54 protein-coding genes, 1 tRNA gene and 5 pseudogenes (1 of these 60 only partly in view) are annotated in these 56,739 nt (G+C 63.3%); 24 read left to right on the forward strand and 36 right to left on the reverse strand.

Going from position 1 to position 56,739, the window contains the following annotated elements; translation table 11 throughout:
- On the forward strand, positions 1-473 hold a 473-nt coding region (locus DDA93_RS12550; RefSeq protein ID WP_133185512.1), incomplete at its 5' end, for a C40 family peptidase.
- A 51-nt stretch (positions 474-524) separates the two neighbouring features.
- On the opposite strand, the gene DDA93_RS12555 is transcribed toward DDA93_RS12550, so the two are convergent.
- Positions 525-1,547: a universal stress protein gene (locus DDA93_RS12555; RefSeq protein WP_024477025.1), complete on the reverse strand. Its 1,023-nt coding sequence runs from the start codon at positions 1,545-1,547 to the stop codon at positions 525-527.
- A gap of 270 nt (positions 1,548-1,817) precedes the next feature.
- On the opposite strand from DDA93_RS12555, the gene DDA93_RS12560 reads away from it, so the two are divergent.
- Positions 1,818-2,456 carry an FAD-dependent monooxygenase gene (locus DDA93_RS12560; protein WP_019483919.1) on the forward strand — a complete coding sequence of 213 codons (639 nt, stop codon included), beginning with the start codon at positions 1,818-1,820 and terminating at the stop codon, positions 2,454-2,456.
- Between the two features lie 106 nt (positions 2,457-2,562).
- Here the strand turns inward: DDA93_RS12560 and DDA93_RS12565 are convergent.
- From DDA93_RS12565 to DDA93_RS12580, 4 genes and pseudogenes are all read right to left on the reverse strand, one after another.
- Positions 2,563-3,473: pseudogene (locus DDA93_RS12565) on the reverse strand (glycine betaine ABC transporter substrate-binding protein).
- Positions 3,474-3,538: 65 nt separating this feature from the next.
- Positions 3,539-4,474: an ABC transporter permease subunit gene (locus tag DDA93_RS12570; RefSeq protein ID WP_116778961.1), complete on the reverse strand. Its 936-nt coding sequence runs from the start codon at positions 4,472-4,474 to the stop codon at positions 3,539-3,541.
- A 5-nt stretch (positions 4,475-4,479) separates the two neighbouring features.
- The gene (locus tag DDA93_RS12575; protein WP_019483922.1) at positions 4,480-5,697 is read right to left on the reverse strand and encodes a glycine betaine/L-proline ABC transporter ATP-binding protein; all 1,218 of its coding nucleotides are present in this window, start codon (positions 5,695-5,697) and stop codon (positions 4,480-4,482) included.
- Between the two features lie 546 nt (positions 5,698-6,243).
- Positions 6,244-6,849, reverse strand: a complete 606-nt coding sequence (locus DDA93_RS12580; RefSeq protein ID WP_019483923.1) for a copper resistance CopC family protein — start codon at positions 6,847-6,849, stop codon at positions 6,244-6,246.
- A 112-nt stretch (positions 6,850-6,961) separates the two neighbouring features.
- Here DDA93_RS12580 and DDA93_RS12585 point away from each other — a divergent pair, with 112 nt between their 5' ends.
- Entirely contained in the window at positions 6,962-8,413 is a 1,452-nt protein-coding gene (locus DDA93_RS12585) for an NCS2 family permease (protein WP_019483924.1), read from the forward strand.
- Positions 8,414-8,455: 42 nt separating this feature from the next.
- Here the strand turns inward: DDA93_RS12585 and DDA93_RS12590 are convergent, their stop codons facing one another.
- Entirely contained in the window at positions 8,456-9,286 is an 831-nt protein-coding gene (locus DDA93_RS12590; RefSeq protein WP_019483925.1) for a 3-hydroxybutyrate dehydrogenase, read from the reverse strand.
- A pseudogene (locus DDA93_RS12595) lies at positions 9,286-10,684 on the reverse strand (MFS transporter). Before DDA93_RS12595 ends, DDA93_RS12590 begins: the two are co-directional and overlap by 1 nt.
- A gap of 108 nt (positions 10,685-10,792) precedes the next feature.
- On the opposite strand from DDA93_RS12595, the pseudogene DDA93_RS12600 reads away from it, so the two are divergent.
- Positions 10,793-11,739, forward strand: a pseudogene (locus tag DDA93_RS12600) (LysR family transcriptional regulator).
- Between the two features lie 22 nt (positions 11,740-11,761).
- On the opposite strand, the gene DDA93_RS12605 reads toward DDA93_RS12600, so the two are convergent.
- The 5 genes from DDA93_RS12605 to DDA93_RS12620 form a co-directional block, all read right to left on the reverse strand.
- The gene (locus DDA93_RS12605; RefSeq protein WP_024477020.1) at positions 11,762-12,619 is read right to left on the reverse strand and encodes a fused MFS/spermidine synthase; all 858 of its coding nucleotides are present in this window, start codon (positions 12,617-12,619) and stop codon (positions 11,762-11,764) included.
- Positions 12,619-12,750, reverse strand: a complete 132-nt coding sequence (locus DDA93_RS17025) for a hypothetical protein (RefSeq protein ID WP_272942580.1) — start codon at positions 12,748-12,750, stop codon at positions 12,619-12,621. The genes DDA93_RS12605 and DDA93_RS17025 overlap by 1 nt, the downstream gene beginning before the upstream one ends.
- 32 nt (positions 12,751-12,782) lie before the next feature.
- Positions 12,783-13,058 carry a GNAT family N-acetyltransferase gene (locus DDA93_RS12610; protein ID WP_243400618.1) on the reverse strand — a complete coding sequence of 92 codons (276 nt, stop codon included), beginning with the start codon at positions 13,056-13,058 and terminating at the stop codon, positions 12,783-12,785.
- Between the two features lie 221 nt (positions 13,059-13,279).
- On the reverse strand, positions 13,280-13,936 hold the full coding sequence (locus DDA93_RS12615; RefSeq protein WP_019483931.1) for an O-methyltransferase: 657 nt from the start codon (positions 13,934-13,936) through the stop codon (positions 13,280-13,282).
- The gene (locus tag DDA93_RS12620) at positions 13,933-14,274 is read right to left on the reverse strand and encodes a thiamine-binding protein (protein ID WP_019483932.1); all 342 of its coding nucleotides are present in this window, start codon (positions 14,272-14,274) and stop codon (positions 13,933-13,935) included. Before DDA93_RS12620 ends, DDA93_RS12615 begins: the two co-directional genes overlap by 4 nt.
- 131 nt (positions 14,275-14,405) lie before the next feature.
- Here DDA93_RS12620 and pta point away from each other — a divergent pair, with 131 nt between their 5' ends.
- On the forward strand, positions 14,406-16,484 hold the full coding sequence (gene pta / locus DDA93_RS12625) for a phosphate acetyltransferase (RefSeq protein ID WP_024477019.1): 2,079 nt from the start codon (positions 14,406-14,408) through the stop codon (positions 16,482-16,484).
- Positions 16,485-16,527: 43 nt separating this feature from the next.
- Here pta and DDA93_RS12630 read toward each other — a convergent pair whose 3' ends face one another.
- Positions 16,528-16,917: a nuclear transport factor 2 family protein gene (locus DDA93_RS12630; protein ID WP_019483934.1), complete on the reverse strand. Its 390-nt coding sequence runs from the start codon at positions 16,915-16,917 to the stop codon at positions 16,528-16,530.
- A 130-nt stretch (positions 16,918-17,047) separates the two neighbouring features.
- On the opposite strand from DDA93_RS12630, the gene DDA93_RS12635 reads away from it, so the two are divergent.
- The gene (locus tag DDA93_RS12635) at positions 17,048-18,184 is read left to right on the forward strand and encodes an acetate kinase (RefSeq protein WP_019483935.1); all 1,137 of its coding nucleotides are present in this window, start codon (positions 17,048-17,050) and stop codon (positions 18,182-18,184) included.
- Positions 18,185-18,197: 13 nt separating this feature from the next.
- Here DDA93_RS12635 and DDA93_RS12640 read toward each other — a convergent pair whose 3' ends face one another.
- The gene (locus tag DDA93_RS12640) at positions 18,198-18,509 is read right to left on the reverse strand and encodes an AzlD domain-containing protein (RefSeq protein WP_019483936.1); all 312 of its coding nucleotides are present in this window, start codon (positions 18,507-18,509) and stop codon (positions 18,198-18,200) included.
- On the reverse strand, positions 18,506-19,228 hold the full coding sequence (locus DDA93_RS12645) for an AzlC family ABC transporter permease (protein WP_024477018.1): 723 nt from the start codon (positions 19,226-19,228) through the stop codon (positions 18,506-18,508). The genes DDA93_RS12640 and DDA93_RS12645 overlap by 4 nt, the downstream gene beginning before the upstream one ends.
- A 111-nt stretch (positions 19,229-19,339) precedes the next feature.
- Between DDA93_RS12645 and DDA93_RS16845 the strand changes: the two are divergent.
- Positions 19,340-19,701, forward strand: a pseudogene (locus DDA93_RS16845) (alcohol dehydrogenase catalytic domain-containing protein); the annotation flags it as partial.
- A 204-nt stretch (positions 19,702-19,905) separates the two neighbouring features.
- Positions 19,906-20,514 (forward strand): zinc-binding dehydrogenase, encoded by a 609-nt coding sequence (locus DDA93_RS16850; RefSeq protein WP_243400623.1) that lies wholly within the window; start codon positions 19,906-19,908, stop codon positions 20,512-20,514.
- Between the two features lie 108 nt (positions 20,515-20,622).
- On the opposite strand, the gene DDA93_RS12655 is transcribed toward DDA93_RS16850, so the two are convergent.
- Together DDA93_RS12655 and DDA93_RS12660 are read right to left on the reverse strand one after the other, a co-directional pair.
- On the reverse strand, positions 20,623-22,422 hold the full coding sequence (locus DDA93_RS12655; RefSeq protein ID WP_019483939.1) for a glycoside hydrolase family 15 protein: 1,800 nt from the start codon (positions 22,420-22,422) through the stop codon (positions 20,623-20,625).
- Between the two features lie 65 nt (positions 22,423-22,487).
- Positions 22,488-23,360 (reverse strand): glycerophosphodiester phosphodiesterase family protein, encoded by an 873-nt coding sequence (locus DDA93_RS12660; protein ID WP_019483940.1) that lies wholly within the window; start codon positions 23,358-23,360, stop codon positions 22,488-22,490.
- 194 nt (positions 23,361-23,554) lie between these two features.
- On the opposite strand from DDA93_RS12660, the gene DDA93_RS12665 reads away from it, so the two are divergent.
- The gene (locus DDA93_RS12665; protein WP_083850972.1) at positions 23,555-24,760 is read left to right on the forward strand and encodes a DUF445 domain-containing protein; all 1,206 of its coding nucleotides are present in this window, start codon (positions 23,555-23,557) and stop codon (positions 24,758-24,760) included.
- 37 nt (positions 24,761-24,797) lie between these two features.
- On the opposite strand, the gene DDA93_RS12670 is transcribed toward DDA93_RS12665, so the two are convergent.
- Together DDA93_RS12670 and DDA93_RS12675 are read right to left on the reverse strand one after the other, a co-directional pair.
- Positions 24,798-25,547 (reverse strand): hypothetical protein, encoded by a 750-nt coding sequence (locus DDA93_RS12670; protein ID WP_019483942.1) that lies wholly within the window; start codon positions 25,545-25,547, stop codon positions 24,798-24,800.
- Positions 25,548-25,660: 113 nt separating this feature from the next.
- Positions 25,661-25,927 carry a GlsB/YeaQ/YmgE family stress response membrane protein gene (locus DDA93_RS12675; RefSeq protein ID WP_019483943.1) on the reverse strand — a complete coding sequence of 89 codons (267 nt, stop codon included), beginning with the start codon at positions 25,925-25,927 and terminating at the stop codon, positions 25,661-25,663.
- A 373-nt stretch (positions 25,928-26,300) separates the two neighbouring features.
- Between DDA93_RS12675 and DDA93_RS12680 the strand changes: the two genes are divergently transcribed.
- The 6 genes and pseudogenes from DDA93_RS12680 to DDA93_RS12705 all read left to right on the forward strand — a co-directional run bounded on the left by DDA93_RS12680 (position 26,301) and on the right by DDA93_RS12705 (position 32,564).
- Entirely contained in the window at positions 26,301-26,555 is a 255-nt protein-coding gene (locus tag DDA93_RS12680) for a DUF6458 family protein (RefSeq protein WP_019483945.1), read from the forward strand.
- A 145-nt stretch (positions 26,556-26,700) separates the two neighbouring features.
- Positions 26,701-27,467 (forward strand): annotated as a pseudogene (locus tag DDA93_RS12685) (DeoR/GlpR family DNA-binding transcription regulator).
- Positions 27,464-28,486, forward strand: a complete 1,023-nt coding sequence (locus DDA93_RS12690) for a 1-phosphofructokinase family hexose kinase (RefSeq protein ID WP_019483947.1) — start codon at positions 27,464-27,466, stop codon at positions 28,484-28,486. Before DDA93_RS12685 ends, DDA93_RS12690 begins: the two are co-directional and overlap by 4 nt.
- On the forward strand, positions 28,474-30,543 hold the full coding sequence (locus DDA93_RS12695; protein WP_019483948.1) for a fructose-specific PTS transporter subunit EIIC: 2,070 nt from the start codon (positions 28,474-28,476) through the stop codon (positions 30,541-30,543). The genes DDA93_RS12690 and DDA93_RS12695 overlap by 13 nt, the downstream gene beginning before the upstream one ends.
- Before the next feature lie 23 nt (positions 30,544-30,566).
- A complete protein-coding gene (gene ptsP, locus DDA93_RS12700; protein ID WP_026041220.1) occupies positions 30,567-32,264 on the forward strand; it encodes a phosphoenolpyruvate--protein phosphotransferase in 1,698 nt (565 codons plus the stop codon).
- Positions 32,265-32,288: 24 nt separating this feature from the next.
- Positions 32,289-32,564 (forward strand): HPr family phosphocarrier protein, encoded by a 276-nt coding sequence (locus DDA93_RS12705; protein WP_024477181.1) that lies wholly within the window; start codon positions 32,289-32,291, stop codon positions 32,562-32,564.
- Between the two features lie 12 nt (positions 32,565-32,576).
- Here DDA93_RS12705 and DDA93_RS12710 read toward each other — a convergent pair whose 3' ends face one another.
- Genes DDA93_RS12710 through DDA93_RS12720 form a run of 3 tightly spaced genes read right to left on the reverse strand, consistent with a single transcriptional unit; the run spans position 32,577 to position 35,672 of the window.
- Positions 32,577-34,133 carry a tripartite tricarboxylate transporter permease gene (locus tag DDA93_RS12710; protein WP_019483951.1) on the reverse strand — a complete coding sequence of 519 codons (1,557 nt, stop codon included), beginning with the start codon at positions 34,131-34,133 and terminating at the stop codon, positions 32,577-32,579.
- A complete protein-coding gene (locus tag DDA93_RS12715; RefSeq protein ID WP_019483952.1) occupies positions 34,126-34,671 on the reverse strand; it encodes a tripartite tricarboxylate transporter TctB family protein in 546 nt (181 codons plus the stop codon). The genes DDA93_RS12710 and DDA93_RS12715 overlap by 8 nt, the downstream gene beginning before the upstream one ends.
- A gap of 5 nt (positions 34,672-34,676) precedes the next feature.
- Positions 34,677-35,672, reverse strand: coding sequence for a tripartite tricarboxylate transporter substrate-binding protein (locus tag DDA93_RS12720; RefSeq protein WP_019483953.1), 996 nt, complete (start codon positions 35,670-35,672; stop codon positions 34,677-34,679).
- A gap of 162 nt (positions 35,673-35,834) precedes the next feature.
- Between DDA93_RS12720 and DDA93_RS12725 the strand changes: the two genes are divergently transcribed.
- Both DDA93_RS12725 and DDA93_RS12730 read left to right on the forward strand, forming a co-directional pair.
- Positions 35,835-37,418 (forward strand): sensor histidine kinase, encoded by a 1,584-nt coding sequence (locus DDA93_RS12725; protein ID WP_243400619.1) that lies wholly within the window; start codon positions 35,835-35,837, stop codon positions 37,416-37,418.
- Entirely contained in the window at positions 37,415-38,152 is a 738-nt protein-coding gene (locus tag DDA93_RS12730; protein ID WP_116778955.1) for a response regulator, read from the forward strand. The genes DDA93_RS12725 and DDA93_RS12730 overlap by 4 nt, the downstream gene beginning before the upstream one ends.
- A 166-nt stretch (positions 38,153-38,318) precedes the next feature.
- On the opposite strand, the gene DDA93_RS12735 is transcribed toward DDA93_RS12730, so the two are convergent.
- From DDA93_RS12735 to DDA93_RS12755, 6 genes are all read right to left on the reverse strand, one after another.
- On the reverse strand, positions 38,319-39,041 hold the full coding sequence (locus tag DDA93_RS12735; protein WP_116778956.1) for a hypothetical protein: 723 nt from the start codon (positions 39,039-39,041) through the stop codon (positions 38,319-38,321).
- Entirely contained in the window at positions 39,038-39,232 is a 195-nt protein-coding gene (locus DDA93_RS16855; protein ID WP_243400620.1) for a hypothetical protein, read from the reverse strand. The genes DDA93_RS12735 and DDA93_RS16855 overlap by 4 nt, the downstream gene beginning before the upstream one ends.
- A gap of 56 nt (positions 39,233-39,288) precedes the next feature.
- A complete protein-coding gene (locus DDA93_RS12740; protein ID WP_243400621.1) occupies positions 39,289-39,771 on the reverse strand; it encodes a hypothetical protein in 483 nt (160 codons plus the stop codon).
- 159 nt (positions 39,772-39,930) lie between these two features.
- Positions 39,931-40,215 (reverse strand): hypothetical protein, encoded by a 285-nt coding sequence (locus DDA93_RS12745; protein ID WP_133185515.1) that lies wholly within the window; start codon positions 40,213-40,215, stop codon positions 39,931-39,933.
- Between the two features lie 158 nt (positions 40,216-40,373).
- Entirely contained in the window at positions 40,374-40,997 is a 624-nt protein-coding gene (locus DDA93_RS12750; RefSeq protein ID WP_116778957.1) for a hypothetical protein, read from the reverse strand.
- Positions 40,998-41,189: 192 nt separating this feature from the next.
- Positions 41,190-41,262, reverse strand: a tRNA-Lys gene (locus DDA93_RS12755).
- Positions 41,263-41,744: 482 nt separating this feature from the next.
- Between DDA93_RS12755 and DDA93_RS12765 the strand changes: the two genes are divergently transcribed.
- From DDA93_RS12765 to DDA93_RS12775, 3 genes are all read left to right on the forward strand, one after another.
- Positions 41,745-42,392 (forward strand): hypothetical protein, encoded by a 648-nt coding sequence (locus DDA93_RS12765; RefSeq protein ID WP_019483960.1) that lies wholly within the window; start codon positions 41,745-41,747, stop codon positions 42,390-42,392.
- A 298-nt stretch (positions 42,393-42,690) separates the two neighbouring features.
- Positions 42,691-43,308 (forward strand): DUF47 family protein, encoded by a 618-nt coding sequence (locus DDA93_RS12770; RefSeq protein ID WP_024477172.1) that lies wholly within the window; start codon positions 42,691-42,693, stop codon positions 43,306-43,308.
- Entirely contained in the window at positions 43,309-44,319 is a 1,011-nt protein-coding gene (locus tag DDA93_RS12775) for an inorganic phosphate transporter (protein ID WP_019483962.1), read from the forward strand.
- A 53-nt stretch (positions 44,320-44,372) separates the two neighbouring features.
- On the opposite strand, the gene pstB is transcribed toward DDA93_RS12775, so the two are convergent.
- The 4 genes from pstB to pstS all read right to left on the reverse strand — a co-directional run bounded on the left by pstB (position 44,373) and on the right by pstS (position 48,516).
- Entirely contained in the window at positions 44,373-45,152 is a 780-nt protein-coding gene (gene pstB / locus DDA93_RS12780; protein ID WP_019483963.1) for a phosphate ABC transporter ATP-binding protein PstB, read from the reverse strand.
- A 29-nt stretch (positions 45,153-45,181) separates the two neighbouring features.
- The gene (gene pstA, locus DDA93_RS12785) at positions 45,182-46,285 is read right to left on the reverse strand and encodes a phosphate ABC transporter permease PstA (protein WP_019483964.1); all 1,104 of its coding nucleotides are present in this window, start codon (positions 46,283-46,285) and stop codon (positions 45,182-45,184) included.
- Positions 46,285-47,217 carry a phosphate ABC transporter permease subunit PstC gene (gene pstC, locus DDA93_RS12790; protein ID WP_024477170.1) on the reverse strand — a complete coding sequence of 311 codons (933 nt, stop codon included), beginning with the start codon at positions 47,215-47,217 and terminating at the stop codon, positions 46,285-46,287. Before pstC ends, pstA begins: the two co-directional genes overlap by 1 nt.
- A 174-nt stretch (positions 47,218-47,391) precedes the next feature.
- Positions 47,392-48,516 carry a phosphate ABC transporter substrate-binding protein PstS gene (gene pstS / locus DDA93_RS12795; RefSeq protein WP_024477169.1) on the reverse strand — a complete coding sequence of 375 codons (1,125 nt, stop codon included), beginning with the start codon at positions 48,514-48,516 and terminating at the stop codon, positions 47,392-47,394.
- 268 nt (positions 48,517-48,784) lie between these two features.
- Here pstS and DDA93_RS12800 point away from each other — a divergent pair, with 268 nt between their 5' ends.
- The 3 genes from DDA93_RS12800 to disA all read left to right on the forward strand — a co-directional run bounded on the left by DDA93_RS12800 (position 48,785) and on the right by disA (position 52,608).
- Entirely contained in the window at positions 48,785-49,912 is a 1,128-nt protein-coding gene (locus DDA93_RS12800; protein ID WP_026041224.1) for an FUSC family protein, read from the forward strand.
- Positions 49,913-49,985: 73 nt separating this feature from the next.
- A complete protein-coding gene (gene radA, locus DDA93_RS12805; protein ID WP_024477168.1) occupies positions 49,986-51,362 on the forward strand; it encodes a DNA repair protein RadA in 1,377 nt (458 codons plus the stop codon).
- Between the two features lie 169 nt (positions 51,363-51,531).
- Positions 51,532-52,608, forward strand: a complete 1,077-nt coding sequence (gene disA / locus DDA93_RS12810; protein WP_019483969.1) for a DNA integrity scanning diadenylate cyclase DisA — start codon at positions 51,532-51,534, stop codon at positions 52,606-52,608.
- 3 nt (positions 52,609-52,611) lie between these two features.
- Here disA and DDA93_RS12815 read toward each other — a convergent pair whose 3' ends face one another.
- Positions 52,612-53,331: a hypothetical protein gene (locus DDA93_RS12815; RefSeq protein ID WP_024477167.1), complete on the reverse strand. Its 720-nt coding sequence runs from the start codon at positions 53,329-53,331 to the stop codon at positions 52,612-52,614.
- 86 nt (positions 53,332-53,417) lie between these two features.
- Between DDA93_RS12815 and DDA93_RS12820 the strand changes: the two genes are divergently transcribed.
- Entirely contained in the window at positions 53,418-54,365 is a 948-nt protein-coding gene (locus DDA93_RS12820; RefSeq protein ID WP_116778958.1) for an A/G-specific adenine glycosylase, read from the forward strand.
- A 15-nt stretch (positions 54,366-54,380) separates the two neighbouring features.
- On the opposite strand, the gene dhaM is transcribed toward DDA93_RS12820, so the two are convergent.
- The 3 genes in view from dhaM to dhaK are tightly spaced (at most 2 nt apart) and all read right to left on the reverse strand, a layout consistent with a single transcriptional unit that may run on beyond the window.
- The gene (gene dhaM, locus DDA93_RS12825; RefSeq protein ID WP_019483972.1) at positions 54,381-55,115 is read right to left on the reverse strand and encodes a dihydroxyacetone kinase phosphoryl donor subunit DhaM; all 735 of its coding nucleotides are present in this window, start codon (positions 55,113-55,115) and stop codon (positions 54,381-54,383) included.
- Positions 55,112-55,771 carry a dihydroxyacetone kinase subunit DhaL gene (dhaL, locus tag DDA93_RS12830; protein WP_243400622.1) on the reverse strand — a complete coding sequence of 220 codons (660 nt, stop codon included), beginning with the start codon at positions 55,769-55,771 and terminating at the stop codon, positions 55,112-55,114. Before dhaL ends, dhaM begins: the two co-directional genes overlap by 4 nt.
- Positions 55,772-55,773: 2 nt before the next feature.
- Positions 55,774-56,739 carry the 3' portion of a dihydroxyacetone kinase subunit DhaK gene (dhaK, locus tag DDA93_RS12835; protein WP_024477164.1) on the reverse strand. It continues 36 nt past the right edge of the window, so the window shows 966 of its 1,002 coding nt (coding positions 37-1,002); its start codon lies beyond the right edge, outside the window; it ends in the stop codon at positions 55,774-55,776.

Consider the following 56,739-nt stretch of genomic DNA (forward strand, 5'->3'; position numbering starts at 1 on the left):
CACCCGCTCCCGCACCAGCGCCCGTTCCCGCACCGGCACCGGCACCCGCACCAGCGCCCGTTCCCGCGCCGGCACCTGCCCCACCACCCTCAAACGGTGGATCGGTGTCGGCCGCGATCAGCTACGCCATGTCCAAGACTGGTTCCCCACACTTCTACCAGTGGGGCGGTGCAGGACCGCGGGGATTCGATTGCTCGGGACTCGTGCAGCAGGCATTCGCCTCTGCCGGTATCTCCCTGCCACGGGTAGCCACCGCACAATATGCAGCCAGCTCCAACCATGTCCCGCTGGCACAGGCTCAGGCGGGTGACCTGGTGTTCTGGGGATCGCCAGGGAATTTCTACCATGTTGGCATCTACATCGGGAACAACAGGGTAGTGAACGCGCTCAACGAATCGCAGGGAATTCTCGTGACCGATCTGGCGCACATGGGCGGCATGCCGAACCTGTACCCGCTGGTCGCAAGGTTCTAGTTCTTTGTGCCGGGCCTCACCGCCCGGCACAAAGAACTGACGGCATTTGAACTAGCTGGTTGGGGCCACCATCGGCCCGAAGTTCTCCCGGTCAAGCAACCGTGGATCATTGCCATCCGGAACAACCAGCACGGGGCCCTTCGCGTGATGGAGAACACCCTGGCTGGTGGAGCCGAGCAGCATTCCAGCAAACCCGCCACGTCCCCGGGTGCCGACTACCAGCAGCTCGGACGTCCGCGAACTCTCGATCAGCACCTCAACCGGTGGACCGTCGAGCAGCTCTACTGAGATCTCAAGGCTCGGAAAGTGGCTCTGCAGCCACTCCCTTCCTGCGTTCAGCGAGATGCGGATGTCCGCGTGGAGGGCTTCACGGTCCAACGGTGCGGGAACCCAGGCAAGGGATCCGGTGAAGGGCGGCAACGAGCAGACCACCCGCAGTGGCATCCCTCTGGATACGGCCTGCTCCGCGGCAGCAAGCGACGCCATCCGCGCCTGCTCCGAGCCGTCCACTCCCACCACCACAACCTGCTCCACCTGGTCTGCCGTGGGTCCCGGCTCCCCCTTCCCCTTCGGCGGCTCGACTCCCGCTTCAGTGAGCCGACGTGCGGCGCAGAGGGGGATAACGACCGTCGGGCATTTTGCGTGGGCCGGGACCGCGCTGCTGACCGAGCCCAGGAGGCGCCCGACGAAACCTCCTCTGCCACGGGACCCAACGACGATCAGTTCGGCTTCCTCGGACAGCTCCAGGAGGACGCCCGCAGCGTCTCCGGCCTCCACCCGTGGATCAATATCCACGGGGAGTCCCTGGAGACGTTCGACTGCCTGTTTGAGCACCGCCTCCGCACCCTCACGGATGACGGCGTCGTCAATTGTGGCGTACCCGGCATCCATGCTTGAGGCCGCGAACACCGGCACCGTATAGGCGGTGACGACGCTGAGGCGGGTACCTCGACGCGCCGCCTCATGGGCCGCCCAGACCAGGGCGCACTGGCTCTGATCAGAGCCGTCCACCCCCACCACAATGCCGCTGCCGTAGAGACTGTTCACACCATTTTCAGACTGTGCCTTTTCCATGGCCCTGCCTCCCTGCGGTCACAACTACCGGCGCCGGATCAGCGATCCTCGATCGCCGCCAAACTATTTCAAACCTTACTCTTCCGCATAGGACTATTCACCGTGGTCAAAGTTATATAGGCTTCGAGAAATCGTTACTTGAATGAGCCACATTTTGCTCAGGCGTAACGAAATGCGCTTGGTTGACCCGTTCGCAGCCAAGTGTCCGCACAGCCCGGAAGAGGCGCCGGGCTGTGCGGAACTAACCCTTCCCTTTCGGAGGTCTACCCTGTGAGTTCACCGTCGCCCGGAACCGGTGCCTCGCGCTCAGACGTGCACGGCGGTGCGGAGCTCACCACCACGGTCGTCATTGGATCGGGTCTTTCGGGATTGGCTGTGGCCAGCGAACTCAGTCGTCGGGGTATCGAGTCAATCGTTGTGGAATGCATGGACCCGCTCGATACCGGTCAGCTGTCCCGTACGGTGATGACCGACTCGGTGTCCCTATCGGAACGAACAGAGCTGCTTCGGCTGCTGCGCGGTTATGCGAGCAGCCATTCATTGGACATCCGGCACAGCACCATCGCCGAGAATTTGTGCGTGGTGGGCCATTCGAAGTTGTTGCCCACCCCTGTGCTCGGGTCCAAGAAATGGGCGGTCCAAACCGGAAGCGGCGTGCTACTGGCCGACCATGTGGTGCTGACCAAGTACCCGCAGAACCAGTTGCGGCGGTTCCTGCTGTCGCTTGGTCTGGCGGTTGGCAACGACCTCAAGGCTGCAGCGCGGGCGATTGGCCTGCATCTGGTGGGAGTCGGCGAGCTGCTCAGCCCCAGCACCCGAGAAATTGTCAGGCAAGCGAAACTGGTCAGTGCTGCGATTGTTCAGCACCCTCCGCTACGGCTGCCACCGACCCGGGCACTCGGCGCCTAGGCCCTCCCCTGGCCACGCGCCCATCTGGCCACCGACGACGACGGGAGGACCGGAAGTATCCGGTCCTCCCGTCAACAGGCGGTAGCCCTTGGGGATATCGAGAGGGTTAGCCCTTGAGCCCATCAATGAAGTCAGGGTTTTCCTCAAGCCACTGCTCGACGGCTTCAGCCTCTTGGCCCGACCCAAACTCGTTGACAACGAGGTTCTCAAGCTGACCGTACTGGTCGTCGTCCAGCTTGAAGTTGGTCATCATTTCGGCGATCTCGGGGAAGTCTCGGTGAATCCGGTACGCGCCAACGTGTGCAGTCCTTCTACCGGGCCAAGCGCTGCCTCAGGGTCTTCGAGGTCCTTCAGAGGGAAGGAACTGTTGGCCCAGAACGGCTTCCACAGGGTCACCACGATGTCCTCCTCGGCATCGACGGCGCTTTGCAGCTCCGTCAGCATCGCCGTCGTGGATGACTCAACCAGCTCGTAGTCCTCCTCAAGGCCATACGTTGGCATAACGCTGTCCTTGGTCACCGCCGTCAGGCCGGCTCCTGGTTCGATACCCACGATCCGGCCGTCGAACATGTCGGCGTTCCCGGTCAGGTCCGCGATCGAATCGATATCGGTGTATTCCGGCACGGCGAAAGTCAGTTTGGCGTTGTCGTAGTAGGCGCCAAGATCCTCAATGTCGTCGCCATACTCTTCCATGTACTCGGCGTGCGTCGCTTCGGACCAGCCCGAGGGGTAAACGTCGACATCTCCGTTGGAGAGGCCCGTGTAGAGCGGCGCGGCCTCGCTCAATTCCTGAATCTCGACGTCGATGCCTTCGGCTTCAAGGATGTTCTCCCAGAGGTAGGCGGTGCTCAGCCCGTCGGTCCAGGAGGGGATGATACCCAGCGTGATGGATTGGGCCGCTGCTTCGGATCCCTCGTCGCTTGGGGCATCCGATCCACCGCATGCTGTTGCGCCGAGCGCAACAGTCATCAGTGCAGCAAGTACTCCGACCCGGCGGGTACGTAATTTGTTAGTCATTGATCTTCTTTCCTTATTCATCGGAGGGCGCCTTCTAAACCGGCGCCCGAGGATTGGTTGGAGGGTCAAGATTTTGTGGCGAGCGGAACTGGCTTGTTTTCGGGACGACCGAACAACCGACCCAGGGCGCCGAGAACGCGGCGGTCACGGTCTGATCTACCATCTCCGACGGCAGCAGTGACCCGGTCGAGGAAGATCGCGAGGACCACCACCGACAATCCGGCTTCGAAGCCCAGACCGATATCGAGTTGCGCGATCGAGGAGGTGACGGCACCGCCGAGGCCGCCGGCGCCCACGAGCCCGGCGATGACCGCCATCGAGAGTGCAAGCATGATTACCTGGTTGACGCCGGCCATGATCGTCGGTAGCGCCAAGGGGATCTGGATGCCGCGCAGGATGTGTCCTGGTGTGCTGCCGAACGCATGTCCGGCCTCGACCACCTCGGAATCGACCTGACGGATACCTAGTTCGGTCAGGCGCACTCCCGGCGGCAGGGCGAAGATGACTGTCGCAACCACACCACCGGCGGGACCGATGCTGAACAGCGTCACCACGGGCACCAGCCAGACGAAGGCTGGCATGGTTTGCATCAGGTCCATTACCGGGCGGATCGCGTTACTCACCGCAGCGGATTTCGTTGCCGCGATGCCGAGTGGAATAGCGATCACGAGCGCGATGAAGGTGGCGATGAGGACCAAAGCCAACGTTGTCATCGCGTTTTCCCACTGATCAACGCTGATGATGAAGGCCAAACCCACGAATGACACGACGGCGAACTTCCAGTCCTTCACCAACCAGGCCAGTAGTGATAACAAGGCCACAAGCACGAGGGGCGCCGGGGAGTTCAGTAGGTCAGCCAGTCCGTCGGTGGCACCGAGAACGAGGTCACGTACTGCCTGGAAGAACCCGCCGAGATTGTCGTCGACCCAGTCGAAGACGGTCTCGATCCCTTCGCCGACAGGAATGCGGGGCACAATTTCACCGTCGGTGCGGCTGGTCATCAGGCTCACGCCATTACCTCCTGATCGGGTCCAACATGCTCAACTGTCGCGTTGGGGTCGCCCAGGGCATTGAGGAGCGTAACCCGCGGAATCACACCGCTTAGCCGCCCCCGGTCATCGACGACTGCGAGTGCCACGACACTTTCAGCAGCGGCTGTCATTAGGTCGGCGAGTGGGGTGTCAAGGCGGACCGTCGCCGCGGAGCGAAGCAGTCCGTCAAGATTGTCTGTGCCCTTTGCGACGGCGGCGGCAACGTCGTGCTCATGCACGATCCCGTGCAGGGTCTTGTCCCATCCGACAACCATCAGGCTGGACAGCTGGTGCTCGCGGAGAAGCTTGTGTGCGGCGCGTGGGCCCTGTTCGCTGCCGAGCAGTGCGACGGGCTGCTCCATCACGGCCGATGCGGTGAGCACCCGAGTGCGATCCACGTCCTGCACGAACTTCGCAACGTAGTCGTTGGCAGGGTCGTTGAGGATTTGTTCAGTGGTGCCGATCTGCACAATCCGCCCGTCGCGCATCATCGCTATCCTGTCGCCCAGGCGCATCGCCTCGTTGAGGTCGTGGGTGATGAACAGGATGGTTTTGCCAAGCTGGTGCTGCAGGTCAACCAACTGGTCCTGCATTTCGCGTCGAATGAGCGGATCGAGTGCGCTGAACGCCTCATCCATCAGCATGACGTCGGTCCCGGCTGCAAGAGCCCGTGCCAGACCCACTCTCTGCCGCATCCCGCCGGAGAGTTCTCCCGGAAGTGACCCGCCCCAGCCCTCAAGGCCGACCATCTGCAAGGCCACCTCAGCCTTTTTCTCACGTTCAGACCGGTTCAGCCCCTGCACCTTCAGCCCGTAGGCGGCGTTCTCACCAACTGTGCGGTGGGGAAGGAGCGCGAAATGCTGGAAAACCATGCTGACCTTCTCCCTCCGCACACGCCGGAGGTCCTTGCCCTTCAACCGGGTGATGTCCTCACCGGCGACCTTCATCGTGCCTGCAGTCGGCATCAGAAGGCCGTTCACCATCCTGATCAGCGTCGACTTTCCGGACCCGGACAAGCCCATCACCACGAAGATTTCGCCCTCGGCGACGTCAAAGCTGGCGTCGATAACGGCCGGGGTCAGGTTGTCCTTGCGGAGGTCCTCGCGGCTAGCGCCAGCCCGCATCCGATCGACGGCACGTTCGGGCCTGTGTCCGAAGACCTTATAGACCTCGCGGGCCTCAATGACTGGCACAGTTATCTTGCTCCTCGCTCTACGTTGCTTTTGATTTGCGCAGCCTGCGGCAGCTCAATTTACACTTGCTACGGAACGCTGAATGGCACCACAAGGTGCACTGGCTCAAAGAGGCTAAGGCAAAAAGATTGCTACCCCTCTGCACCGCTACAAAATCGGAAAATAGGTCTGCACATTTGCAGACAACGGACGGGCAACAATTGCCCTAATCCAAATTCGGCGATCACTATCGGCGGTATTGAGTAACCCAATATACCGGTGACAGCTCGTCCCGGACGCGGAAAAACCCCGCCTGGCACCTCAAGACCGACTTCCAGGCACGCTGCTTCAGGGCCGACCCGAACCGTCGGAGGGCGTCCGATCCCGATGAACTCAGGGATTTTTAAAGAAGGAGTAGCCAGCTGATTCATGCCAGCGAATCGATGTTCTTTCGTTATATACGAGGGCGCCCGTTTGCCGACAGCAATGCAAATAGCGACCTAATAAGCTCCGGTAAGAATGATGGCTTTTGCGAATGAATTTTGGCCCTACAACTTCACAGCAGAGCTAAGCGTCGGCGCCTTGACGTAGCTTCTTCCGGGCGGTTACGGCCAGGACCACGGCCAGCGCGATCAGGACCACGACCATCACCACGATGCTCCACGGGAAATCACCCTGTGCAGCCTGCTCTGACTCCTCGATTTCAATTGGCCCCTGGGTGTTGGCAGCGGCGCCCGGGGGCTGCGCGGCCCCGCCTGCCGTCGCGGTGAACGCGAAGCTGCCTTCAATGGGATGGGAATCCGAGGAGACTACCCGCCAGTTCACTGTGTATTCACCCGCTGGCGCATCAGCGCGGAGCGGCTGGCTGGCCACCCGGTCAATGATTGCCACGTCACCTTCGGCCCAATTCTCGCCGTTCGCGTCGAGGACCTCGACCTCCGACCCAATCCCCGACGGCACATTGGAGAAGGTCAACTCCACCACCTCGGGAAGCATCTCGACGCTCGCCCCTGGCTCAGGGGTGCTGCCGGTCATCTCGTCATGGGCATTGGCTGCCGGGGCGGACCCGAGGACAGTCATCAAGGCCACCAGCAACATCGCGGCCAGTAGGGCGGCGACCCTCAGGAACGAATGATCGACGACGGAGCGTGCAGCGGGGTAGGTAGTACTCATGTGTCAACTCTACGTGGCGGGCCTGTCAGCACGCTGGGAGAAGCGGCGCACCCGGCGTCGAGCGGATAGACTCGATCCGCAGACCACACCCCCCACCGTTCGAGGAATGACCATGCTCAAAAAGGGTTCCGTACTGGACCGCTATTTCGAAGTAACCCACCGCGGTAGCACTATGTCCCGGGAGATCCGCGGCGGAGTGGCAACTTTCTTCGCCATGAGCTACATCGTTGTCCTCAACCCGCTGATCCTTGCCGGGGCCGATTCATCGGGCGCCGAGCTGGGCTTCGAACGGGTCGCAGCCGTGACGGCATTGGTCGCAGGAATCCTGACGATCGTGATGGGCGCCTGGGCCAAGTACCCGTTTGCCCTCGCGACCGGCCTCGGCGTCAACGCCTTCGTGGCCATCACCGTCGCCACCAACCCTGAACTCACCTGGCCGCAGGTCATGGGTCTAGTGATGCTGGCCGGCCTCACCATGCTCATCCTGGTTCTCACCGGATTCCGGACCGCAGTATTCAACGCAGTCCCTGAAAGCCTCAAAACCGCGATTGTGGTCGGTATCGGCCTCTTCATCGCGCTCATCGGACTCGTCAATGCTGGGTTCGTCAGGCGGGTGCCGGATGTCGCTCAAACCACAGTGCCAGTGGGCCTCGGTTTCGAAGGCGCGCTGCTGGGCTGGCCCACCCTGGTGTTTGTCTTCGGTCTGATTCTGACCATCGCGTTGGTGGTCCGCAAGGTGCGAGGCGGGATCCTGATCGGTGTCATTGCCTCAACCATTCTCGCCGTCAGCATTGAAGCAGTGGCCGACGTCGGGCCAAGCGTTGGCCCGGACGGCACCAACGCCCAGGGCTGGTCCCTGGTGGTCCCCGAACTTCCGACCGGGGCCTGGGTGGGAGTTCCTGATCTGTCACTGATCGGCAACGTGAGCCTGTTCGGCGCCTTCAGCACCATCGGGGCGACCGCGGCCCTGCTGCTCACGTTCACCATCCTGTTGAGCATCTTCTTCGACGCCATGGGCACCATGGTGGGCCTCGCCAACGAGGCAAAGCTCGTGGACAAGAAGGGCAACATTCCCGGCGTCAACCGGGTCCTGGTGGTCGATGCCCTCGGCGCCGTCGCCGGCGGTGCCGGGTCGGTGTCCTCAAACCAGATCTACGTCGAATCGGGAGCTGGTATCGGTGAAGGCGCCCGCACCGGTATCGCCAACATCGTCACCGGCGTATTGTTCCTGCTGGCGATGTTCTTCACCCCCCTGATCTCCCTGGTGCCGTTCGAAGCCGTGGCGCCGGCGCTCGTCGTCGTTGGGTTCATGATGGTGGCACAGGTAGGCCGCATCGACTGGCAGGACTGGGGGGTTGCGATCCCCGCGTTCCTGACCTTCATCCTGATGCCGTTCACGTACTCGATTGCCAACGGCCTGGGCGCCGGGTTCATTGCCTATGTGCTGGTCCGCACCTTCCAGGGTCGAGCCCGGGAAATTCACCCCCTGATGTGGGTTGTGGCGGGCGCATTTGTGGTGTTTTTCGGTATTGGACCGATCGAACTGGCGCTGGGTCTGCGATAGTCCTGGGCTGGTCCCGCGGTAGGGGCCAGCCCAGGCTGACCGTCAGCGCGCGGACCAGCCCCCGTCCATCACATACGACGAACCAGTCACCATGCCTGCCACGTCGGACGCCAGCCAGCACACCAGAGCTGCCACTTCTTCCGGTTCGACCATCCGTTTGATGGCACTTTCCGTGAGCATGATGGTGGACAGCACGTCTTCCTCGGAGATCCCGTGCAGACGCGCCTGGTCAGTGATCTGGTTTTCGACCAGCGGGGTGCGGACATATCCGGGGTTCACGCAGTTACTGGTGACGCCGTACTCGCCACCCTCCAGCGCCGTCACCTTGGACAAGCCCTCCAACCCGTGCTTCGCCGACACGTAGGCCGCCTTGAACGGCGACGCCCGCAGCCCGTGGATTGAGGACAGGTTAATGATCCGGCCGAAGCCTCTGTCGTACATCGCGGGCAGCGCGGCTCGGATCAGCAGGAAGGGTGCCTCCAACATCAGCGTGTGGATCCGTCGGAAGTCGGCTGGGTCAAACTTGTGGATTGGCTGTACCGCCTGGATACCGGCGTTGTTGACGAGGATGTCGACGTCGAGGCTGAGGTCCTCAAGCTCCCCGGTACTCAGCAGGTCCACGGTCCACGATTCGCCATTCACTTCCTCGGCCAGCGCGGCGGCACCGTCGCCATCGCGGTCCGCGACGGTCACATGCGCACCCTGAGCGGCAAACGCCCGGACGGTAGCCGCTCCGATCCCGCTGGCACCGCCGGTCACGAGCGCCCGGCGCCCGGCGAGCGGCTGCGCGCTGGTAGTTCTGCCCGGACGTGCCGCCTCAACCGTCCGCTGGGTTGGTGGCTGGGCTGGCATCTTCACCTGTGTGGATGCCATCAGGCAGTACCGTTCGGAACCGGGATGCCGTGGCGCTCCGCGTCCGCGGCGTCGACGTCGCGCAGTGAGATTCCTTTGGTTTCCTTTAGGGTGACGACGGCGATGCCGGTCACCACACACGCACCCAGGACGTAGAGCGCAACCCCCACCCAGGAACCGGTCTCCTGAAGGATGGCCGTCGCGATGATCGGCGCCATCGACCCGGCAATAATCGATGTCACCTGGTAGCCGAGGGAAACCCCCGAATACCGCATGCGGGTGGGGAACATTTCAGCCATGATGGCTGGCTGTCCCGCATACATCAGGGCGTGGAAGCACAGGCCGATGGTGACCGCCAGGATGATGATCACTGGGTTCTGGGTGTCAAACATCGGGAAGGCGAAGAACGCCCAGGTGGCGCCGAGAATCGCTCCGGCAAGGTAGACAGGTTTGCGGCCGAAACGATCAGACAGCCGGCCCACCTGGGGAATCACCAGGAAGTGGACCACGTGGGCGATCAGCAGCGCGAGGAGGAGCTGGCTGGTGTCGTATTCATGGACGGTCTTCAGGTAGACGATCGAGAAGCTGACAATGATGTAGTAAAGAATATTCTCGGCAAAGCGCAAGCCCATGGCGCCCAGGATTCCCCTGGGGTATTTCTTAACTACCTCGAGGACCCCGTAGTTGATCGACTTCTCGCGCTCAACCTGTTCACGTGCCTCAAGGAAGATCGGCGCTTCACTGACGTGCGTCCGGATGTAGTAACCAATGACCACGATGACCGCTGATAGCCAGAACGCTACCCGCCAGCCCCAGGCCAGAAATTCGTCTTCGGGAAGGATGAACGACATGGTCAGCAGAACCACGGTTGCCAGGAGGTTGCCGACGGGGACAGCCGCCTGCGGCCAACTGGCCCAGAACCCGCGGGACTTGTTGGGGCTGTGCTCGGCAACCAGCAGAACGGCGCCACCCCATTCACCGCCGACGGCGAAGCCCTGCACGAAGCGCAGGACTACCAGCAGGGCCGGAGCCCAGTACCCGATCGTGTTGTAGCCCGGAAGGCAGCCCATCAGGAAGGTCGCTACACCGACCAGGATGATGGTCACCTGGAGGGTGCTTGCGGCCGAGCTTGTCTCCAATCTGGCCGAAGAAGATCCCGCCGAGCGGACGGGCGATGAAGCCGACGGCGTAGGTCAGGAACGCTGCGATGATCCCATCGAGCGGGGTCGCCGCGTTGGGGAAGAACACCACCGCGAAGACCAGGGTGGCGGCGGTGGCGTAGAGGAAAAACTCGTACCATTCGACAACTGTCCCGACCATCGAGGCTGCGCCAACTTTTTTCAGACCTGACTCGTCGGTACGGTCGCGCCCCGGGGTTCCCTGCGGGCCGGACTGGGTGGAGCGTTGATTGACGCTCATGGCTTTCTCCTTCTGTGTCGACGGTGACACTATGCCTACTGGGTACTGTGACAGGCGTCACCCCAGGAACAACCTCATTGAGTATTGCTGCAGATGTTGACCGCTTCAATGACCAACTCCGCACCTCGATACTGCGAAAATGCAGATATGAGCTTTCCCAACCCCAGCGACCTGTTGATTCTGTTGACCGTCTCCCGCAGCGGCCGGTTCACTACTGCCGCCGAGGCGCTGGAGCTGAACCACACGACTGTGTCCCGGCGGATCGCTGCCCTGGAGAAAAGCCTCGGCGGTCATGTCCTGGTTCGGGCCAGCGGTGGGTGGGAGCTCACCGAGTTGGGTTTTCGAGCGGTCGCCGCAGCTGAGCGGGTCGCATCAGCGGTGAATGGGTTGGCCGACGGCGACGACGACGCCCCGGTAACCGGCGTCGTCCGGATGAGCGCCACCGACGGATTCAGCGCCTACATCGCCGCGCCAGCGTTCGCCAGGCTGCGGCGGGAGCATCCCCGACTGTCCGTCGAGATAGTCGCCGCCACTCGCCGCGCCTCGCAGACCCGCAGCGGACTTGATCTTGAGGTGGTGGTCGGTGAACCTCAGGTGCATCGCGCTGAGGCGTTCCGGTTGGGTGAATACATGCTGGGCCTCTACGCCTCCCGGGAGTACCTGTCCGAATGGGGCACCCCGCGCAGTGTCGTCGAGGCAGCTGAGCACCAGTTGGTCTACTTCATTGATTCGATGCTGCAGGTGGACAGTCTCGACACCCCTCGGCGGTTACTGCCGACGATGAAGGATTCGCTCAGTTCCACCAATGTCTTTGTCCATGTGGAGGCTACCCGGCTGGCGCCGGGATTGGGCTCCTGCCCTGTTTCATGGCAGACCGGCATGATGATCTGGTCCGTCTTCTTCCTGCCGAGATCGCCGAGCGGCTCGGCTACTGGCTGGTCGCCAGACCGGATTCACTGCGGCAGCCAGCCGTAGCTGTGGTTGTTGCGGCCCTCCGCGATGCTACTGCAGCCTACGAAGATCACCTGCTGGGCAGATCCGCGATCCGGTTCTGACTACCTTCGCCCGGCTGCAGGGTCACTGATCGTGGAGGACCTGCGCGCCGTTGCTGAACTTCCGCACCCGGGCGTCGTCCCACACCTGAGCTGGTACTCCCCCACCCAGCAGCACGCGAGCCAGCCCCGGATCCTGATCCAGTGGTGTCTCGCTGCCGGCGATGATGACGTTGCCATACCGTCGTCCCTTCAGCATGGCTGGGTCAGCGATCACTGCTGTGTAAGTAAATGCCTCACCGATGGTGGCCGCCTCCCGGCGGGCGCCGGCGAGGTCCGGTGAGTCACCGCAGTTGACCAGATAGAGGCCGTTTTCACTGAGCACCCTCTTGGCGTGCTGGGTGAACTCAAGGGTGGTCAACGGCCGTGGGGTTTTGCTGCCCGCAAAAACATCGCGGATGATCAGATCGCGGCTTCCGGCGGTGAGGGATTCCGTTACCTCGCGGGCTTCGCCCACCCTGATGCGCACCAGCGGGGCACGCGGGAGGTCAAACCAGTCCCGCACCAACCCGGCAAGTCTGCTATCGAGTTCCACCACCACCTGACGAGCCTCCGGTACCGATGCGGCGAAGTACCGCGCCAGCGAACAGGCTCCGCCGCCGAGGTGGAGCGCCCGCAGGGGCCCGCCGTCGCGTCGCTGGGATTCGACCAGTGCCGCGATCCACCTCATGTATTCGAAGTCCAGGCGCAACGGGTCGCTGAGATCGATGTGCGAACTGGGTACTCCGTTGACCTTGAGGATCCAGCCGTTGGGGTTGAACGGGTCGGGTTCCACTTCGCAGGTGCCGGTGTCAATGTCGTAGGTTCCGGCAACCGGTCCTGAGTCGCCCTGATCGGGCTGGGCTTTCGGGTCGCCGGGCCGGGCCGGTCTCTGCCGTCCCATTACTGCCGCCCCACCTTAGGAGTGGTCAGCCCGTCGGCGATCATGCCGGCATCCCGGGTTGAGCGGGCGAGCACCACTCCGAGGAGTTCGTCGTCGTCGGGAAGGGCGCGCCGAACCAGGAATATGGGCATAGGTGCCATGCTAGCCGCCCGGATGGCCACCATTACTGGCGGTGCATCCGGAACATCGGCCGGTGGTGCCAGGTGGGCCCGCAGAGAGTGTCCGTGCCGTCCGGTTCGAAGCCGTTCCGCCGATAGAAGCGTTCGGCCCGCGGGTTCCCGTTGAGAATCCACAGGTAGGCGGCCCGGTTTTCGATGGCGGTATCCAAAAGCCGCTGGCCCAACCCGGTGCCGTGGGACGCGGCGAGGGTGTAAATGTGGTGCAATTCGAAGTCGGGACGATCCTCATCCCGGCCCGGCCCCGACGTTGCGATGCCCACGCCGTCCCAGCCTCATCGAACGCCACCCAACTGGAGGCACCGGCCTCGAGCGCAGCCCGCCGCTTGGCGATCAGGGCAGGCAGTTCGGCGTCGTAGTACGCGTGAAACTGGGGTGGCATGATCTGCGCATAGGTCTCGTGCAGGCCCTGCAGGTGGGTGCGGGAGTAGGTTTCTGCGTCGTCGGGCGACGCCCGGCGGATGGAAAAAATCACCCGCCCAGTTTATGCCGCGGCGGCAACGACCACGGCCACCGCAAACCCGTCCCAGTCCTTGGACCCGACGGTCTGGATAGCGGTTGCCTCCAGTTGGGGGTGGCTGCCCAGCAGTTCCAGCGCTTCCCGGGTGCCCCGCACCGCGTCATCACCGTTCGTCTCAAGGACGGTTCCACCGCGCACCACGTTGTCGAGGACGATCACGCTGCCTGGCCGGGACAACCTGATCGCCCAGTCCAGGTAACGCGGGTTGTTCGCTTTGTCGGCATCAATGAAGAACAGGTCGTAGGGTCCGGTCAGAGTGGGAAGGGTGTCGAGCGCTGCACCCACGTGGATGGTGACCTTATGGCCCTCACCTGCCTGATCCAGGTTCTGGCGGGCCACCTCGGCGTGGGCCTGCTCGTACTCGCAGGTATCAACCAGACCGTCGTCGGGCACGCCCCGGGCCAGCCAGATGGTGCTGAATCCGCCGAGGGTGCCAATTTCGAGGATCCGCCGTGCGCCCTGAATCCGTGCCAGCAGCATCAGGAATTTCCCCTGCGTGGGGGTGACTTCGATGGCGGGCATCCCCGCAGCGGCAGTCGCGTCAACTGCCCCGGTCAGCGCCTCATCCGGTTGGACCACCGTGTCCACCAGATAACGTTCGACAGCGGCCCACCCAGTCATGAATGGCCCTGGTACTCGTCCATCTCGTCAATGGCCTGCTCGAGGCGTTCCACTTTTCCGGTCAGCTCACACGAATAGCCTGGGCGGATGTCCGCCTTCAATACCAGTGAGACGCGGCTGCCGTACTTGCCGACTGCTGCGGTGGCCCGCTTGATCACGTCCATCACCTCATCCCACTCACCCTCGATCGTGGTGAACATGGAATCCGTCTGGTTGGGCAGGCCCGAGTCGCGGACAATCCTGACGGCTTCGGCCACTGCGTCGTGGACCGAACCATCCGCGTTCTCCGCCGTGGTGGCACCGGTTCCGGCTGGGGCAACTGAGAAGGCTACAAGCATGGTCCAAGTCTGGCATATCGGCACCCCAGCGGAAGGGGTTGCAGCAAGATTGGTGCTGAGCCAGCGAGATAAAATCTCCGGATGTGCCCGCCGTCATGGCTAGGTCGTCCACCGTTTGGCAGGATGGGGCAATGACTCGCGGAATATATGTCAGTGCCATGACTGAAGGCTCAGGTAAGTCCCTCATCTCTCTGGGGTTGGCGGACATGCTCCACCGGCATTCGGACCGGGTCGGGTTCTTCAGGCCCATCGTTGAAGGCGATGACGTGGAAGCGGACCCGATGGTCAACCTGATGCAGCGCTCATTCGATCTTCCGCCGGCACGCGCCCGCGGCGGTCTCACCCGCACCGAGGCGCGGGCCCTCCTGGTCAAAGGCCAGCGGGAAGAAATCGACACCCGGTGCGTCGCTATTTACAGCGAGATCGCGCGGGACTGCGACGTCATCATCGTCGAAGGCACCGACCTCAGCGGGCACGACGCCCCGCTCGAGTTCGACCTGAACGCTCGGCTCGCCAACAATCTCGGCGCCATGGTGCTGGCGGTTGTGAACGCCAAGGAGATGTCCGTGTCCGAAGCGGCCGACGCCGTCGACGTCGCCCGCCGCGAACTGGACGCCGCGCAGGTTTCGCTGCTGGCCATGATGGTCAACCGGGCGGCGGACGACGCCGTCGCTGAGATCAGCTCGCAGGTCCGCCCCGGGCGGTCCGGGCGTCCCGTGTATGTCATTCCGGAACTTGCGGAGATTTCCCGGCCCACCGTCGGCGAGGTAGCCCGCGCGCTCGGGGCCCGGCAGATTGCGGGTAGCCCCACCCTTGAACGGGACGTCGCGTCGATCAAGGTCGCCGCTATGAACGTCGGAAACTTTCTTCATAAGCTCACCGACGGGGCCCTGGTGATCGTCCCCGGAGATCGGGCCGACGTCATGGTGGCAACCCTTGCGTCCTCCTTCTCACCGGAATTCCCCGTGCCCTCCGGTCTGATCCTCACCGGTGGTCTCGCCCCTGATTCCACGATCCTTTCCCTGCTGGCGCAAGCGCCCTTCCCCGTTTTTACACTCGACGATGACACCTACACCGCAGCACGGCGGGTCAGTGAGGTGCGCGGGGAAATTGCGACCGGGTTGAAGCGCAAGGCGGCGGCGGCCCTCGGCGCCTGGGCCCGCCAGGTCGATGAGAAGGAGCTTCTTGAGCGGCTTGAACTCCCCCGGGCGCTCACCATGACGCCGCTGCGGTTCCTACACGACCTGATCGAGCGGGCACGGTCCCAGCGTCGCCACATCGTTCTCCCCGAGGGGGAGGACCTGAGGATCCTTCGGGCCGCCGAGATCCTGCACCGCCGGGACGTCTGCGATCTGACCATTCTCGGGCCAGAGACGAAGATCCGCGAGCTCGCGGCGGGGCAGGGCATCGACCTGTCCGGGCTCACCCTCGTTGATCCGGCCACGTCCGATTTGCGCGAAGAGTTCGCCGCCGAGTACGTGCGGCTACGGTCCCACAAGGGCGTGTCCATCGAAAATGCCCGGGAACGTATGCTCGAAGGCGCATACTTCGGAACCATGATGGTGCAGCTCGGGAAAGTGGATGGCATGGTCTCTGGGGCGGCGCACACCACCGCCAACACCATTCGGCCGGCGCTGGAGTTCGTGAAGACCAAGGAGGGTGTAAAGATCGTGTCCTCGGTCTTCTTGATGCTACTGAGCGACCGCGTACTGGTCTACGGCGACTGCGCCGTCAACCCCAATCCCAACGACGAGCAGCTCGCCGATATTGCGGTGGCCTCGGCGGAGACCGCTGAGCAGTTCGGCGTGGATCCACGGGTGGCCATGCTTTCCTACTCGACCGGCGAATCAGGTTCAGGCGGCGCAGTGGACGAAGTACGCCGAGCCACTGAGCTGGTGCGGGAATTGCGGCCAGAGCTTCCGGTGGAGGGCCCGATCCAGTACGACGCCGCCGTCGACGCCTCGGTCGCGAAGTCGAAGCTTCCCGGATCATCGGTCGCCGGTCAGGCTACCGTCTTCATCTTCCCCGACCTCAACACGGGCAACAACACGTACAAGGCAGTCCAGCAGTCGGCGGGCGCCGTGGCTGTGGGGCCGGTGCTGCAGGGCCTCCGGAAGCCGGTCAATGACCTTTCCCGCGGCTGCACCGTTGAAGATATCGTCAACACTGTGGCAATCACCGCCGTCCAGGCGCAGGACACCGGAGAGTGATTGGCAAAGGCGATCGACTGGTTCGGCTTACCGGACGCTGATCTCAGGAGGGAATGTCGCCAACGGTGCTGTATTTGCGCCGCCAGTCGCGGCCTTCCTCCCCGCCGTAGAGGGTCCAGTATTCGCGGCCTGAAGTGATAACGCCGTCGGCGACGGTCCAAATCGAGACAACACGGAAGATGCCAACGTCCTCCTGAGGCACCTGTACCTCGGACACGACGACGTCGCCAGCGTCGTAAACATTTAACACGTCAATGCTCCAGCCGTTCGGATGCTCTGAATTCACCGCAACTAGGTTGTCCTTGCCACGGATGATTTCGCGCGTGACGGGCCAGAAGACCTCCACGTTGTCGGCAAGTGTTCGTCCAACAGCGTTCCAGTCCCGGCTCCACACCGCCGACCAATACCGCCGGACCACCTCGGTAGCTTCCATACGCCGATGCTACTCGACTTGCCATCCACCTACATCGGAAATGGGTTGTTGCTGGTGCGCCAGTCGCCTGCTGAAGGACGCCACCGCACGACGTCAGCAGCCTCCAGTAGAGTTTCAGGCAGGAGGCACCATGATCATTCTTGTCATCAACTCGGGCTCATCATCGCTGAAGTATCAGGTACGCGACACCGGATCCGGCGAACGGTTAGCCGAAGGCACCGTGGAGCGGATCGGCGATCCCACCCACGGCGGTCCAGCCGACCACCAGGAGGCACTTGACCGGGTGACGGCCGATGTTGAAGTAGCGCTGCAGGGACAGGGCATTGACGCCGTCGGCCACCGGGTGGTGCACGGCGGCGAACGGTTCAGCGAACCGGTCCTGGTGGACAACGAGATCACGAGATCCATTGAACGCCTCAGCCCCTTGGCGCCCCTCCACAATCCGGCAAACGTTCAGGGCATCCGGGCGATAACCGCCAAATGGCCCAACATGCCGCAGGTCGCGGTTTTTGATACGGCCTTCCACCGCACCCTGCCCGAACCAGCCTGGCGGTATGCAGTCCCCGACGAGCTGTACACCAGGTTCGGGATCCGCCGCTATGGTTTCCACGGCACCTCAATTGGCTATGTCGCCCACCACGCAGCCGCCCTGCTGGGGTTGGCGCCCTCCGAGTTCACCGGAATCATTGCCCACCTGGGCAATGGTGCTTCCATCACCGCAGTCAGGTCGGGAGCCAGCATCGACACCTCCATGGGGTTCACACCGTTGGAGGGCCTGGTGATGGGGACCCGCTCCGGCGACATCGACCCATCGATCCTGCTGTTCCTGAGCAGGGAAGGCTACTCGGCCGATGATCTCGACCAGCTCCTCAACCGCGAATCCGGCCTGAAAGGGTTGACCGGGCAGAACGACATGCGTTCAGTCGTGGAGTCAGCGGCTGCCGGGGAGGTCAGGGCCGAGCTAGCCCTTGACCTCGCGTCTTACCGCCTCGCCAAGTACATCGGCGGATATCATGTGGCCGTCGGCGGCGCCCAGGCGCTGGTGTTCACCGCCGGCATCGGCGAGAACTCCTGGCAGTTCCGCGAGCGCGTGGTCAACAGATTGGGCGCGCTCAACGTCCACCTCGACGACGCCGAGAACCGTAAGAAGAGCTCGGCCCTCCGCCAGATCAGCACGGAGGAGTCTGCGTTCCCCGTGCTCGTTGTGCCCACCGACGAAGAGGCAGCAATCGCGGAGGCGACCGCCGCCGTCGTCGTCGGACGCTGACCTCGTCGCCGGTTCAGGGCATCCCAGCAAGCCGCGCCAACGCCGCCGCCACTGCACCGGCAACAACAACCACGAGGAATGGCGCGCGCAACAGCAGCGCAACCGCGGCAGCGGCCAAGGCCACAATCCTGGCATCGAGGGCCAGTTGCTGCCCCGAGGCGAACGTGTTGACGGCCGTGAGCGATGCGAGGAGCCCAATGGTCAGGGTGCCGGCAACCCGGGACATCCGCGGGTTATCCATCCACCGGGCCGGAACCAGATAGCCAGCGAGTTTGGTGAGAAACGCAAGCGCGCAGGCCAGCAGTATCCAGAACCACAGGTTCATCGGTGCTCTCTCTCCTCCGCGTAGGGGTCAATGTCGGGTTCCATACCTTCATCCGGGCGTCCATGACCAAACCAGCCGATTGCGCCGGCCACCGCGGCGGCAATCAGGATGGGCAGCCCGGGGGCAACCACGGGGACGACCGCTACCGTGACCAGCGCGCAGACCACAGCGATGGCGGCCGGCTCCCTGGTTCGGAGCCGCGGCCAGAGCAGGCCCAGGAATGCGGCGACTGCTGCACCATCGAGGCCCCAGCGCGCCGGGTCGCCCAGCGCGCCGCCGAGCAGCGCACCGGCGACGGTGAACATGTTCCACAACACGAACACACCGATTCCCGCGCTCCAGAACCCCCGTCGTCGTTCGTCCGGATCGGTCTGCCCGCTCGCGGTAGCTGCCGACTCGTCGACGGTGACCTGCGCGGCCACGAACCGTCGCCAGCCGGTGGGCCGCACCAGCGCGTTCATTTGCATGCCATACACCGCATTACGGATTCCCAGCAGCGAGGCGGCAGTCATCGCCGCGGCCCCGGTGCCGCCGCCTCCCACCACCCCGATGAAGGCAAATTGCGAGCCGCCGCTGAACAGCAGCAGGCTCAAGGCCATGGTCTGCCAGATGTCGAAGCCCGAGGTGACTGACAGCGCACCAAAAGAAAGCCCGTACAGCCCCGTGGCGACCGAGATTGAGAGACCAACCCGAACGGCGGGCGACTGCAGATATTTCACCAAGTCAGCGTAGGGCTCCGGCGGGCAATCGGCCACTTGGCTTTCAATCCGGGTCAATCAGAGCAATACTAAAGATAGTCAGCTTACTTACTACCAACTGGAGTGTGCATCATGAAGGCAGTAACATGGCAAGGCCGTCGCACCGTCAGCGTTGAACAAGTCCCGGATCCCGTCATCCAGGAACCCACCGACGCGATCGTCCGCATCACCTCCTCGGCAATCTGCGGGTCCGACCTGCACTTGTACGAAGTGTTGACCCCCTACATGCACAAGAACGATGTGTTGGGTCACGAGCCAATGGGATAGTCCAGGAGGTTGGTAGCGCCGTTACCAACCTGCGCCCTGGAGACCGCGTCGTGATCCCGTTCAACATTTCCTGTGGTCACTGCTGGATGTGTGTCCGCGGGCTGCAGTCGCAGTGTGAAACCACTCAGGTCCGCGAACAGGGTTCCGGGGCCAGCCTGCTCGGCTTCTCCGAACTCTACGGTTCGGTGCCCGGTGGCCAGGCGGAATTCCTGCGCGTCCCCCACGCCGACTACGGGTCGGTCAAGGTCGGCCACGAACTACCTGACGAGCGGTACCTGTACCTCTCTGACATCCTCCCCACTGCATGGCAGGGCGTGAAGTACGCTGACGTGCCCGACGGCGGCACCCTCGCCGTCTTCGGTCTCGGGCCGGTGGGGCAGTTCGCCGCACGGATCGGACGCCATTTCGGACAGCGGGTCATCGCCGTCGAGCCTGTCGCGGAACGACGTGCGATGGCTGAACGCCACGGCATTGAGACCCTCGACTTCACGAAAGATATCGGCGACGAGCTGCGGGAAATGACCGACGGGCGCGGCCCGGACGCGGTAGTGGACGCCGTCGGCATGGAATCCCACGACTCCCCACTGGGCGCCTTTGCCCAGAACGCGGTCAACATGCTCCCGGAAGCCCTCGCCAAGAAGGCAATGGAAACCGCCGGGGTCGACCGTCTCACGGTCCTGCACGCTGCGATTGACTCGGTGCGCCGCGGCGGAACCATCTCCCTCAGCGGCGTCTACGGCGGAACAGCAAGCCCCATGCCCCTGCTGAACATGTTCGACAAGCAGATCCAGACCCGCATGGGGCAATGCAACGTGCGCAACTGGACCGACGAACTGCTGCCCATCGTCGAGGACCCCTCCGATCCGCTGGGTGTGATGGATCTGATGACCCACACCATCGGCATCGACGAGGCGCCAGCCGCCTACGAGAAGTTCCAGAAGAAGCAGGACGGCTGCATCAAGGTGATCATCCGCCCCTAGTTAGAGGCCGTCTGGCGCAGAAAAGTGCCGGCCCCGCAGAGCCGCTGTTACGCAACAGCGAACCTGCGGGGCCGGCACTTTTTCGTGGAGATTTCGGCGATGGACGCCCTAGAGCGAGCCGCTGTGCACCCCATGAATGGCATCGGCGGCACGCACCAAGGCCAGGTGCGAGAAGGCCTGCGGGTAATTGCCAGCCATCCGTAAACTGTCGGTGTCGTATTCCTCGGCGAGCAGGCCCAGGCCGTTGGCATAGCCCACCAACTGGTTCATCAGCCGCTTGGCATCGTCAATCCTGCCGGACCTGGCGTACTGTTCCACCAGCCAGAAGGAGCAGGCGAGGAAGGGGTGTTCGCCCGGTTCCAGTCCGTCCATACCGGCTTCGGTGCGGTACCTCAGCAGCAGCCCTTGTTCGTTGGCCAGCTCTTTCTCCAATCGGGCCACGGTACCGAGCATCCGGGGATCGTCGTAGTCCAGGAAGCCAACCTGCGGGAGTTGCAGCAGGGAAGCGTCAACCTCGGGGCTGCCGTAGGTCTGAGTGAAGGAGTTGATAGTGGTGTCGAAACCCTTTTCCAGGATGTTTTCGCGAAGCCGGTCACGAAGTTCCGCCCAGCGTTCTGCGTGGCCTTCAAGCCCATGCTCACGGACGGCTCGCACTCCGCGATCGAAGGCGGCCCACATCATCACCCGGGAATGGGTGAAGTACTTCAGCTCACCGCGCATCTCCCAGATGCCGTGATCGGGATCGTCGAAATGGTTCTCGGCGAAGCTCAGCAGGGCGCGCTGCAGGGGCCAGGAAAAGCTGTCCTCCAGCACTCCCCTGTTACGGAGCTTCTCCAGCACCACCATGACCTCGCCGACGACGTCTGCCTGGTACTGGTCGACGGCCCCATTGCCAACCCGGACCGGGGTGGACGCTTCGTAGCCGGGCAGGTGATGGAGGATCTTCTCCGGCAGCTCGCGCTCCCCACCAACGCCGTACATGATCTGCAGGTCCTCCGGGTCGCCGGCGACGGCACGCAGCAGCCAGTTGCGCCATTCCAGCGCCTCCTCCTGGTACCCGTGGGTCATCATCGCCTCAAGAGTGAGCGCCGCGTCGCGCAGCCAGCAGAAGCGGTAGTCCCAGTTCCGGGCGCCGCCGAAGTGCTCGGGCAGCGAGGTGGTGGGGGCGGCCACAATCCCGCCGGTGTCCTCGTGTGTCAGTGCTCGCAGGACGAGCAGCGAGCGTTTGACGATGGGATCGTACTCCCCCTGCTGCTCAAAGCTGGCGGCCCAACCGGCCCAGTAATCAATCGTTTCCCGGAGAGCGATATCGACGTTGATGGGCTCGGGCATGGGCCGGTAGGAGGGATACCAGACAAGTTCGAGGTCGACGGTTTCTCCTGCGGCAACAGTGAACTCGCCTTCGTGTCGGCGGTGGGAGGCGTGCGGCAGGTGCTCACCGCGCAGCGCCAGGGCGTCGGGGCCCGCAATCGCCGAGATGGCCTCGCCGCTTTCATCGGTTTGCCTGCTGACCCAGGGGAGGATCTTGCCGTAGCCGAAGCGGACCACCAGTTCCTGGCGCATCGGCACAGTGCCGCTCAGCCCTTGAATCCTCCGCACCAAGGACGCGCGGCGGTCGCCGACCGGCATGAAGTCGGTGACCTGGACGTCCCCGGCGTCGGTGTGCCAGCGGGTCGCCATCACAAAGGTGGAGTCAATGTAGCGCCACTCCACGACCTCGGCGGAGCCCGCACCGGGGGCGGGAGCGATCGCCCATCGACCGTGGTCCTGCTCGCCCAGCAGCGCGGAGAACAAAGAATCAGAATCAAACCGGGGGAAGCACAGCCAATCCACGCTCCCGGTCTTGGAAATCAGCGCGCCAGTGTGCATGTCGGAAACGAGTGAGTAGTCTTCGATCGGAGATTGCATGATTCAACTCAATCACATTCGCCTCCGGACTCCCCTGATCCTGGCGGCCACTATCGCGGCTCGCGTCATGGCTGCGGGCGCGTGCCATCCAGTTGTGCACGGACCGCCGCGGGACGGTTGGTGGTGATTTCCTGGATGCCCAATTCACGCATGAGTTCGACGTCGTCGGCGTCGTCGACCGTCCACACACGTAGCCGGATCCCCTCGGCCAGCCAGCGGCGCACTCTGGCTGGATGCGTCCTCACGTAGTCAATCCCGGGGCCCGCCATGCCCGCCGAGTGCGAATCAATGTTCCGCTCTCCGTCGTTGAGCGCCCGGCGGAGCAGCCCGATAACCGCGGCCGCGGTCAGCGCACCCAGATGCAGCTCAGCCCGCAATTCGATGGGCCGCACGTCGGAGACCAGCTGGCAGACGATATGCGATGGCACCTTCTCGAGCAGGTGCCTCACGGAGTCGGGGTTGAAGCTCATGAAGCTGATACTCACGTTGGCGAGAGTTGAACTAACCGGATCCCACCCCTGTTGCATCAAAAAGGTGATCAGCTTCTCTTCGAGTTTGAGCCCAAAGGGGCTGGGGTGCTTGAGTTCGATGGCAAGGGAGACGTCCCGGTCCGCCGCCAACAGCAGGTCCAACAGGTCCCCCAGCGAGAGGAACTGGTCGGCGATCCCCCCATATTGAGGGGGGATGGTGGCACCCTTCCACGACGCAAAATCGAGATCCCGCAGTTCCCGCAGCGTATGGTCCGCAACGTCACCGGTTCCGCTTGAGGTCCTGTCGAGGGTGGAATCATGAATACATACCAGCTGCTGATCACGCGTCATGTGGATATCGCATTCGACGCCGTCGGTTCCCTCAGCGAGCGCCTGGAGGTAAGCGGCGCGGGTATGTTCGGCGAACTGGTGGCTGGCGCCGCGGTGGGCGAAAATTGTGTACACCACGCCCCATCCCGTCGGCAACCAGCATCTACCTGATACCGTACGCGAAATTGGCCAGCCCGGCGTGACTTACCCGGCCATACGCTGCTTTACTGGCTCAGACGGATGCACCCGCCTGGGGCACCGTAACCCCCGGAGGATCCTTGAGCTCTCACCTAGCCGGCACTGACGCAGAACGGGCCGCCGGGCTGCGGCGCATGAAAGTGGTTGCCACCGGGCTGCTCGGTGTCATGGCGCTGATCTTCATTGTCGCGTTTGCACTGCAGGACCAGTATCCCTGGTTGCAGTATGTACGCGCCGCTGCTGAAGGCGGCATGGTCGGCGCCCTGGCGGACTGGTTCGCTGTGACCGCACTCTTCAAACATCCAATGGGCGTCAAAATCCCCCACACAGCCATCATCCCTCGCAAGAAGGACCAGATTGGGGCGTCACTGGGCCAATTTGTCGAGGATAACTTCCTCTCCGAGACGGTGGTGCAACAAAAATTGGCATCGGTGGGAATCGCGCAGAAGGCAGGTGCGTGGCTGGCCACTCCCGGAGGCGCGGATCGGGTAGCCGTTGAGGGAGCAGCCTTGATTCGGGGCGCGTTCACCGTGCTCGACGACGATGCGGTGCAATCCGTGATCGAGTCGATGGTCCGGAAACACCTGCTCACGCCACCCTGGGGGCCGCCGGCAGGGAAAATTGCCGAGCGGATCTTCGAGGACGGCCATCACCATCAGCTGGTGGACCTCCTGGTGGACCGTGCCGCCGACTGGGTGGACACCAACTATGACCTCGTCTCAGGCCTGGTTTCGCAGCGATCCCCCACCTGGGTGCCCCAGTTCGTGGACGGCCTCGTGGGGGACAAGGTGTACGTGGAGCTGACCAAGTTTATGCGTGCTGTTCAGACCAACCCCAACCATGATGTGCGGCTGGCCCTGGATAAATATCTCAAGGACCTGGCTCAGGACCTGCAGCACGACCCGGTGGTAATCGCCAAGGCCGAAGGCATCAAGGCGCAGGTGTTGGGCGACCCCCAGGTGCGCGATCTGGCGGCTCGCACCTGGACCACCATCAAAAAGGCCCTGATGGAAGCTGTCGACGACTCCGATAGCGAGCTGACCCGCAATTTCAAGACAGCGGTCCGGGACTTCGGTCGCCGGTTGTCCACGGACGCGGAGCTGGCTGGAAAGGTTGACCGGTGGATTGCCGATGGGGCGGGCTATCTGGTGCGCACCTACCGCAGCGACATTGCGGCAATCATCACCGAGACCGTTGGCCGCTGGGACGCGGTCGAGACCTCACAGAAGATCGAACTGCAGATTGGAAAGGACCTGCAGTTCATCAGGATCAACGGCACCGTGGTCGGTTCCCTGGCGGGCCTGCTGATCTTCAGCGTCGCCCACGCCGTCTTCGGGTAACCCGGCACGGGTCAGCACACGGAGCGGCTACCCCTGGTCAGCTATCCAGGTCCTTCAGGAGCTCGCCTGGGACCACACTGGGTGCGGGGCCGAAAGCCTGAGCGGTTGCGGTAATCACCGCCCGTCCCATCATGTGGTTACCGGCTCCACCGACGACAGCCCCAATACCGAAGGGGAGAGCCCTACCCAGCAGAGCGCCGCCCTGCTTGGCCAGCATTTTACGTACGAAGCGTCTCCGGATGCTGTGGCCGATGGTACGCGCAATCGGTGAGGACACGCTTCCTCCCAGGACCGTCCCCCAGTGCTCTGACGCTCCACTGCCCGAGCCGCGGAGCACCGACTGAATCAGCGCGAGGCCCTCCTCGCCCATGAGGATGGCCATCACGAGGGTCCGCGCCCGCTCCGGATCTCCAGTCTGGACGCCGTGAAGTTCGGCAATGGATTGGGCGTACAACGCCGTGGCTTCAAGAAAGCCGACGGTTGCCGCAGCTGAAAGACCCAAAGATGCAATTGTGCCGACGGCGGGCACCACTGCGGTTGCTCCCACCGCTGCGCCGGTGACGGTGATGACTGCCAGATAATGGCGTTCAAGGTCAGCGCTTATCTCAGCTGCAGTGGCCTGCGGATTCTTTGCATACATCCGGCGCAGATTTGCCAACACGAGAGGCCGTTGCACCTCGATGGCTCGCTCAATGGTGCGCTGGATGCCCGGTTTCGGTTTTCCCTCCTTGTCGAAGAGCGCCCCATTGGCCATCCTGGATGCCGGATTGAGATTAGGCAGTTTCATGGCTGGTTTCCTTCACTTGAAAGCGGTTAACGCGGAACATAAGGCCCGAAATACATTGCGACAAAAAACGCCGCCGGGTTTCCCCGACGGCGCTTTGTTGTGCAGCGTCTAAATTACGCGCGTGACTTGCGGCCGGTGATGGCGCCGTAAACAACCAGCACGATCAGCGCACCGCCGATAGCGAGAAGCCATGACTCAAGCGAGAAGAATTCGTTCATGTCAGCACCGAACAGCGCGCTGCCGATGAAGCCGCCGAGCAGGGCACCAACTACACCCAGTACGAGTGTGATGATCCATCCGCCACCCTGGCGACCGGGAAGGATGAGCTTGGCGATTGCGCCAGCGATAAGGCCTAGAAGAAGGAATGCGAAGAAACCCATGAAGTACTCCTTGTGATCGAGTCTTGTCTACGAGTGATACGTATAACAAAAGTGCTGTAATGCAGGATGTCCCTACACAAGCTTCCAACCATCCTACTTCATCAGCGTGCTTAGCTTTCAATTAAAGCGGTGCTGAGTTCATTAAACCCCCTGTGCACCATCTTTCAATAGGCCACGCCGGTGTTGATTTGATAACACTTGACTCGCCAGCTGGCACGGCGCGACGGCCGCTAATCCGCTAGTTAACGAGCATAAACCGGAACAACAGTAAGCTGATCACTACGTTAAGGCCGAAAAGCCAACTGTTCACCAGTTTCACCCCCGCTGGCCAATTCGTCGCGGGATGCCCTTTATCGAAGGAGTAGTAGACCAAATGAGAATCGGTTCTTCAATCGTACTTATTGCACTGGGTGCAATTCTTGCTTTCGCAGTCGCTGACGTCGTGGACTTCATCGACCTCACTCTGGTGGGCTACATCCTGATGGGTGTCGGAGTGCTTGGGCTCATTATTTCACTCGTAATGAACGCACCCCGCAGTCAGCGTCGGGTCACTGAATCCCGTTCAGTCCAGGACCCCAACACAGGCGAGACAGTCACCCGAAACGAAACACGCGACGGCGGCATCTAACAGTACCCGCCGAGAGAAGCGCCACCGGCCCGGCCGATGGCGCTTTTTTCTGCCAAAAAATGATTGACAAACAAAGATAAACACAGATATAGTCACTCAATCAGACATTTATTGTGATGGTAGTCACCGCCGCAAGGAGGCCGCAGTGTTCGCCGAAGAACGCCATAGCAAGATCGCCACAATCGCCCTAGCCGAAGGCGCGTCAGCGTCGCCGAACTAGCTGAACGCTTTAACATCACCAGGGAGACAGTCCGGCGCGACCTGGCACTGCTCGAAGATGCTGGGGTGTTGCGCCGGGTCCATGGGGGCGCGGTCACAGGTGGCTACAGCAGCACCAGTGAATTGAGCCTAAACAGCCGCGCAGGCCAACATCAGAACGAAAAGGCACGCATCGCCAAGGCCGCCCTCGCCATGATTCCCGACGCCGGATCAATAGTCCTCGATGCTGGCACCACTACCGGTCACCTCGCCGAACTGTTGGCACACGAGGCCAGAGCCGGCCTCGTGGTCATCACCCACGCCGTTCCCATCGCTCAGTCGATTGCGTCCTCCAATCTGCACCTTGAACTGGTCGGCGGGAGGGTGCGGGGCCTCACGAGCGCCGCTGTCGGGAGCCACACCATCGATCGTTTTCACGGCTACCGCCCCGATATCGCCTTCATCGGGGCGAACGGCGTTCACTCGACCTTTGGACTGAGCACACCCGACCCCGACGAAGCTGCAGTCAAAACCGCCATAGTCAGGTCGGCGCGCCGCGTCATCGCGGTGGTGGACGCGTCGAAACTGGAGCAGGAAACTCTCGTCGGCTTCGCTTCCCTGACCGACATTGACACCCTGGTTACCGACCGGACACCCCCCTCCGTCCTGGCCGCAGCTCTGGCCGACGCTGACGTAGAGGTGGTGGTCGCGTGATCATCACCCTGACGGTAAATCCCAGCCTCGATCGGACTGTTGAACTTGCCGATGAACTGATGCGCGGTGGCGTGCAGCGTGCCACCAACGCGCATCAGGAATCCGGGGGCAAAGGCGTCAACGTCTGCCGCGCCCTCAATGCCTCAGGCGTGGCGTCGACAGCTGTGCTCCCTGGAGATCCCGACGACCCGGTGCTCGCAGGCCTCCGCGCCGCTGGCGTACCGTTCCGGAACGTACCGATCGGCACCCCACTGCGCAGCAACATCACCCTCACGGAACCTGACGGCACCACCACCAAAATCAATGAGCCCGGGCCGGCCCTCGGATCGACCGAGCTTGCCCACCTGCTGGAAACGGTGGTCTCTGAATGCTCCGGCGCTGCCTGGCTGGTTCTGGCCGGTTCGCTCCCGCCGGGAGTCCCGACCACGTTCTACGCGACAGTGATCCAGGCGGTCAGGGCGCGCTACCCCGACAACCCACCACTGATCGCTGTCGATTCCTCCGGTGCGCCCCTCATCGACACCCTTGCGGCAAACGTTTTGCCGGATCTGCTGAAACCAAACGCCGAAGAGCTTGCCGAACTGAGCGGCGTGGCCGACGGCGACGCCCTTGAGGCCGACTCCACCCTCGCCGCCTCAGCTGCGGCAGCTTTGGTGGGCGCAGGAGTCGGCACTGTCCTCGCGACACTCGGAGCACGGGGCGCCCTTCTGGTGACCGCCGCTGAGGCATGGGAAGCGACTCACCCACCGGTCGCCGCGCGGTCCACCGTCGGGGCGGGTGACTCGGCCCTTGCCGGCTACCTCCTGGCACACACTGCTGGCGGAACGCCCGAGCAGAGCCTCCGCCAGGCGGTGGCCCACGGATCAGCCGCCGCTGCGCTGCCCGGTTCAACAGTTCCAGCTCTCAATCAAACGACTCCGGAGGCCGTCACCACCCGGCGGCTTCCCCTCCACAACGCACCAACCGACACACCGCTCAATGCACCACTTCCAAAGGAGGAAGATCAATGGCACAGCTGATAACCACCGACCTGGTCACACTGGATCAGGATTTGGGTTCTGACCGTCAGCAGGTGATCCGCCGACTCGCGGATCAGGTTGCTGCCACCGGCAGGGCAACCGGCGCTGACGGACTTTACGCCGATGCACTGGCCCGGGAAGAGAAGACCGCCACGGGTATACCGGGCGGCATCGCTATCCCCCACTGCCGGTCAACCTCGGTCACCGAGCCCACCCTCGCAATGGCCAGGCTTAACCCCGCCGTAGACTTCGGCGCCAAGGACGGCCCCGCCGATCTCGTGTTCTTCATCGCGGCCCCCGACGGCGCTGACCAGGAACACCTGCAGCTGCTCTCCAAACTGGCGCGATCGCTGATCAAAAAAGATTTCACTGCGGCCCTTCGCGCCGCGGCAACGCCCCAGGACATCGTTGACCTTGTTCAGGGTGCCCTCGACGCCGGTCCTCGCAAGAGCGCCCAGCCCGCCGACGCACTGTCCACAGCGGCATCAGGAAGCACTCCCGGAGAATCAACCGCGGCGCCCACCGGCACCCCACCATCGGCACCTCGCCGGCTCGTCGCCGTAACCGCGTGCCCCACCGGCATTGCCCACACCTATATGGCCGCCGATTCCCTGGTCGCCGCAGCCAAGGAGCGCGGGGTCGATCTTCAGGTCGAAACCCAGGGTTCCTCTGGCGCCACACCCCTCCCGCCGGAGGTGATCGCGGCTGCCGATGCGGTGATCTTCGCTGTCGACGTCGACGTGCGGGACAGGAACCGTTTCGCCGGGAAGCCAGTTATCACCTCACCGGTCAAGCGCGGCATCGACGAACCCGGTGTCATGGTCGACGAGGCGCTCGCTGCCGCTGACAACCCCAACGCACGACGCGTGCAGGGGTCAACCGACTCCGAGTCACAGCAGACCGACGACGGCGGCGGCGGCGAGGGTGTGGGGCGTCAACTCAAGCGGGCACTCCTCACCGGCGTCAGCTACATGATCCCCTTTGTTGCAGGTGGCGGTCTCCTGATTGCACTTGGCTTCCTCCTCGCCGGCTACGAAATCGCGCTGTCGAATGATGAGGGCGTGGGTAACGGCGACGCGATGCTCGCCCAGTACACCCTGCTCAACCTGCCACCAGAGGGCCTTGCGGTCTTCCTCGGCGCGGTTTTCTTCAAGATCGGAGCCCTGTCGATGGGCTTCCTGATCCCGGCCCTCGCTGGTTACATTGCCTACGCACTGGCGGACCGGCCAGGTATCGCACCGGGCTTTGTCGCTGGCGCAGTGGCAGGCTTTATGGGCGCCGGGTTCCTGGGCGGCATCGTCGGCGGTCTGCTGGCGGGCTACGTCGCCATGATGATCGGACGGATCAAGGTGCCACGCTGGCTCCGAAGCCTGATGCCGGTGGTCATCATTCCGCTACTCGCCTCTATCGCGGCTTCAGGTTTGATGATCCTGGTTCTCGGCGGACCAATCGCCTCGCTGACCAACGCTTTGAACGACTGGCTTTCCGGCATGACCGGCGCGGCAGCGGTCCTCCTTGGGGTAATCCTGGGACTCATGATGGCCATCGACCTGGGCGGACCAATCAACAAGGTCGCCTACTCATTCGCCGTCGCCGGTCTCGGAGCGGGAGCCGTCGCCAACCAGGCGCCGTGGCAGATCATGGCCGCTGTAATGGCAGCCGGCATGGTCCCACCCCTGGCCATGGCACTCGCCACCGTCCTGGACCGCCGCCGCTTCTCAGTGGCCGAGCGGGAGAACGGCAAGGCAGCCTGGTTGTTGGGTGCGGCCTTCATCTCCGAAGGTGCGATTCCGTTCGCAGCGGTCGACCCATTGCGTGTCATTCCCGCCAGCATGCTCGGCTCGGCGGTGACCGGAGCCATCGTAATGGGCTCCGGTGTCACCTCTCAGGCACCTCACGGCGGCATCTTCGTCTTCTTTGCCATCGGGAATGTCGCTATGTTTGTGTTGGCTATCATTGCGGGCACCATCATTTCGGCTCTCACTGTGGTGGCTCTGAAGCGCTTCGCCACGCGGAAGACCGAAGACACCCCCGTCATCGAGACGGTCGCCGCCTAACCGAAACCCGGGAGGGTACTTCAATGACGAAACTAACCGGAGTCGGGGTTAGCCCTGGCCGAGTGATCGGGCCTGTCCTACAGATGCCTGCCAGTGCAAGGGAACCACACGCAGACGAGCGGTGGGGTTCGGACACGAGCGCCGAGGCGGAGACCACACGGCTGAAGACGGCCTCCAAGGCCGTCCAGGCCGAGTTGAAGCGGCGCGCCGATGCCGCGACGAAGGACGCAAGTGCAGTGCTGGAGGCGACAGCAATGATGGCCGCCGATCCGATGCTCCTGAAATCGGCGGCCAAACTCATCGCTGCCGGCACCTCAGCCGAACGTGCCGTCTGGGAAGCCGGTTCGGCTGTTGCCGAGATGCTGCTCAGTCTCGGCGGCTACATGGCCGAACGGACCCAGGACGTTCACGACGTGCGGGCGAGGCTGGTGGCCGAACTCCGCGGGCTTCCGGCACCGGGCGTTCCGACCTCCGAGCAACCCTTCATCCTCGCGGCAGAGGACCTTGCTCCGGCGGACACGGCAACCCTCGACTCCAGCCAGGTGCTGGCTCTGATCACCAGCAGCGGCGGCCCTCAGTCCCACACCGCGATCCTTGCCCGCGCGCTGGGCCTCCCGGCAGTGGTGGCCGCAACCGGCGCCGACACCATCGAGGCAGGGACAAGTGTGTACGTCGACGGGGCGGCTGGCACCATCATCACCGACCCCGGCGACGACGAGCGCGCCGCGGCGGACCGCTGGGTCGAACAGGCCGCCGCACTCGGGACGTTCAATGGGACGGGTGCCACCGCCGACGGACACCTGGTGCCGCTACTGGCGAACGTTGGATCCGGCAAGGATGCTCGCGCTGCAGCAGCTGCTGGGGCCGAAGGTGTAGGCCTGCTCCGTACCGAGTTCTGCTTCCTGGATCGTGAGACCGAGCCCAGCGGCGAAGAGCAGGCGTCAGCGTACCGGGAGGTGTTCGACGCGTTCCCGGGCCGCAAGGTGGTGGTCAGAACACTCGACGCGGGCGCTGACAAACCGCTACCGTTCCTCACCGACGCCTCGGAGCCCAACCCTGCGCTGGGAGTGAGGGGATACCGGACCGGATCCGTCAGCCCCGGCGTGCTGACCCGCCAGCTTCAGGCGATCGCCCGGGCCGCCGCCGACACGAAGGCGGAGGTATGGGTGATGGCACCGATGATCTCAACTGCCGCCGAGGCGAAATCCTTCGGTGAAATGTGCCTGGCCGAGGGCCTCGACCAGCCCGGCGTGATGGTCGAAGTACCCTCGGCTGCGCTGACTTCCGAAGCCATCCTGCAGCATGTGGGGTTCGCCTCGCTGGGAACGAATGACCTCACCCAGTACACGATGGCCGCCGACCGGCAGCTGGGACAGTTGGCCACCCTCAACGACTCCTGGCAGCCTGCCGTGCTGCAGCTGATCAAACTCACGGTCGCCGGCGCCGAATCGGCAGCCGCAGGCACGGCGGACGCGAAGCCGGTGGGGGTGTGTGGCGAGGCTGCAGCTGACCCCGCCCTCGCCGTCGTGCTGGTGGGATTGGGAGTTCAGACTCTCTCCATGTCAGCCCGATCGCTCCCCACCGTCGCTGCGGTTCTCGCCTCAGTGACCCGCACCGAAGCCCAGGAGCTGGCGGCGCTAGCCCTCGCCGCTCCAACAGCCGACCTCGGACGCACCGCCGTCCGTGAACGGCTCCCCATTCTGGAAACCCTGGGCCAGTAAGCGCCCCAACCAAGGAGGAACCCTATGTCAGAACGCAAAGCCACAGTCGCGAGCCGTGTCGGCCTGCACGCAAGGCCCGCAGCAATCTTCGCTGAGGCGGCAGGTGAGCTCCCACTGGAAGTCACCATCGCCATGGAGGGTGAACCAGCTGAAGATGCGATGGATGCGTCAAGCATCCTGTCGCTGATGGGCCTCGGGGCCTCCCACGGCGACGTCGTCGTCCTTCGTGCAGACGGCGACGGTGCCGAGGAGGCCCTCGAGGGCCTGGCGCAGATCCTGGAGACAGACCACGACGCCTAGGCGGATTTACGCCTAGGCTCGGGCCTGGTCTCCCCCTCCGCTGGTGACCGAGTCTTCAGCCATTGATGATTCCATCGCCTTCTGGCGCTTCTTCATCCAGAACGACAGGGCGAAGATGAGCGCGAGGGTCGCGTAAATCACCGCCGCAATCGGTGAGGTAATCAACGCGGTCGGATCACCCTGCGAGATGGCCATGGACCGACGGAGCTGATCCTCGAAGATGGGACCGAGGATCAGCCCCACCACCAGCGGCGCGATCGGGTAACCATAGCGCCGCATGAAAAACCCGAGAATCCCGATGATCAGTAGAATCCAGACATCCACCGGCGTGAAGTTCACCGAGAACGCCCCTAGTGCTGCGAACACCAGGATCCCTGCGTACAGGTAGGGACGGGGGATCTGAAGAATCTTCACCCATAGCCCCACCAGCGGCAGGTTCAACACCAGTAGCATCAGGTTGCCGACGTAGAGGCTGGCAATCAGGGCCCAAACCAGCGCGCCCTCGACCTCGAACAGCAGGGGGCCAGGCTGGATCTGGTACCGCTGGAAGGCCACCAGCATTATCGCCGCCGTAGCGGTGGTGGGGATACCCAGCGTTAGCAGCGGAACCAGCACACCCGCAGCGGCAGCGTTATTGGCCGATTCGGGACCGGCAACTCCCTCGATGGCACCCTTTCCGAACTGGGCCTTGTCCTCCCCCTTGGCGAGCTTGCGTTCAGCCGCGTAGGAGACGAAGGTGGCGACGTCGGCGCCGCCTGCCGGAATGGTCCCGATGGGGAACCCGATGAAAGTGCCCCGCAACCAGGGCTTCCAGGACCGGCGCCAGTCCTCCCGCTTCATCCACTTCCGCCAGTTGCCACTGACCGGGATCACATCGACCGACCCGTGGCGCATCCGTGAAGCGATGTAGAGTGCCTCACCCATCGCGAACAGCGCCACAGCGACCAGCACCACGTCGATACCGTCGGTGAGGAACGGATTGCCAAAGGTGTAGCGCTGCTGGGCGGTCAGAGCGTCAACACCAACCAGGGCAAGGAACAAACCGATGCACAATGATGCGAGCCCGCGCAGCACCGAGGCACCCAGCAGCGCGCCGACGGTAAGGAAGGCGACGACCATCAGGGCAACGTATTCAACCGGGCCAATCCGAACCGCGAACTCGGCGAGCATCGGAGCGAGGAAGGTCAGCAGCACGGTGGCAATGGTGCCCGCGACGAACGAGCCGAGCGCCGCCGTCGCCAGCGCGGCCGCTCCGCGACCCGCTTTCGCCATCTTGTTACCCTCAAGGGCAGTGACCACGGACGCCGATTCACCCGGCGTGTTGAGCAGGATCGACGTCGTTGACCCGCCGTACATGCCGCCGTAGTAGATCCCGGCGAACACAATAATGGCGGCAGTCGGGTCGAGGCTATACGTGATGGGCATCAGCAGCGCGATAGCCATCGCCGGGCCGATACCGGGTAGCACCCCAACCGCAGTACCCACGAGCACTCCACCCAGGGCAAACAGCAGGTACATCGGCTGCATGGCAACCGAGAAACCCTCCATCAGGGCCATGAAGTTATCCATTGAAGATCTCAACCCCTTCCAGGAGGAACCCGGCGGGCAGCGAGACGCCCAGGAGACCGGCAAACACGAACTGCAGCACCAACGCCATGACGACGGCGATCACCGCGTTCCGCCACCACGACAGGCTGCCCAGGGTCCAACTGGCCCCGAAGAACAGGACCGCAGCGGCAACCGGCCAGCCTGCTGGCACGATAAGCAGAATGTGCAGCGCCACGAACCCAACCAGCTTGGCAACCGTCAGCCAGTCGGTTTTCGCGTTGGGGTCCACGTCTTCGCCCTCCTCGGGGGCGCCTCGACGGCCCCTCAGCAGCTGAATGATGATGGCGGTGCCAAGGAAAATCAGCAGACCTGACACGATGAAAGGGAATTCGCGGGGGCCAATACCGGTGGCTGACGGCGGCATCTTGATGCCTGCGCCGGCAACAAACCCGACAATGCCGAGGCTGAGGACCCCCGCCGCGAAAATGATTTCTCCGATGGGCCGACCGGCAGCGGTGTCAACGCCGCCGGTCTGTGCCTCTGGTGGGTGAGTGCTCATAACGGCTACAGCAGACCGATGTCTGTCAGGGTGGTCTTGACCGTCTCGATGTCCTCGTCGAGGAACGTCTGGAACTCCTCGCCGACGAGGAAAGCATCAGCCCAGTTGTTCTCGGTCAGAGTCTCCTGCCACGATTCGGTTTCGTGGAGTTCGGTGATCAGCTCGGTCAGGACGGCTGCCTGCTCCTCGTCGATCGTGCCTGGAGCGACGACGCCGCGCCAGTTGGTCAGAACCACGTCAATGCCCTGATCGGTCAGGGTCTCAACCTCGGGCACCTGACCGGCAGGTTCCTCGCCGGAGACTGCCAGCGCGCGAACCGTTCCGGCTTTGACCTGTTCAGCGTATTCGCCGACACCTGAGATACCAGCCGATACCTGGTTGCCCAGCAGCGCAGCCAACGATTCGCCGCCGCCGGAGTACGGGATGTAGTTGAGCTTGTCGGGGGCTACTCCCTCGGCCTCGAGGATCATTCCCGCGAGAATGTGGTCCGCGCCGCCAGCCGACCCGCCAGTGACCGATACTGCCTGCCCGTTCTCGTCAATGTCAGTAACCAGGTCTTCAATGGTCTGGTACGGGGAATCGGCTGGTACGACGACGATCAGCGGCTCGTCAGTGAGCCGCGCAATTGGGGTGGTGTCCTCAATCCGGGTTTCCGCGGAGTTGGTCTCCACTGCACCCACCATGACGTAGCCCATCACCATGAGGGTGTTGGGGTCCTGTTCGGTGGCGAGCTGGGCGAGGCCGTTGGTGCCACCGGCGCCGCCGACGTTGACCACTGAGGCGCTCCCGACCAGCTCGTTTTCCTCGAGATCGGCCTGGATGGCCCTTCCGGTCTGGTCCCAGCCACCGCCTGGATCGGCGGGAACCACGATGTTCAGGCGGTCTATGCCGCCTTCGGGGGTTTCGGCACCGCTGTCACCGCACGCCGACAAGGCCAATACCGATACGGCCGCCGCAGCGACCAAAGCTGAACTTCGCTTCATTGGGCGATCAAGCTTCATGATGAATTCCTTTCCTGGGCGTGATGCAGATCACCAAGCCGTCCGGTTCATCGTAGGGAGCCATGGTTCAGCGGGGAAGAATGTGGACATAACGCGCGTATTGGTCATTACGGTCATGGGGTGCACGGCGTCGAACGGGCTCTGACGTGCCAAAATAGCTTCATGATCCAGTCAATGTCGCTTAGGTCACAGTTGTTTCTGCTGCAGCTGTCGATCGTGCTGATCATTGTTCTCATCGCTGGGTCAGTGGCAATCCGAATGCAGGAGCAGCAGATTCGCGATGCGTACGAATCGCGCATGGTTGGGGTCGCGCAATCGGTGGCGCAACTGCCCACCATCATCGAGGCGTTCGACGACGAACGTCCCAGCGACACCATCCAGCCGATAGCCGAACTGATTGCCCAGTCAACCAACGTCACCTACGTGGTGGTCACCGATGACTCAGGGATCCGCTACTCACATCCAAACCCGGAAATGATCGGGAGCATGGTCTCCACTGACCCCTCAGTTCCATTGTCGGGTGAAACTTTCGTGGGCACCCAGACAGGAACGCTGGGAGAGTCGTGGCGCGTGAAGGTCCCCATCTTCGATGCCGACGGCTCGGTGATCGGTACCGCTTCGGTGGGAATCCTCGAGTCCCGGCTCAGCCAGGACCTTCAGGAGGATCTGCCCCAGTTGTTGATCTGGCTGATCGCTGCGGCCCTGATGGGATCGGCAGGAGCCATTTACGTGTCCCGCTTGGTCTGGCGCCGGATCTACAAACTCGAACCTGAAGAAATTGCCACCCTGCTCGAGACCAGGGACGCCATGCTCCACGGCATCGGCGAAGGAATGGTGGCCGTCGACGAACGCGGGAACCTGGCACTCATCAACGATGAGGCGCGGCGGCTGCTGGGTCTTGATGACTCGGCCGTTGGGCGACCCATCGATGAAGTGTTGGAGCCAGCCCTCGGCGGGATGCTCGATTCGGACGGGGCGATGGAAACCACAGTGCTGGTGGGCGAACGGGTGCTGCTGGCCCAGGCCAACCGCGCGGTTGTTGACGGTAGACGAGTGGGTAGCGTGCTGATCCTCCGGGACCGCACCGAATTGCACCAGCTACTGCAGGACCTGGACGGTGCCCGGGATGTGACCCAGGCGTTGCGCGTGCAGGCCCACGAGTTCTCCAACAAGATGCACGTCATTTCCGGTCTGCTGGAACTCGGCCGGACCGAACAGGCAGTTGATTTCATCACCCGTTCGGGGCACGGTGGATCAGTGGTCTCCGGCGACCTCTGCCCGGGAATCACCGACCCCGACGCCGCGAGCCTGCTGATGGCGAAGAGTACGATCGGTGAGGAAAAGAACATCCAGGTGATTGTTGACGGGAATTCGACGTTAAATCCCGACGGGACCACCGACCAGGTGACCATCCTCGGAAATTTGATCGACAATGCGATGGAGGCGATCGTCTCGAACGGGACGATCCATATTTCGACGACAGCAAACGAAGCGGGGTGCGTGATCACGGTGTCCGACGACGGACCAGGCGTCCCGGAGTCTGCGCGGCAGCAAATCTTCGAAAGCGGCATCACCACCAAGGCCGACGGCCCATCAGCTGCCCGAGGGTTTGGGCTATCACTGGTTCAGCGGGTGACAGAACGCCGGAAGGGTGAGATTTCCGTGACCGATTCCCCACTCGGGGGTGCCGAGTTCAGGGTCAGCCTCGCCCCTGCGCCGGTCGCAGTGGGCGTGGAGCGCCAGTGACACAATTGATCCGCACCGCAGTCATCGATGATGACCGGGAGGTAGCTGGGATCCATACCGGGTTCCTGCTGGCCCATGGGGGGTTTGACGTGGTCGGCGTTGCCTACAACGGAACCGACGGGTTGCAGCTAATTACCAACGACCGACCAGAGTTGGTGCTGCTGGATATTCACCTGCCGGATCTATCGGGTATTGAGGTGCTACGCGCGGCCCGGAATTTACCAGGCGACCCCGTGGACATCATTGCGATTACCGCTGCCCGTGAACTCGAGACGGTGCGCGCTGCGATGGCCGGTGGTGTGCTGCACTACCTGGTGAAGCCATTCAACTCGAAGGTCCTACTGGAACGTCTTGATCAGTATGTTGCCCATCGGCGCAGCATCCTCGAACACAGTGCCGGGGGGTCTCCTACGCTCGATCAGGCGGGAATTGACTCGCTCTTGGGCCCCGCGCAGGAGCAACGGGGAGCGGTCGGTGGATCTCGATCGTCGCAAGCAATGCTCCCGCCTATCCTCCCGAAAGGGCTATCCGGTCCAACCCTTGCTGCAGTGATCGGTGATCTCCGGTCGGCCCCTGAAGGGTCGTCGGCATCGGAGGTTGCCCTGAGACTCGGGTTGGCGAGGGTGAGCGCTCGTCGCTATCTCGAGTACCTGGTGGCTCGGGAACAAGCGAAGATCACGCCCAAATATGGCACCGCGGGCCGGCCGGAGAAACGCTACGCCTGGACCGGCTGACACCCAAAGAGCGGGTAGGTGCGTCCACCCGTTCTAATGGACGCCCCACCCCGCTCTGTAGCTCCGCCGTCCCCCACGGCAAGCGGAGTTACACAATCATAATTTTGCCACACGATGATGAAAACGTGAATACCCAGGGGGTAATCAATCACAAAAACGTCAAAAATCACGCAAGATGATTGGTGCGCGGCGACAACTCGGTCCGCCTTCGTGACGCCCAAATGATCGTCAGGCCACTCGTCACCAGCACGATCGCGCCGAAGGGCAGACCAATCTCCCAGACCCCAAGGCGCGTCCCTGGCACGAGGCTGACCACTGCAAAGACCACAACTGCTCCGAACCCGACGGCCAGCAGCGCCGATGCGCTCCGGTGCGCGGGCCGCCCGGCAGGATCCGCGAGGCCTTTAAGGGCGGGCAGGACCAGGCAGGCTGCGACGTAACCCGGGTAGAGCCTCCCGGCCTCCGCGTAAAGACGAACCGTTTCCTGACCCCCGTAGGCGAACAGGCCAGTAGAGCTTTCCGGGAGGTCGCTCATCGCAAAGAGTACGACGGTAGCCAGAACGATCACTGCCAACACTGTGACGCCAATTGGACCGACGATAAGCCAGCGCGTACGTGGCGACCTGAACGCCGCGGCGATGCGGACACCAAGCAGCACGAAAACCGCATACAGGGAGAGCCTGATGATGAGGTTCGCAATGTTGATTCCGCCAAGAAACCGGTCACAGGGGAGGTAAATCTGCGGCAAGCTCAGCCCCACGGCAATTACCAGCAGCACCAGAGCAGTGAAAATCCCCCGCCCCCGCCCGCGGATAGCGTCAGGAAGACGCAGCAGGACAAACGCTATGCAAAGCCCCAGCACTATCCACTGGATCACTTGCCCATTCATCCGAGGTTCTCCCAAAGGTTCTGATCTCGGCTATTGGCTAGCTCGAGCTTCTTCAATGACTTGCCCAGCACATCAAGCCGGTCGCGGGCCAGCAGCACAAGGTCTGCATCGGACAACATACCCAACGCCCGATTCCGGCCGTCGGCTGGCCACCCGCCCTCAGCCGAGGTGAGGAGGCTCGTTACGACCAACCCGCTGGTGAGAGAGACTTCCGCGACCCGCGCAGCCTCGACAGCGAGTTCAGGGGTCAGCCGGCCAGCAGTGAGCTGCGCCGATAAATTCTGCGGAGCATCCCTGCCCTGGCGGCGAGTCCCTGGCGCAGTTCGCCCCGATCCACGGCGTCAATCCACGCCCGCACCGAATTTCGATGCGGAAACGGTGCCAACTCAAACCGGACTTCGCGGCCCGCCTCTTCTTCATCCTGGCTACGGGCCACAAGGAGTCTCAGAATATCGATGTGTGAAACCTGGCTGACCAGCTCTGCGTCGGTTGGCTCCCGAATCCCTGTGGGCAGGTCCCGGTAACCATCGAAATTGCCGAGCTCCTGTGCTGGGTTCAGGCCGTAGGCTCGGGCACTACTGACGACGGTCCCGATCGCCACCTTCCCCCGAACCAGCTGCTGGCCGAGGGTGGATCTCTTGATTCCTGCCTTGCGGCAAAGGTCCGCGACGGTATCCTCGGGTGCGACCCGAGCACGCCACAGCTGAAATGACTTAGCTGTGACTGCCATTACAACCTCTCAATTGGACTTCCAGTACAAAATTTGAAGTATACTGAGATCGCTGGCTCCCCATTCTGCGATTCCCCCATACGCAGAACGCGGAGCCAGTCTCAATTTAACGGCCAGCCCCATTTCGGGTCGGTGACACCGCCGTCTCGGGGCGACGGCCTACCAGCGAGCCTTCTTCTCGGTCTTGCCCTGCTTCCCGCTGCGGTGAACCGGTTGGTGGTTGGGCCCGGTGCTCCGCGATCCCGCCAGCTTCCCGAAGTCTGGGTTCTTTTTCTCCAGTGCAAGCTTGGCCCGTGGGTCGTCCTGAAGCTTTTTTGCCGCCGAGTCCGATAAATGTATCGACAGTTCGTCGGTCTGGTCTTGGGCATTACTGGTGTGGTTTTTCGCTTGGTCGGTCATGGTAATCCTTAAATAGTCGACCGCCGAACTGGATTCAACGGCCACTGGGTGAGTAAGAAACGTCGCTCGGAGGCACGGCCTCGACGAGCATGGTTTTCGGTAGGCAGCAGGTAATCCCTGAGGGACTACTCGAAAATTAGTGTTCTCATGTGCCTAAACTTACACGCTGCCCAGCAGCTCGGCCAGAGCCGCCCGGAGACTGACTAGATGGATTTGCCGGTGGCCGGTAGCTCGCGCCCCGTCGGGTCGGTCCGGATAACCCCGGCGGCCGTCTCGGCGGCCCGTAGTGCCGCCTCCAGCCCTGCTACGGCCCTTTCATACTCGGAGCTGCCGACGTCGCCACCCTCGAACTGCTCCCGCAACAGCGCCGCCGCACGCATCGAACGGATCAACTGTGAGGTGTCGCTACGGCTGAGGTCAGTCATCGCCGGGAAGTCGATTGCCGCGGCCGGATCCAGCTCATAGGTGACCCACTGCTGCAGGACTCCCTCGTGCCTGGTCCGCAGACCTTCGCGCACCTCCCGAATCTCCTCGGCCAGGACCCTGCGCCGACGTTCACGCTCGCCCCGCCACAGCCAGCCCATCGCTACGCCAGCGAAGACCAGTGCCCCTGCGCTGACCAATCCGCCGCTCCCGGGAACTGTTGCTACCGCGCCGATGATGACAAACACGACCGCCAGTAAACCCGAGAATCCGTACCAGAACAGGGAATCGGCGTCGTCGTTCCGCCTCAGGCACCTGGACAAGGCGAAGGCGGTTGCCGCGGAGAGGATCCCTACCAGCGCAAGGGCAATCGCCGCTTGAAGGATGAAACTGGCAGCATCCATGGGTCGTCCTCTCAGCGGGGGCCGAGGTCTCGAACCGGGTTGGGCCGAAACCGTGGCGCCCAGATGGAATTGCCTACTATCTATTCAAACGCTTAACCCGGTGGAGTCAATCCCGCTTCTCACCTGAAATGCAAAGAATCCCCGCCGTTGCGCTCAACGGCGGGGATTCCTTGTTCGGGTATCCCACTGATGTGGGCCCTGAGGGGCTCGAACCCTCGACCCACGGATTAAAAGTCCGATGCTCTACCATCTGAGCTAAAGGCCCGCATCATTCCTGACCACCGAAGTGGTCGAAATGACCTGCCTACATTATCGCATCCTGCCGCCGTGTGCCGAACGCGGCCATTTGCCGGGCCGGTGGGTCAGCTGACCGCGGGTTCAATTATCCGGAGAGCCTCGACCAGCTGACGGTACAGGTCGTCACGATCGAGCAACTCACTGTGGGTTCCGCTGGCCCTGATCCGCCCGCCTCACCGCGCGCAGAGCATCCCAGGTCTCGTCATCGGTGGCATCAGGGTGCGTGAGGGGCAGGTTGTCCCGGATGCTACCGGGGACGATGGGTGTCTCCTGCTCGACGTAGGCCAGCTGAGATCGGATCTGCGCGTGCTCTTACCACTCATTGGAACAATGATGGCAAGCAAAGTCGAGGCCTTCCCCATCCCAATCGCACCTGCCTGGCGAACTAGCCGGCGGGCTCCGGTCCAGTGACTCTGGCATGGAGGGAAATGGCAGGAGTATCCTCAATTCATGAGCGGCAACTACGAGAACCAGAGTCCACGGCATCACAAGCCCAAGCCCTTCGCGCCACTGGACTTTGAAGTTTTCGCGGGCGGTGCCGATCCCTCACGAGTGTCGGAGGCCGCCCACCTCTCGGCACACGCGTTGGTTCACCATGGCCGGCTCGCTGACGATCCGGACATCACCCAGCGTCTTGTTGAGTTGGCCGACCAGCAGGGCCTTGAGGCAATCGCGGAGATGTGGGCGGAAAGTCCCGCACGATCCCTTCCCGGCGCGCTGTGGCGGCTCTACGCCCTTCGGGCGGCTACCCAGCAAAATCCCGAACGTATCGCCGCCTACTTTGAGTCAGGTAAGGATGTCGCACAGGTCTCCAAGGTAGTGGCCGGCGTTGCCGAGCCGCCGGGTGCAGAGGAGGTCCGGTCCATGGCCGACACTATTCTCTCGGGTGCCTTCGAAGGCGAGTTCGACGTCGCACTCGAACGTTTCGCAGCATTTTGCCGGGTGATCGCCCTGGGCCAGACCCATCATGCCGACGACGCCGAACCAGCCAACGGGGTGCACGCGGCCAAGCTGACCCGCAACTCGCACCAGCTGATCAAAACCGCCGAAGACCTTGAGCATGCTGCTGCCTCCTGGCGCCGGGGCGAACTGGACTAGTCAGCACTGGGATGCCGGTCAATATTGACATGAGCGCACCGGAGGAGAACACTGAAAGTGGTGTCGGACCGTGGAACCCCCGGGCTTCAACATTTAGCCGCTTCGAGCGGCCTTCCGCCGAGAGGCGCTCCCGGTTCGACACCATTTTTGTGCCTACTGAACGACATCTGAGTGGCAACGGCGACGCGGCCGGGCGCCAGGGCGGTGACAACTAGTCGAAATGAGCCTCCCCGGGCCTGTCAGTTATTCTTAGGCAGCAACTGATCAACTCGATGCCCCGGCAGGTTAGGTAGTCCACGTGAAGCTTCGCCTCTTTCCACAGGAGGATGCTGGCCTTGTCTTACTCTCGGACATGGCCCAGCAACTGGTGCTCGGGGTGCGCACCATGTCGGGAATCCTCGGGGCGGACAAGCGCGACTACGACAGCCTGACTGAGGAACTGCACCAGCACGAGGCGAACTCAACCGATCTCCATTACGCGTTGCTCACGTCGATGCGCAGCAGCTTCGTCAACCCGCTGCCGCGTGAGGACCTCTATGCCCTGTCCAGGATGCTGAACGAGGCAATCGAGAAGCTCGACGGCGCTGCCGAGCTCATCTCCCTTTACCAACTCAGTAAGCTAAGCCGCCGGGCCACTGAACAGCTCGAGGTGATCACCCGGCAGGCGGAACTCACCGCTGAGGCGATGAAACGACTGAATTCGATGGATGATCTCGAGGAGTACTGGATCGAGATCCTCCGGCTAGCCAAACGCGCCGAGCGCACCCACCGGATCTGGTGTTCCGAACTCCTCAACGACCACAAGACCCTGGTTTACGCCAGACACCGGGATGTGGCAAACCAGCTGGTCGACGTCACCAAAGACATCCGAAAGGTTGCCACCCACGTGGGCAGCATCCTCGTCAAGGAATCATAGGTGGAACAGTTCCTCCTGGGCATGGTCATCGTGCTCGCTGGAGGTTTCGCGTTTCTCAACGGGTTCCACGACGTCTCCAATTCGGTGGCCACCGCCGTGCGCACCCGGGCGCTGACCCCCAGTATCGCCGTGCTTCTGGTAGCGGTCTTCAACCTCATTGGCGCACTCCTTGGCACCGGCGTCGCCCTCCTGTTCGCCGGCGACGCCCTGCGGGTTCCGTCCGGACGGGTTGGCCTCGGCATCCTAATCGCAGGCCTTCTCGGTGCGCTGTGCTGGGGGTTGTTCACCTGGTACCGGGGCAAGCCGTCGTCGTCCACCCACGCCCTCATTGGCGGCCTGATCGGGTCCGGTGGGGCGTCGGCCCTGATTGGTGGCGAATCGATCGCCGACTCCGAGCAGGTTTTTCTGCTGCAGATTGCCCTCCCCTTGCTGCTCTCGCCGTTGGTGGCGTACCTGCTCGCCTATCTGGCAGTGTTCCCGGCCATCTGGCTGCTCCGTTACAGTCCGCCGCGGAAGGTGAATTCCGGTAGCCGGATGGCGCAATCGGTGCTTGCCGGGGTGTTTGCGCTGGGCCATGGCCTGCAGGACGGTCAACGGACGATGGTGGTGGTGGTCCTCGCCCTGGTGGCAAGCGGTATCGCAACCGGCGCCGAGGTTCCCCTCTGGGTGCAAATCTTTGCGGCAGTGCTGCTGGCGACCGGGTCGCTGTTCGGCGGCTGGCGTATCACCCACACCTTGGCGCACCGGCTGGTCCGCGTGGACCCGCTGCGGGGGATGACTGCCCAGGGCGTTAGCTCGGCAATGCTCTTCGTCGGCTCCATCTCGCTGTCGATGCCGCTTTCAAGCACCCACACCATGACCTCGGCCATTCTTGGAGCTGGCGCCAACCAGCGGTTCCCGACCGTGCGCGGCCGTGAAGTGGTGAAGGTGCTGATCGTGTGGTTCTCGACGGCGGTAGTCACCGCACTCATCGGCGCGATTCTTTTCCTGGCAATGAGCCCGCTACTCTAGCCCGTCGGTGGCGTGCCACCCGCTGGACAAGCAGAAGCGGCCCCCCGGTTTGGCTACCCGAAACGGCCTGACACGTAGTCTTCGGTGGACTTCTCTTTGGGCCTGTTGAAGATGTCGGAGGTGTCGCCGAACTCGATCAGTTTCCCCGGTTTGCCGGTCGCTGCGATGTTGAAGAACGCGGTCTTGTCGGACACCCGTGCGGCCTGCTGCATGTTGTGGGTAACAATCGCCACCGTGTAATCGTTCTTCAGCTCGTTGATCAGGTCCTCAATGGCAAGCGTGGAAATCGGGTCCAGGGCTGAACACGGTTCGTCCATGAGGATGACCTCGGGAGAGACCGCGATGGCCCGGGCGATGCACAGGCGCTGCTGCTGGCCACCGGAAAGGCCGGAGCCGGGGCGGGCCAGACGGTCCTTGACTTCGTTCCAAAGGTTGGCGCCCCGCAGGGACTTCTCCACGAGCGCGTCGGCGTCGGATTTGCTGATGCGCTTGCTGTTGAGCTTCACACCAGCGAGCACGTTGTCACGGATGGACATGGTGGGAAACGGGTTGGGCCGCTGGAAGACCATACCGATCTGGCTTCGCACGTGCACGGGATCAACCGCGTCGTCGTACAGGTCGTCGCCGTCGAGCAGGACCTCGCCCTCGACGCGCCCGCCGGGAATTACCTCATGCATCCGGTTCAGGGTGCGAAGAAAGGTCGACTTGCCGCAGCCGGACGGTCCGATGAAGGCGGTGACGGAGCGGGCCTCGATGGTTACGTTGACGTCTTCCACGGCAAGAAACTTGCCGTAGTAGACATTCAAATCCTTGACGTCGATACGCTTTGACATCTAAATCCTTATGGGTTGTACAGCGCAGGTTAGCGGCTGGTTTTAGGGGCGAACATCCGGGCGATGAGGCGGGCAGCGAGGTTCAGGAGCATCACGAGGATGATCAGAATCAGGGCTGCGGCCCAGGCTCGCTGGGTGCTCGGGTCGGTGCTGGTCGGGGAGGTCGGGGTAATAATCTGGTAGTAAATGTAGGTGGGAAGAGTGCTCATCCATCCGCTGAAGACGTCGAGGTTGATGCCACGGGCAAACCCGGCCGTCACCAGGATCGGCGCGGTTTCGCCAATCACCCGAGCGATGGCGAGAGTGACTCCGGAAGCGATGCCCGAGATTGCTGTCGGGATGACCACCTTGGTGATGGTCCGCCACTTCCGCACGCCCAGCGCGAAGGCGGCTTCGCGGAGCTCGTTCGGGACAATCTTCAGCATCTCCTCGGTGGAACGGACCACCACCGGGATCATCAGCACCGACAACGCCGCGGCTGCCACGAATCCGGTCCGGGTGCCTGGCCCGAAGATCAGCCCGAACAATGCTGCGGCGAAGAGGCCAGCGACGATGGAGGGGATTCCGGTCATGACATCGACGAAGAAGGTGATCGCCCGGCTGAGCGGGCCACCCGTAGAGTATTCCACCAGGTAGATGGCCGCCAGCAGACCAACCGGCACCGAAATGATCGTCGCCCACAGGGTAATCTGCAGGGTTCCGAGGATCGCATGGTAGGCCCCGCCCAGGACCGGCGTGCCTTCAGCCACTGTCTGGTTATCGATGGCACCGGTCAGCCCATTCATCGACCGGAACAGGAAGTCGCTGGTCATCCCTGGCATGCCGCGTTCCAGCACGGTCCAGATCACTGACAGCAGCGGCAGTACGGCGATGATGAAAGCGCCGTAGACCAGATAGGTAGCGAACCGGTCCTTTGCTTTACGGCTGCCCTCTACTGCACCCGCGGTCGCGGTACCACCGACCACGAAGAAGATCGCAGCGAAAACGGCCATCGAAACCGGGCTGAAACCGAACAGGGACGAGACTGCTGCGCCGAGGATCAGTGCGCCCACCAGAACGGCCCAGATGGACCATTTGGGAAGCTTGTTCTTGGTGAATTGGGACGGTCGCCGGGTCATGGTTGCATTACTCATTAGTTGGCACCTGAGAATTCCTTGTGGCGGCTGATGATCCACCGGGCGACGACGTTGACGGCGAGGGTGATCACGAAGAGCACGAGGCCCGCCGCGATGAGCTCACTCAGGCGAAGTCCGAACGCCTCGGGGAAGTTGAGGGCGATTTCAGCGGCGATGGTCTGGTTGCCCGTCTGAATCAGGCTGGCGTTCAGTGCACCACCTGAGAGAACCAGGGCCACTGCCATCGTTTCGCCGAGCGCGCGACCCAGGCCGAGCATTGCGGCGCTGATGATCCCCGGCCGGGCAAATGGCAACACCGACATTTTGATCATTTCCCACCGGGTGGCGCCGAGGGCCAGCGATGCCTCTTCGTGGAGTTTGGGGGTCTGGAGGAAGATTTCGCGGCTGAGGGAAGTGATGATGGGCAGCACCATCACGGCCAGCACGATGCTTGCGGTGAGGATGGTTCTCCCGGTGTTACTGGCGGGGCCCTCGAAGATGGGAATCCAGCCGAGGTTGTTTGCCAGCCACTCGTAGGCCAATGCCAGCTGTGGGGCCAGCACCGCATAGCCCCAGGCGCCGTAGACCACCGACGGGATGGCGGCCAGCAGGTCGATCAGATACCCAAACCCCTGGGCAAGCCGCCGGGGTGCGTAGTGCGAGATGAAAAGAGCGACGCCGATACCCACCGGGGTGGCGAGGACCAGGGCGATAGTCGCAGCAATGACCGTACCGATAACGATCGGCCAGATGTAGGAAAAGAATCCGCTGCCACCGGAGATTTCCGCGGGATCGGCGACGAACGTTGGGAAGGCCTGGACCAGCAGGAAAACCGCAACACAGAACAACACTGCCAAAATGAGGCAGCCAGCCAGCAGGCTGGCTGTTGAGAATATCTTGTCCCCCGATTGACCGCTGTCGCCTTGTCTGCGCAGCGTGTTCGGAGACACAGTCTTCGTGGACACTAGTGAACCCTTCGGTGCTGGTACTTGGTTGTTCCTGCTGGGTTGCCGAGAGCGGGCGTTGTCAGCGGTGGAGGTGGTAGCTGCATACCAGCCTAATGGCTGGGCGCAAAGGACAACCCCGCCCGGTCTGTGAGGACCGGACGGGGCAATCGACGCCTCTTAGGAGGCAACTGCAATCGAATCGATTGCGGCCTGGGCCTGCTCGCGCAGCCCGTCCGAGATCGGGGCGTTGCCGGCCGAGTCGGCCGAGTCGGCCTGGCCCTCTTCGCTGATCACGTAGGAGCCGAAGGCCTGGACCAGGTCGACTGTTTCCTGATCGGGGTAGGTGGCGCAGTAGACGTGGTAGGAGATCAGCACGATCGGGTATGCACCGGACTCGGTGGTGTCCCGGGTGAGGTTGAAGGACATATCAACCTCGGGTGCGCCTTCCACCTCGGCTGGCTCGGCAACCTCAACGGCGCGTGAAGCGGCCTCTGGGGTCAGCGCCACGTACTCTTCGCCGACCTGCACCAGGACCTGTCCTAGGTCCCCGACAGCCGAAGCGTCGGTGTAGGTGATGGCGCCTTCCGTGCCTGAGGTGGTCGAAACGACACCGTTAGTGCCCTGTGCGTTCTCGGCGACGATTTCGGCGGGCCAGTCACCCGATACCTCGTCGGTCCACACCTCTGGGGCGGCCGCTGCAAGGTAGTCGACGAAGTTTTCGGTGGTGCCCGACTCGTCGCTACGGTGCACAACAGTGATGGCCAGATCGGGAAGTTCCACTCCCTCGTTCTGGGCGGCGATTGCCTCGTCGTTCCAGTTAGCGATATCGCCACGGAAGACGGCTGCAATCGTGTCGGCGTCCATGTTCAATTCGTCGACACCTGGCAGATTGAATGCCACAGCGATTGGTGCGATGTAGGCGGGGATGTTGAACGCACCCTCGGGCCCGCAGACCTCAACTGCCGTAGCGTGCTCTTCCTCGTCGAGGTAGGCATCCGATCCAGCGAACTGGACTCCGCCAGCGGTGAACGCTTCGCGACCAGCACCGGATCCGTCAGGTGAGTACTGAACGGTTGCGTCAGGGTTGGCTTCTTGGAAGCCGGACTGCCAGGCGGTCATTGCCGCACCCTGGGAGGAAGCGCCAGAGCCCGTCAGCGTGCCAGTTACCGTGCTTTCCGCGGAGCCGTTGTCCCCGGTGGTTGCTGCCGGCTCGTCGGTTGCGCTGTCGGTGCCGCAGGCGGTCAATGCGAGCGCGGCGACAGAGATTACTGCCGCTGCGCGGCCAAAGCGAAGAACCTTCACTTGATGTTGCCCCTTCCAGGGAGTCGAAAATTGGTGCTGTGGGCACCTATGAAAAACGAGAATCTGAACTTTTCAGTATGCGTACCTTGAATAAGCTAGGCGCCACAGGTAAAGAGACTGACGGATCAAAGTGAACGGAGGGTGAACGTGAAACGTACAGTTGCGATCAGACCGTTCATTAGCCTTGCCAAACCGCTCCGGGTGCTGTGCGGATCTCCTGGCGCGGTTGCGGCCCCCAACCCGGGGAACCGGGGCTAGGCTGGGTTTCATGCCGCGGCCATCAAACTTCTCGCGAGCCCGCTCCTTTGTTCGCAACCGGACGCGGGTAGGTTTCCGGCGGAGTTCCAACTCGGTAATCCCCGCCATCCAGATGACCGTCTGTGCGGTGGGCGCTTATGTCTTCGCGGAACGGGTCCTTGGTCACAGCGGACCACTGTTCGCCGCCACCTCCTCGATGATTGCGCTCGGTTTCACCCGCGACCCGCGGCTTCGCCGGGTGTTGGAAGTTGGGGTGGGCTGCACTCTCGGCATTGCGCTGGGAGACGTCCTCCTGGCCCTGTTTGGCACCGGGATCTGGCAGGCAGCGGTGGTGCTGTTCGTGTCGATCCTCCTGGCACGATTCCTGGACAGCGGTACCATCTTCACCACGCAGCTGGGCCTGCAGTCCTTGCTGGTGGTACTACTCCCAGCCCCCGACGGCGGCCCATTCACCCGCAGTGTCGACGCCATCGTCGGCGGTCTGTTCGCCCTGGTGATTGTGATCCTCGCGCCAAAGGACCCACGGAAAGAGCCCAAAACGAACGTGCGGGAGTTACTGGGCGAACTCTCTACTGTGCTTCGCGAATCGTCGACCGCGCTGACCCGCAGCGACCCGACCCTGGCCTGGCACGCCCTGATCAGGGCACGCAGCTGCCAGCCCCTGATGGAGGGTCTCTCCGGCAGCATGGGGGCGGCCAGGGAAGTGGCACGCCTCTCCCCCGCCTACCGGCGCCATCGGCAGGAACTTGCCGAGCTCGGAGGATCAATCGACTCGATAGACCTTGCCGTCCGTAACGCCCGGGTATTCACCCGACGGCTGACCTCGGTCATCAACCACGCTGCGCTCACCGACGAGGCAGTGCAGGAACTCTCCCAGGTCATTGAGGACACCGCCGATGCCGTCGATATGCTTGGCCGGGCCCTCTCGGCGGCCAGCGCCCCCGAACGGGGGCTGACGCTCCGCCAGGCACGGGAAGACCTTGCGGCGGTGGCCACCATGCTCCACCCCCGCCTCCTGCGGATCCAACGGTTGGAGGGAGAAGGGCTGGTGCTGCTGTACCGCCCTCTGATAGTTGACCTTCTGGAGGCAACGGGTCTCCCCCACGATGAGGCTGCCGGGTACCTGCCGAAATTGTGAGCCTGGTCAAAGCTGGCTCCCGCAGTAGTGTCTTTGCCGCTGCACGTCCCTACCCGCCGGTACGTTAGAGGGCATGGCTACAAAGACAGCACGCCCGGCACGCACCTCCGCACCCGCCTACCGGTGTGGAGAATGCGGTTGGACTACCGCGAAATGGGTGGGCCGCTGCGGTGAATGTCAGGCCTGGGGGACGGTCGAGGAGACCGGCCAGGTGGTGGCGAGAACGACGGCGGCTGTCACCGTCGCCACTCCAGCCCTGCGGATCTCGGAGATCGACGCCAGTGCCGCGTCCTACCAGCCGACGCAGATTGGTGAGCTGGACCGGGTTCTCGGTGGCGGCCTGGTACCGGGCGCGGTGATCCTCCTCGCGGGGGAACCCGGCGTGGGCAAGTCCACCCTGGTACTCGACGTCGCGGCCCGGGTGGCGCGACTCGGCAAGGACGTGCTGTATATCACCGGGGAGGAATCGTCAGCCCAGGTGAAGCTAAGGGCAGAGCGGATCGGCGCCCTCGCCGACACCCTCTACCTCACCGCCGAATCCGATCTGGGGCAGGCCCTCGGGCAGGTGGAACGGTTGTCGCCGTCGCTGCTGATCGTGGACTCGGTTCAAACCCTGAGTAGCGCCGCCGTCGACGGGACCGCCGGCGGGGTCACGCAGGTGCGGGAGGTTGCCGCCTCGCTGATCGCCGCCGCGAAGACCCGAGGCATGACCACCATCCTGGTGGGGCATGTCACCAAGGACGGGTCCATCGCCGGCCCCCGCCTGCTGGAGCACCTGGTGGATGTGGTGTGCCAGTTTGAAGGGGATCGTCACTCACGGCTTCGCCTGATGCGGGCCATCAAGAACCGGTATGGGCCCACGGACGAGGTGGGCTGCTTCGACCTGACCGAGACTGGCGTGGAGGGCCTCGCCGATCCGAGCGGCCTGTTCGTGTCGCGTACCAAAGACCCCGTGTCCGGCACCTGCATCACCGTAACTCTGGAGGGGCGCAGGCCGCTGCTGGCCGAGGTGCAAGCTCTCCTCGCGGAGTCGTCGAACTCGCAGCCCCGGCGGGCAACCAGCGGGCTCGACAGTTCACGGGTGGCCATGCTGCTGGCTGTTCTCCAGCAGCGCGCTTCGTTGAGCCTGCATAAGGACGACAGCTACGTTGCAACAGTCGGCGGGGTGAAGCTCAGTGAGCCGGCCACCGATCTGGCAGTGGCGCTGGCCATCGCCTCGGCGAAAACCAACCAGCCGCTCGCAGCCCGGCTCATCGCCTTCGGCGAGGTGGGCCTTGCCGGTGAGGTCAGGCCGGTTCCTGGCATCGCCCAGCGGGTGCAGGAGGCCGAACGGCTCGGCTTCACCCACGCTGTGGTGCCGGCTTCACCCAATGGGCCAGGCAAGGTTCCAGCGGGGTTCAAGGTGCACGAGGTATCGACCCTGACCGAAGCCCTGGAGCTACTCTTTTAGACTTCCGGCTGGACCGGCGGATAACCGTTATACATTTGCGCCCGTAGCTGGTATCCGGGTTTAGGCGGCGCGCCCACTAGGATTGGAACGGCTGCGTTGGTGCCTGCGCGGCAGGGCCTTGCACATCCGGGAACCGGTTGGCAACGCCGGTAGCCGGAAGGAAGTGGCAATGGTTCGCAGCCCAGAGGACGCGTTGAAGGCCACTTTGGCGCGCGTTGCGCCGGGCACCCAGTTGCGGGATGGTCTCGAACGCATCCTTCGCGGGCGTACCGGAGCCTTGATCGTCCTCGGCTTTGACCGCACCGTGGATTCGATCTGTTCCGGCGGGTTCGATATCGGTATCACCTTCTCCCCCACCCGGCTCCGGGAACTTGCCAAGATGGACGGCGCCATCGTTTGCGATAAGGATGCAAGCAATATCCTCCGGGCAGGCGTGCAGCTGGTACCTGACCACACCATCTATACCCAGGAGTCCGGGACACGGCACCGGACAGCAGAGCGGGTAGCCATCCAGACCGGGCTCCCGGTCATCTCAGTCAGCCAGTCGATGCACATCATCGCCCTCTACATCAACGGACTGCGGCATGTGCTGGAAGGCTCCGAGCCGGTCCTGGCAAGAGCCAACCAGGCCCTCGCCACCCTCGAACGCTATCGGGCACGACTGGACCAGGTGACCGGCTCGCTGTCCGCCCTGGAAATCGAGGCGATGGTCACGGTCCGGGATGTTGCGGTGACCCTGCAACGCCAGGAAATGGTCCGACGCATCTCCGAGGAAATTTCGCAGTACGTGCTCGAGCTCGGCGTCGATGGCCGGCTCCTCTCACTGCAGGTGGAAGAACTGACCACCGGGCTGGGCCCGGGCAGCGAAATGGTGCTCCGGGATTACCTGGACCTTGGAGACGCCAACCTGGTGGTCGAAGAGCAACTTGCGAAGCTGCAGGCCTTCAGCTCCACCGACCTCATCGACCTCGGCACCATCGCCAGCGTGGTGGGCTTCAATCCCTCGGTTGATTCTCTGGACGCAGTGGTGCAACCCAAGGGTTTCAGGCTGGTGTCCGGCATCAAGGCTGTGCCGCCTGCAGTGGCGAACCGGCTGGTCGACCACTTCGAGGGCCTGCAAAACCTGATGGCAGCGAACATTGATGACCTGATGGCTGTGGATGGGATCGGTGAGCAACGTGCCCGGACCGTGCGTGAGGGACTGTCAAGGATCGCTGAAACGAGCCTGCTCGACCGTTTCATGTAGCTGCTATTGCAGCTCGAAAGTTGCTTCTTCGCTGGTCCGTTCGCCGAGCGTCACCGTCAGGTTGTAAAAACCGGGGGTAGGGTTCGCCTCGACCGCCTGGCAACCCGGTGCGCTACGGTTTCGTTCCCACGTGAAGTTCGCTTCCTCCGACCCGCCCGGCGGGATGTCCCGGTTGAGGTCCTCGGCGCCTTCCTGGCAGTCGGCAGAGGAGAAGATGCGATCCTCACCGCTGGTGACCAGGAATTCCATCTGTGAGGTTCCCACATTGACCGGGCAGGGGATATCACCAGTGTTGGTTACCGTCAGCGTGAGCACTGGATTCTCTTCGGGGGCGTAGGCGTCCGCATCGGTCGATGCGCTGACTTCCACCAGCTCCGGACCACACTCGGGTTCCGATGGCGAAGGGGACACGGTCGGTGCTGCGGATTCGGTCGGTGCTGCGGGCTCGCTGACTTCTGCCGTTGGTTCGGACGGGGAGGTTGAGGGGGCTGGTTGGGCCGATCCGGTGGGTGCGCTCACGGCGTCGTCGGTGTTCGCACCGTTGCCGATGAGGCCAGCTAGGGCGATTCCGCCCCATACCAGTACGCCGGCCAGGATGAGGCCCAGGACCAGCACCACAATCCTGCGTCGGCGATACACCTTCGGGCTGACCCGGGGCGCGTTGGACGGCCGCGCTGACCTGTCCTGCGGCCCGCCTCGCGACGGCCCCCCGTGTGAATCCATGGGTTAAGGCTAGGGACCCAATCCTCGGATGCGCGTCACACCACGCCGGTCAGTACAGTATTGATGGTCAACTATCAGGAGTGCCAATGATCCCGGTTCCCACCGCCCAGCTGCATCGACGCATCATTGGCTGGTTCGACGTCCAGGCCCGGGACCTCCCGTGGCGTGGTCCCGGGCGAACCCCCTGGGCGGTAATGGTCAGCGAGTTCATGTTGCAGCAGACACCGGTGGTGCGGGTCCTGCCCGTCTACGCCGACTGGCTCGACCGGTGGCCCGCACCGGCTGACCTTGCCGCGGCTCCAGCCGGTGATGCTTTGAGGCACTGGGGGCGACTTGGTTACCCGCGCCGCGCCCTGCGCCTCCACGCGGCCGCGGGGGCCATCGTCGAACACCACGGGGGCCGGGTGCCCCGCACCGCCGCGGAGCTCCTGACTCTTCCCGGCGTCGGCACCTATACGGCTGCTGCGGTGGCAGCGTTTGCGTACGGGAAGCGGGAGACAGTTGTTGACACCAACATCCGCAGAGTCCACGCGCGGCTGCTCGGCGGGGATGCTCTGCCGGCCCCCACCCTGACGGCCGCCGAGATGCGGCGGGCGGCTGACCTCCTGCCCGACGACGACGGCGAATCAGTCAAGTGGAACGTGGCAGTGATGGAGCTTGGCGCATTGATCTGCACTGCCCGGGCCCCCAAGTGCTCCCAGTGTCCGGTGCTCGACGCCTGCGCATGGGTTGCTGCGGGGCGACCGGAACCTCATTACGTGCCCAGGGGACAGGCTTGGGCCGGGACGGATCGTCAGGTGCGCGGGGCGATGATGGGAGTCCTTCGGGACGCGGTGGCACCGGTGATCAGGGAGGTGCTCGTTGCCGAACCGGTGGACCTCGCGCTCGGCTCGCCGCCCGGCACCGTAGTGTCCCCGCTGATGAAACTGCACCGCCTGAACGCGTCAAGGGAGCAACTCGAACGGTCCCTTGACGGGCTCGTGGCGGATGGTCTTGCCAGCGAGACCCCGGCCGGCATCAGCCTCCCCAGCTAACCGGCCCAGACCGCTTCAGAGTTCCCCGAACCCGCTGGCCACCTCAGCACCTATCTGATCAATGGCTTTCTGCGCGTCGGGGCCAGCGGCTGACGCGGTCAGGACCTTGCCCTGGCCGAGACCCAGGCTCATGAGCAGCATCACCGACTTCGCGTCCACCCCGTTGACCGTCACCTCCACATCCAGTTCACTCATCATCCGGGCCAGGGTTGCCGCGGGGCGGGCGTGCAACCCCATCGGGTTGGGCAATTCCCAGGCTGCCTCAACCGGCTTTCCATCGGTGGAGGATTGAGATCCGCCTTCTCCGGGAGCGGCTGCAGCATGGCTGACAAACGGTTCGAGCTCCGTTGGATCCAGCGCGACGATCGCTGTCTCGGCGGCACGTGTCACCGTGTCTACATCGGCTCCGGACTGCGCCTCGACGGCCGCGGCGACTGTACCTTCGACCAGGGCTGCGCGGGCAAGCCTGACCCGCAAACGCTGGTCGCTGTCAATGAACTCAAGCGCCATCTCGGCCGTCATCACGGCAGAGCCCAGATCTGTCAGGAGCACGACGCCGGCACCCTGGTCCGCCGTCGAAATAGCCTCAAGCACCTTCTCGAAGCTGGTTCCGATCAGTGGGACACCAGAATCATCGTCCAACCCACCGGCGGCGACGAGCGGGACGTCCCCCGCCATCTCACGGGCGAGGTCGCAGATTCCCTCGGCGATCTTCGAACTATGGGACACAATGACCAAGCCAACGTTCACTCCTGCGCACCTGCCGCATCGGCCGCTGCCTGCAAAATCAACCCTGACGAGACGGCGCCCGGGTCGAGGTGGCCGGCGCTGCGTTCGCCGAGGTAGCTGGCACGGCCCTTCCGTGCAATCAGGGGTTCGGTAGCCGCGGCCCCGGCGTTTGCAGCGTTGGCGGCGGCCGCCAGCACCTCTGCAACCGATGCGCCGGCCATCGCGGCGGTGCCTGCCGCCTCAGCCGCAGGAGTCCAGGCATCGACCATCGTCTTGTCACCGGATTCGGCCTTGCCGCGCGCTACTATCCCATCGCGGGCAGCGGTCAGCAGCCCGGCGACGTCGTCGGGGCCTATTGCCTCGGTGTCGCCCAGCGAGGTGGCTGCACGGAGCAGGGCGGTTCCATAGAGGGGCCCAGCTGCGCCCCCCACGGATGACATGAGGGTCATCGCGGCCAGCTTCAGCACGGCACCCGGCGTGGCGGGGTGTGTACCGTCGTCGAGCTTTTTCACTACCGCCGTGAACCCACGATCGAGATTCTCACCGTGATCGGCATCGCCGATAGCCCGATCAAGGTCGATCAGGTATTGCCGATTCTCGCTGACCACCCGGGCACTCTCCCGCAGCCACGCGACCACCCATTCAGTGGTGAGGGTACTGGTGGATCCCTCTACCACGCCTAGACTCCCCACCGGAGCGCCGCAGTGTTAACTGGCGAATCCCACAACTCGACCATTTCGTCGTCAAGTCGCAGCACGGTGATCGAGGCGCCCTGCATTTCCAGGGCGGTGATGTAGTTGCCCACCAGGGATCGTTCAACAACGATTCCCTGCTCCTCAAGGAGTTGCCTGGCGCGCCGGTAGACGATGTACAGCTCACTTGCCGGCGTGCCTCCCATGCCATTGACGAAGAGCAGCACCTTCTCGCCGCTGTCCACCTTGAGATCGGCGAGGATTGGCTCCATCAGCCGTCCGGTGATCCCGTCGGCGTTTTCCATCGCAATGCGATGCCTGCCGGGTTCACCGTGGATGCCGATGCCGATCTCGATCTCGTCGTCGGTGAGGTCGAAGCTCGGCTGGCCGGCGTGCGGCACAGTACAGGCGGCGAGCGCCACCCCCATGGACCTGACATTGTCGATGACACGCTGGGCGATTGCAGTCACCGCATCGAGGGTGTCTCCCCGCTCGGCTGCGCCGCCCGCGATCCGTTCAACGAGGACCGTTCCGCCGACGCCGCGTCTGCCAGCGGTGTACAGCGAATCCTCGACTGCGACGTCGTCGTTCACCAGGACCGTCCGCACGGTCACGCCCTCGGCTTCAGCGAGCTCGGCTGCGGTTTCAAAGTTCAGGACGTCGCCCGTGTAGTTCTTCACAATGTGGAGCACCCCCGCTCCCCCATCAACAGCTGTGGTGGCTGGGAGAATCTGGTCGGGGGTCGGGGAGGTGAACATGGCCCCGGGTACGGCGGCATCGAGCATTCCCCGACCTACATATCCGGCGTGCAGCGGTTCGTGACCGCTGCCCCCGCCGGAGACCAGCCCGACTTTTCCTTGGCGGGGTGCGTCTTTCCGGGTGATGAACAGGGGGTCGGGATGGACATTGACCAGGTCTGCGTGGGCGGCCCCGAACCCTTCAACGGACTCGGT

It is taken from the genome of Arthrobacter sp. Bz4 (assembly GCF_003075455.1).
Lineage (GTDB): Bacteria > Actinomycetota > Actinomycetes > Actinomycetales > Micrococcaceae > Arthrobacter_D.

Bases quoted from the DNA above. Each gene is read 5' to 3' on its own strand.
- DDA93_RS12620 (WP_019483932.1), bottom strand. From the start codon at position 14,274: ATGCTTGTAGCCTTCTCAGTTGCCCCAGCCGGAACCGGTGCCACCACG.
- DDA93_RS12750 (WP_116778957.1), bottom strand. From the start codon at position 40,997: ATGGATGCTGCCAGTTTCATCCTTCAAGCGGCGATTGCCCTTGCGCTG.
- disA (WP_019483969.1), top strand. From the start codon at position 51,532: ATGGTTCGCAGCCCAGAGGACGCGTTGAAGGCCACTTTGGCGCGCGTT.
- pta (WP_024477019.1), top strand. From the start codon at position 14,406: ATGACTCGCGGAATATATGTCAGTGCCATGACTGAAGGCTCAGGTAAG.
- DDA93_RS12555 (WP_024477025.1), bottom strand. From the start codon at position 1,547: ATGGAAAAGGCACAGTCTGAAAATGGTGTGAACAGTCTCTACGGCAGC.
- radA (WP_024477168.1), top strand. From the start codon at position 49,986: ATGGCTACAAAGACAGCACGCCCGGCACGCACCTCCGCACCCGCCTAC.
- DDA93_RS12815 (WP_024477167.1), bottom strand. From the start codon at position 53,331: ATGGATTCACACGGGGGGCCGTCGCGAGGCGGGCCGCAGGACAGGTCA.
- DDA93_RS12675 (WP_019483943.1), bottom strand. From the start codon at position 25,927: ATGGGTTTCTTCGCATTCCTTCTTCTAGGCCTTATCGCTGGCGCAATC.
- DDA93_RS12765 (WP_019483960.1), top strand. From the start codon at position 41,745: ATGAGCGGCAACTACGAGAACCAGAGTCCACGGCATCACAAGCCCAAG.
- DDA93_RS12800 (WP_026041224.1), top strand. From the start codon at position 48,785: ATGCCGCGGCCATCAAACTTCTCGCGAGCCCGCTCCTTTGTTCGCAAC.
- DDA93_RS12585 (WP_019483924.1), top strand. From the start codon at position 6,962: ATGCTCAAAAAGGGTTCCGTACTGGACCGCTATTTCGAAGTAACCCAC.
- DDA93_RS12680 (WP_019483945.1), top strand. From the start codon at position 26,301: ATGAGAATCGGTTCTTCAATCGTACTTATTGCACTGGGTGCAATTCTT.
- DDA93_RS12630 (WP_019483934.1), bottom strand. From the start codon at position 16,917: ATGGAAGCTACCGAGGTGGTCCGGCGGTATTGGTCGGCGGTGTGGAGC.
- DDA93_RS12695 (WP_019483948.1), top strand. From the start codon at position 28,474: ATGGCACAGCTGATAACCACCGACCTGGTCACACTGGATCAGGATTTG.
- DDA93_RS12665 (WP_083850972.1), top strand. From the start codon at position 23,555: ATGAAAGTGGTTGCCACCGGGCTGCTCGGTGTCATGGCGCTGATCTTC.
- DDA93_RS12615 (WP_019483931.1), bottom strand. From the start codon at position 13,936: ATGACTGGGTGGGCCGCTGTCGAACGTTATCTGGTGGACACGGTGGTC.
- DDA93_RS12725 (WP_243400619.1), top strand. From the start codon at position 35,835: ATGATCCAGTCAATGTCGCTTAGGTCACAGTTGTTTCTGCTGCAGCTG.
- DDA93_RS12670 (WP_019483942.1), bottom strand. From the start codon at position 25,547: ATGAAACTGCCTAATCTCAATCCGGCATCCAGGATGGCCAATGGGGCG.
- DDA93_RS12705 (WP_024477181.1), top strand. From the start codon at position 32,289: ATGTCAGAACGCAAAGCCACAGTCGCGAGCCGTGTCGGCCTGCACGCA.
- DDA93_RS12605 (WP_024477020.1), bottom strand. From the start codon at position 12,619: ATGGGACGGCAGAGACCGGCCCGGCCCGGCGACCCGAAAGCCCAGCCC.
- ptsP (WP_026041220.1), top strand. From the start codon at position 30,567: ATGACGAAACTAACCGGAGTCGGGGTTAGCCCTGGCCGAGTGATCGGG.
- DDA93_RS12820 (WP_116778958.1), top strand. From the start codon at position 53,418: ATGATCCCGGTTCCCACCGCCCAGCTGCATCGACGCATCATTGGCTGG.
- pstB (WP_019483963.1), bottom strand. From the start codon at position 45,152: ATGTCAAAGCGTATCGACGTCAAGGATTTGAATGTCTACTACGGCAAG.
- DDA93_RS12640 (WP_019483936.1), bottom strand. From the start codon at position 18,509: ATGAACCTGTGGTTCTGGATACTGCTGGCCTGCGCGCTTGCGTTTCTC.
- DDA93_RS12635 (WP_019483935.1), top strand. From the start codon at position 17,048: ATGATCATTCTTGTCATCAACTCGGGCTCATCATCGCTGAAGTATCAG.
- DDA93_RS12715 (WP_019483952.1), bottom strand. From the start codon at position 34,671: ATGAGCACTCACCCACCAGAGGCACAGACCGGCGGCGTTGACACCGCT.
- DDA93_RS12580 (WP_019483923.1), bottom strand. From the start codon at position 6,849: ATGAGTACTACCTACCCCGCTGCACGCTCCGTCGTCGATCATTCGTTC.
- DDA93_RS12720 (WP_019483953.1), bottom strand. From the start codon at position 35,672: ATGAAGCTTGATCGCCCAATGAAGCGAAGTTCAGCTTTGGTCGCTGCG.
- DDA93_RS17025 (WP_272942580.1), bottom strand. From the start codon at position 12,750: ATGCCCATATTCCTGGTTCGGCGCGCCCTTCCCGACGACGACGAACTC.
- DDA93_RS12590 (WP_019483925.1), bottom strand. From the start codon at position 9,286: ATGGCATCCACACAGGTGAAGATGCCAGCCCAGCCACCAACCCAGCGG.
- DDA93_RS12735 (WP_116778956.1), bottom strand. From the start codon at position 39,041: ATGAATGGGCAAGTGATCCAGTGGATAGTGCTGGGGCTTTGCATAGCG.
- DDA93_RS12740 (WP_243400621.1), bottom strand. From the start codon at position 39,771: ATGGCAGTCACAGCTAAGTCATTTCAGCTGTGGCGTGCTCGGGTCGCA.
- DDA93_RS12570 (WP_116778961.1), bottom strand. From the start codon at position 4,474: ATGACCAGCCGCACCGACGGTGAAATTGTGCCCCGCATTCCTGTCGGC.
- pstA (WP_019483964.1), bottom strand. From the start codon at position 46,285: ATGAGTAATGCAACCATGACCCGGCGACCGTCCCAATTCACCAAGAAC.
- DDA93_RS12710 (WP_019483951.1), bottom strand. From the start codon at position 34,133: ATGGATAACTTCATGGCCCTGATGGAGGGTTTCTCGGTTGCCATGCAG.
- DDA93_RS12655 (WP_019483939.1), bottom strand. From the start codon at position 22,422: ATGCAATCTCCGATCGAAGACTACTCACTCGTTTCCGACATGCACACT.